Annotated in this window: 52 protein-coding genes, 18 tRNA genes, 1 pseudogene and 1 riboswitch (1 of these 72 running past the window's edge); of the genes and pseudogenes, 20 read left to right on the top strand and 51 right to left on the bottom strand. The window is 36.0% G+C overall.

Features of this window, described 5'->3' with window-relative positions; genetic code table 11:
* Together CDZ92_RS00350 and CDZ92_RS00345 are read right to left on the bottom strand one after the other, a co-directional pair.
* A protein-coding gene (locus tag CDZ92_RS00350; protein ID WP_096152880.1) for a tetraprenyl-beta-curcumene synthase family protein crosses the window boundary here: on the bottom strand, window positions 1-386 show its 5' end (the start). The gene continues 688 nt to the left of window position 1, outside the view; only the first 386 of its 1,074 coding nucleotides appear in the window; its start codon is at window positions 384-386; its stop codon lies beyond the left edge, outside the window.
* A gap of 64 nt (window positions 387-450) precedes the next feature.
* A complete protein-coding gene (locus CDZ92_RS00345; RefSeq protein ID WP_096152879.1) occupies window positions 451-1,245 on the bottom strand; it encodes an alpha/beta hydrolase in 795 nt (264 codons plus the stop codon).
* 146 nt (window positions 1,246-1,391) lie between these two features.
* Between CDZ92_RS00345 and CDZ92_RS00340 the strand changes: the two genes are divergently transcribed.
* The 3 genes from CDZ92_RS00340 (at window position 1,392) to CDZ92_RS00330 (ending at window position 3,837) form a co-directional block, all read left to right on the top strand.
* Window positions 1,392-1,910 (top strand): gamma carbonic anhydrase, encoded by a 519-nt coding sequence (locus tag CDZ92_RS00340; RefSeq protein ID WP_096152878.1) that lies wholly within the window; start codon window positions 1,392-1,394, stop codon window positions 1,908-1,910.
* 184 nt (window positions 1,911-2,094) lie between these two features.
* Complete coding sequence (locus CDZ92_RS00335; protein WP_096152877.1) at window positions 2,095-2,634, top strand: phosphatase PAP2 family protein; 540 nt, start codon at window positions 2,095-2,097, stop codon at window positions 2,632-2,634.
* A 57-nt stretch (window positions 2,635-2,691) separates the two neighbouring features.
* Window positions 2,692-3,837 (top strand): glycosyltransferase family 4 protein, encoded by a 1,146-nt coding sequence (locus tag CDZ92_RS00330; RefSeq protein ID WP_096152876.1) that lies wholly within the window; start codon window positions 2,692-2,694, stop codon window positions 3,835-3,837.
* A 399-nt stretch (window positions 3,838-4,236) separates the two neighbouring features.
* Here CDZ92_RS00330 and asnB read toward each other — a convergent pair whose 3' ends face one another.
* Both asnB and metK read right to left on the bottom strand, forming a co-directional pair.
* Window positions 4,237-6,147: an asparagine synthase (glutamine-hydrolyzing) gene (gene asnB, locus CDZ92_RS00325; protein ID WP_096152875.1), complete on the bottom strand. Its 1,911-nt coding sequence runs from the start codon at window positions 6,145-6,147 to the stop codon at window positions 4,237-4,239.
* 370 nt (window positions 6,148-6,517) lie between these two features.
* A complete protein-coding gene (metK, locus tag CDZ92_RS00320) occupies window positions 6,518-7,717 on the bottom strand; it encodes a methionine adenosyltransferase (RefSeq protein WP_096152874.1) in 1,200 nt (399 codons plus the stop codon).
* 299 nt (window positions 7,718-8,016) lie between these two features.
* Window positions 8,017-8,175, bottom strand: a riboswitch (SAM riboswitch).
* A 312-nt stretch (window positions 8,176-8,487) separates the two neighbouring features.
* Here metK and pckA point away from each other — a divergent pair.
* Window positions 8,488-10,074, top strand: a complete 1,587-nt coding sequence (pckA, locus tag CDZ92_RS00315; RefSeq protein ID WP_096156854.1) for a phosphoenolpyruvate carboxykinase (ATP) — start codon at window positions 8,488-8,490, stop codon at window positions 10,072-10,074.
* A 351-nt stretch (window positions 10,075-10,425) separates the two neighbouring features.
* On the opposite strand, the gene CDZ92_RS00310 is transcribed toward pckA, so the two are convergent.
* The gene (locus CDZ92_RS00310; RefSeq protein WP_441296488.1) at window positions 10,426-11,211 is read right to left on the bottom strand and encodes an alpha/beta hydrolase family protein; all 786 of its coding nucleotides are present in this window, start codon (window positions 11,209-11,211) and stop codon (window positions 10,426-10,428) included.
* 113 nt (window positions 11,212-11,324) lie between these two features.
* Between CDZ92_RS00310 and CDZ92_RS00305 the strand changes: the two genes are divergently transcribed.
* Genes CDZ92_RS00305 through CDZ92_RS00295 form a run of 3 tightly spaced genes read left to right on the top strand, consistent with a single transcriptional unit; the run spans window position 11,325 to window position 13,905 of the window.
* Window positions 11,325-12,323, top strand: a complete 999-nt coding sequence (locus tag CDZ92_RS00305) for an ABC transporter substrate-binding protein (RefSeq protein ID WP_096152872.1) — start codon at window positions 11,325-11,327, stop codon at window positions 12,321-12,323.
* 12 nt (window positions 12,324-12,335) lie between these two features.
* The gene (locus tag CDZ92_RS00300) at window positions 12,336-13,127 is read left to right on the top strand and encodes an ABC transporter ATP-binding protein (protein ID WP_096152871.1); all 792 of its coding nucleotides are present in this window, start codon (window positions 12,336-12,338) and stop codon (window positions 13,125-13,127) included.
* Window positions 13,093-13,905 (top strand): ABC transporter permease, encoded by an 813-nt coding sequence (locus CDZ92_RS00295; protein WP_096152870.1) that lies wholly within the window; start codon window positions 13,093-13,095, stop codon window positions 13,903-13,905. Before CDZ92_RS00300 ends, CDZ92_RS00295 begins: the two co-directional genes overlap by 35 nt.
* A gap of 68 nt (window positions 13,906-13,973) precedes the next feature.
* Here the strand turns inward: CDZ92_RS00295 and iadA are convergent, their stop codons facing one another.
* The 3 genes from iadA to CDZ92_RS00280 all read right to left on the bottom strand — a co-directional run bounded on the left by iadA (window position 13,974) and on the right by CDZ92_RS00280 (window position 16,110).
* Entirely contained in the window at window positions 13,974-15,140 is a 1,167-nt protein-coding gene (iadA, locus tag CDZ92_RS00290; protein WP_096152869.1) for a beta-aspartyl-peptidase, read from the bottom strand.
* A 72-nt stretch (window positions 15,141-15,212) separates the two neighbouring features.
* Complete coding sequence (gene ytkD / locus CDZ92_RS00285) at window positions 15,213-15,686, bottom strand: RNA deprotection pyrophosphohydrolase (RefSeq protein WP_096152868.1); 474 nt, start codon at window positions 15,684-15,686, stop codon at window positions 15,213-15,215.
* A 91-nt stretch (window positions 15,687-15,777) separates the two neighbouring features.
* Window positions 15,778-16,110, bottom strand: coding sequence for a hydrolase (locus tag CDZ92_RS00280; protein WP_096156853.1), 333 nt, complete (start codon window positions 16,108-16,110; stop codon window positions 15,778-15,780).
* Between the two features lie 114 nt (window positions 16,111-16,224).
* Between CDZ92_RS00280 and CDZ92_RS00275 the strand changes: the two genes are divergently transcribed.
* Entirely contained in the window at window positions 16,225-16,470 is a 246-nt protein-coding gene (locus CDZ92_RS00275) for a DUF6154 family protein (RefSeq protein ID WP_096152867.1), read from the top strand.
* 33 nt (window positions 16,471-16,503) lie between these two features.
* Here CDZ92_RS00275 and CDZ92_RS00270 read toward each other — a convergent pair whose 3' ends face one another.
* Window positions 16,504-16,944 carry a Dps family protein gene (locus tag CDZ92_RS00270; protein ID WP_096152866.1) on the bottom strand — a complete coding sequence of 147 codons (441 nt, stop codon included), beginning with the start codon at window positions 16,942-16,944 and terminating at the stop codon, window positions 16,504-16,506.
* 130 nt (window positions 16,945-17,074) lie between these two features.
* Here CDZ92_RS00270 and ytzI point away from each other — a divergent pair, with 130 nt between their 5' ends.
* Both ytzI and CDZ92_RS20180 read left to right on the top strand, forming a co-directional pair.
* A complete protein-coding gene (gene ytzI, locus CDZ92_RS00265) occupies window positions 17,075-17,245 on the top strand; it encodes a YtzI protein (protein WP_096152865.1) in 171 nt (56 codons plus the stop codon).
* Between the two features lie 233 nt (window positions 17,246-17,478).
* Window positions 17,479-17,671 (top strand): annotated as a pseudogene (locus CDZ92_RS20180) (hypothetical protein).
* 26 nt (window positions 17,672-17,697) lie between these two features.
* Here CDZ92_RS20180 and CDZ92_RS00260 read toward each other — a convergent pair.
* The 3 genes from CDZ92_RS00260 to CDZ92_RS00250 form a co-directional block, all read right to left on the bottom strand.
* Window positions 17,698-18,639, bottom strand: a complete 942-nt coding sequence (locus CDZ92_RS00260) for a TIGR03943 family putative permease subunit (protein WP_096152864.1) — start codon at window positions 18,637-18,639, stop codon at window positions 17,698-17,700.
* Between the two features lie 17 nt (window positions 18,640-18,656).
* Window positions 18,657-19,661, bottom strand: coding sequence for a permease (locus CDZ92_RS00255; RefSeq protein WP_096152863.1), 1,005 nt, complete (start codon window positions 19,659-19,661; stop codon window positions 18,657-18,659).
* A gap of 204 nt (window positions 19,662-19,865) precedes the next feature.
* Complete coding sequence (locus tag CDZ92_RS00250) at window positions 19,866-20,339, bottom strand: S-ribosylhomocysteine lyase (protein ID WP_096152862.1); 474 nt, start codon at window positions 20,337-20,339, stop codon at window positions 19,866-19,868.
* A 122-nt stretch (window positions 20,340-20,461) separates the two neighbouring features.
* Here CDZ92_RS00250 and yidD point away from each other — a divergent pair, with 122 nt between their 5' ends.
* Window positions 20,462-20,722, top strand: coding sequence for a membrane protein insertion efficiency factor YidD (gene yidD, locus CDZ92_RS00245; RefSeq protein WP_406564873.1), 261 nt, complete (start codon window positions 20,462-20,464; stop codon window positions 20,720-20,722).
* On the opposite strand, the gene CDZ92_RS00240 is transcribed toward yidD, so the two are convergent.
* Window positions 20,703-21,263, bottom strand: coding sequence for a beta-class carbonic anhydrase (locus CDZ92_RS00240; protein ID WP_227521434.1), 561 nt, complete (start codon window positions 21,261-21,263; stop codon window positions 20,703-20,705). The two genes, yidD and CDZ92_RS00240, sit on opposite strands and share 20 nt — an antisense overlap.
* A gap of 147 nt (window positions 21,264-21,410) precedes the next feature.
* On the opposite strand from CDZ92_RS00240, the gene CDZ92_RS00235 reads away from it, so the two are divergent.
* Window positions 21,411-22,592: a GTP-binding protein gene (locus CDZ92_RS00235; protein WP_096152859.1), complete on the top strand. Its 1,182-nt coding sequence runs from the start codon at window positions 21,411-21,413 to the stop codon at window positions 22,590-22,592.
* Between the two features lie 107 nt (window positions 22,593-22,699).
* Window positions 22,700-23,908, top strand: a complete 1,209-nt coding sequence (locus CDZ92_RS00230; protein WP_096152858.1) for a metal ABC transporter solute-binding protein, Zn/Mn family — start codon at window positions 22,700-22,702, stop codon at window positions 23,906-23,908.
* Window positions 23,909-23,978: 70 nt separating this feature from the next.
* Here the strand turns inward: CDZ92_RS00230 and CDZ92_RS00225 are convergent, their stop codons facing one another.
* Complete coding sequence (locus CDZ92_RS00225; protein ID WP_096152857.1) at window positions 23,979-24,932, bottom strand: CobW family GTP-binding protein; 954 nt, start codon at window positions 24,930-24,932, stop codon at window positions 23,979-23,981.
* Between the two features lie 380 nt (window positions 24,933-25,312).
* Between CDZ92_RS00225 and CDZ92_RS00220 the strand changes: the two genes are divergently transcribed.
* The 3 genes from CDZ92_RS00220 to CDZ92_RS00210 all read left to right on the top strand — a co-directional run bounded on the left by CDZ92_RS00220 (window position 25,313) and on the right by CDZ92_RS00210 (window position 28,051).
* Window positions 25,313-26,665 (top strand): cytochrome ubiquinol oxidase subunit I, encoded by a 1,353-nt coding sequence (locus CDZ92_RS00220; RefSeq protein ID WP_096152856.1) that lies wholly within the window; start codon window positions 25,313-25,315, stop codon window positions 26,663-26,665.
* A gap of 10 nt (window positions 26,666-26,675) precedes the next feature.
* The gene (locus CDZ92_RS00215; RefSeq protein WP_096152855.1) at window positions 26,676-27,719 is read left to right on the top strand and encodes a cytochrome d ubiquinol oxidase subunit II; all 1,044 of its coding nucleotides are present in this window, start codon (window positions 26,676-26,678) and stop codon (window positions 27,717-27,719) included.
* 164 nt (window positions 27,720-27,883) lie between these two features.
* Window positions 27,884-28,051, top strand: coding sequence for a DUF1540 domain-containing protein (locus tag CDZ92_RS00210; protein WP_096152854.1), 168 nt, complete (start codon window positions 27,884-27,886; stop codon window positions 28,049-28,051).
* A gap of 30 nt (window positions 28,052-28,081) precedes the next feature.
* Here CDZ92_RS00210 and CDZ92_RS00205 read toward each other — a convergent pair whose 3' ends face one another.
* The 10 genes from CDZ92_RS00205 to CDZ92_RS00160 form a co-directional block, all read right to left on the bottom strand.
* Window positions 28,082-28,975, bottom strand: coding sequence for a metal ABC transporter permease (locus CDZ92_RS00205; protein WP_096152853.1), 894 nt, complete (start codon window positions 28,973-28,975; stop codon window positions 28,082-28,084).
* Window positions 28,972-30,327, bottom strand: a complete 1,356-nt coding sequence (locus CDZ92_RS00200; RefSeq protein ID WP_096152852.1) for a metal ABC transporter permease — start codon at window positions 30,325-30,327, stop codon at window positions 28,972-28,974. The genes CDZ92_RS00205 and CDZ92_RS00200 overlap by 4 nt, the downstream gene beginning before the upstream one ends.
* Before the next feature lie 11 nt (window positions 30,328-30,338).
* The gene (locus CDZ92_RS00195; RefSeq protein ID WP_096152851.1) at window positions 30,339-31,085 is read right to left on the bottom strand and encodes a metal ABC transporter ATP-binding protein; all 747 of its coding nucleotides are present in this window, start codon (window positions 31,083-31,085) and stop codon (window positions 30,339-30,341) included.
* A gap of 176 nt (window positions 31,086-31,261) precedes the next feature.
* Window positions 31,262-32,188: a metal ABC transporter solute-binding protein, Zn/Mn family gene (locus CDZ92_RS00190; protein ID WP_406564915.1), complete on the bottom strand. Its 927-nt coding sequence runs from the start codon at window positions 32,186-32,188 to the stop codon at window positions 31,262-31,264.
* Between the two features lie 325 nt (window positions 32,189-32,513).
* Complete coding sequence (gene menC / locus CDZ92_RS00185) at window positions 32,514-33,623, bottom strand: o-succinylbenzoate synthase (RefSeq protein ID WP_096152849.1); 1,110 nt, start codon at window positions 33,621-33,623, stop codon at window positions 32,514-32,516.
* An 11-nt stretch (window positions 33,624-33,634) separates the two neighbouring features.
* A complete protein-coding gene (locus tag CDZ92_RS00180; RefSeq protein ID WP_096152848.1) occupies window positions 33,635-35,107 on the bottom strand; it encodes an o-succinylbenzoate--CoA ligase in 1,473 nt (490 codons plus the stop codon).
* A gap of 249 nt (window positions 35,108-35,356) precedes the next feature.
* A complete protein-coding gene (gene menB, locus CDZ92_RS00175) occupies window positions 35,357-36,175 on the bottom strand; it encodes a 1,4-dihydroxy-2-naphthoyl-CoA synthase (RefSeq protein ID WP_096152847.1) in 819 nt (272 codons plus the stop codon).
* Window positions 36,176-36,187: 12 nt separating this feature from the next.
* Complete coding sequence (gene menH, locus CDZ92_RS00170) at window positions 36,188-37,021, bottom strand: 2-succinyl-6-hydroxy-2,4-cyclohexadiene-1-carboxylate synthase (protein ID WP_157842675.1); 834 nt, start codon at window positions 37,019-37,021, stop codon at window positions 36,188-36,190.
* Window positions 37,014-38,759, bottom strand: a complete 1,746-nt coding sequence (gene menD / locus CDZ92_RS00165) for a 2-succinyl-5-enolpyruvyl-6-hydroxy-3-cyclohexene-1-carboxylic-acid synthase (protein ID WP_096152845.1) — start codon at window positions 38,757-38,759, stop codon at window positions 37,014-37,016. Before menD ends, menH begins: the two co-directional genes overlap by 8 nt.
* Complete coding sequence (locus CDZ92_RS00160) at window positions 38,743-40,137, bottom strand: isochorismate synthase (protein ID WP_096152844.1); 1,395 nt, start codon at window positions 40,135-40,137, stop codon at window positions 38,743-38,745. Before CDZ92_RS00160 ends, menD begins: the two co-directional genes overlap by 17 nt.
* Before the next feature lie 422 nt (window positions 40,138-40,559).
* Here CDZ92_RS00160 and CDZ92_RS00155 point away from each other — a divergent pair, with 422 nt between their 5' ends.
* The 3 genes from CDZ92_RS00155 (at window position 40,560) to CDZ92_RS00145 (ending at window position 43,567) form a co-directional block, all read left to right on the top strand.
* Window positions 40,560-41,504, top strand: a complete 945-nt coding sequence (locus CDZ92_RS00155) for a 1,4-dihydroxy-2-naphthoate polyprenyltransferase (RefSeq protein ID WP_096152843.1) — start codon at window positions 40,560-40,562, stop codon at window positions 41,502-41,504.
* A 132-nt stretch (window positions 41,505-41,636) separates the two neighbouring features.
* A complete protein-coding gene (locus tag CDZ92_RS00150) occupies window positions 41,637-42,386 on the top strand; it encodes a TraR/DksA C4-type zinc finger protein (RefSeq protein WP_096152842.1) in 750 nt (249 codons plus the stop codon).
* Between the two features lie 413 nt (window positions 42,387-42,799).
* The gene (locus tag CDZ92_RS00145) at window positions 42,800-43,567 is read left to right on the top strand and encodes a lipase family protein (protein ID WP_096152841.1); all 768 of its coding nucleotides are present in this window, start codon (window positions 42,800-42,802) and stop codon (window positions 43,565-43,567) included.
* An 89-nt stretch (window positions 43,568-43,656) separates the two neighbouring features.
* Here the strand turns inward: CDZ92_RS00145 and CDZ92_RS00140 are convergent, their stop codons facing one another.
* The 7 genes from CDZ92_RS00140 to glgB form a co-directional block, all read right to left on the bottom strand.
* Window positions 43,657-44,193, bottom strand: a complete 537-nt coding sequence (locus tag CDZ92_RS00140; RefSeq protein ID WP_096152840.1) for a GNAT family N-acetyltransferase — start codon at window positions 44,191-44,193, stop codon at window positions 43,657-43,659.
* A 53-nt stretch (window positions 44,194-44,246) separates the two neighbouring features.
* A complete protein-coding gene (locus tag CDZ92_RS00135) occupies window positions 44,247-44,561 on the bottom strand; it encodes a hypothetical protein (protein WP_096152839.1) in 315 nt (104 codons plus the stop codon).
* 281 nt (window positions 44,562-44,842) lie between these two features.
* Complete coding sequence (locus tag CDZ92_RS00130) at window positions 44,843-47,239, bottom strand: glycogen/starch/alpha-glucan phosphorylase (protein ID WP_096152838.1); 2,397 nt, start codon at window positions 47,237-47,239, stop codon at window positions 44,843-44,845.
* A complete protein-coding gene (glgA, locus tag CDZ92_RS00125; protein WP_096152837.1) occupies window positions 47,229-48,680 on the bottom strand; it encodes a glycogen synthase GlgA in 1,452 nt (483 codons plus the stop codon). Before glgA ends, CDZ92_RS00130 begins: the two co-directional genes overlap by 11 nt.
* On the bottom strand, window positions 48,677-49,702 hold the full coding sequence (locus CDZ92_RS00120) for a sugar phosphate nucleotidyltransferase (RefSeq protein WP_096152836.1): 1,026 nt from the start codon (window positions 49,700-49,702) through the stop codon (window positions 48,677-48,679). The genes glgA and CDZ92_RS00120 overlap by 4 nt, the downstream gene beginning before the upstream one ends.
* Window positions 49,703-49,729: 27 nt before the next feature.
* Window positions 49,730-50,866, bottom strand: a complete 1,137-nt coding sequence (locus CDZ92_RS00115) for a glucose-1-phosphate adenylyltransferase (RefSeq protein WP_096152835.1) — start codon at window positions 50,864-50,866, stop codon at window positions 49,730-49,732.
* Between the two features lie 2 nt (window positions 50,867-50,868).
* Window positions 50,869-52,755, bottom strand: a complete 1,887-nt coding sequence (gene glgB / locus CDZ92_RS00110; protein WP_141395249.1) for a 1,4-alpha-glucan branching protein GlgB — start codon at window positions 52,753-52,755, stop codon at window positions 50,869-50,871.
* 523 nt (window positions 52,756-53,278) lie between these two features.
* Between glgB and map the strand changes: the two genes are divergently transcribed.
* Window positions 53,279-54,022, top strand: coding sequence for a type I methionyl aminopeptidase (gene map / locus CDZ92_RS00105; RefSeq protein WP_096152834.1), 744 nt, complete (start codon window positions 53,279-53,281; stop codon window positions 54,020-54,022).
* Between the two features lie 57 nt (window positions 54,023-54,079).
* On the opposite strand, the gene CDZ92_RS00100 is transcribed toward map, so the two are convergent.
* The 20 genes from CDZ92_RS00100 to CDZ92_RS00005 form a co-directional block, all read right to left on the bottom strand.
* Window positions 54,080-55,324: a hypothetical protein gene (locus CDZ92_RS00100; protein ID WP_096152833.1), complete on the bottom strand. Its 1,245-nt coding sequence runs from the start codon at window positions 55,322-55,324 to the stop codon at window positions 54,080-54,082.
* Window positions 55,296-55,847 carry an RNA polymerase sigma factor gene (locus CDZ92_RS00095; RefSeq protein WP_096152832.1) on the bottom strand — a complete coding sequence of 184 codons (552 nt, stop codon included), beginning with the start codon at window positions 55,845-55,847 and terminating at the stop codon, window positions 55,296-55,298. Before CDZ92_RS00095 ends, CDZ92_RS00100 begins: the two co-directional genes overlap by 29 nt.
* Window positions 55,848-55,960: 113 nt before the next feature.
* Window positions 55,961-56,032 (bottom strand) — tRNA-Glu (locus CDZ92_RS00090).
* Between the two features lie 18 nt (window positions 56,033-56,050).
* Window positions 56,051-56,141: transfer RNA gene (locus tag CDZ92_RS00085), tRNA-Ser, on the bottom strand.
* Between the two features lie 5 nt (window positions 56,142-56,146).
* A tRNA-Asn gene (locus CDZ92_RS00080) sits at window positions 56,147-56,221 on the bottom strand.
* 10 nt (window positions 56,222-56,231) lie between these two features.
* Window positions 56,232-56,308: transfer RNA gene (locus CDZ92_RS00075), tRNA-Ile, on the bottom strand.
* A gap of 6 nt (window positions 56,309-56,314) precedes the next feature.
* Window positions 56,315-56,388, bottom strand: a tRNA-Gly gene (locus tag CDZ92_RS00070).
* An 8-nt stretch (window positions 56,389-56,396) separates the two neighbouring features.
* Window positions 56,397-56,469, bottom strand: a tRNA-His gene (locus tag CDZ92_RS00065).
* Between the two features lie 10 nt (window positions 56,470-56,479).
* Window positions 56,480-56,555 (bottom strand) — tRNA-Thr (locus CDZ92_RS00060).
* A 28-nt stretch (window positions 56,556-56,583) separates the two neighbouring features.
* Window positions 56,584-56,659 (bottom strand) — tRNA-Phe (locus tag CDZ92_RS00055).
* A 6-nt stretch (window positions 56,660-56,665) separates the two neighbouring features.
* Window positions 56,666-56,741: transfer RNA gene (locus CDZ92_RS00050), tRNA-Asp, on the bottom strand.
* 3 nt (window positions 56,742-56,744) lie between these two features.
* Window positions 56,745-56,821 (bottom strand) — tRNA-Met (locus tag CDZ92_RS00045).
* 50 nt (window positions 56,822-56,871) lie between these two features.
* A tRNA-Ser gene (locus tag CDZ92_RS00040) sits at window positions 56,872-56,964 on the bottom strand.
* Between the two features lie 15 nt (window positions 56,965-56,979).
* Window positions 56,980-57,056 (bottom strand) — tRNA-Ile (locus tag CDZ92_RS00035).
* Window positions 57,057-57,060: 4 nt separating this feature from the next.
* A tRNA-Met gene (locus CDZ92_RS00030) sits at window positions 57,061-57,137 on the bottom strand.
* A gap of 31 nt (window positions 57,138-57,168) precedes the next feature.
* Window positions 57,169-57,241, bottom strand: a tRNA-Ala gene (locus CDZ92_RS00025).
* A gap of 15 nt (window positions 57,242-57,256) precedes the next feature.
* A tRNA-Pro gene (locus tag CDZ92_RS00020) sits at window positions 57,257-57,333 on the bottom strand.
* 3 nt (window positions 57,334-57,336) lie between these two features.
* Window positions 57,337-57,413: transfer RNA gene (locus tag CDZ92_RS00015), tRNA-Arg, on the bottom strand.
* Window positions 57,414-57,498: 85 nt separating this feature from the next.
* A tRNA-Leu gene (locus tag CDZ92_RS00010) sits at window positions 57,499-57,587 on the bottom strand.
* 8 nt (window positions 57,588-57,595) lie between these two features.
* Window positions 57,596-57,670: transfer RNA gene (locus tag CDZ92_RS00005), tRNA-Gly, on the bottom strand.
* Window position 57,671 lies beyond the last annotated feature (1 nt).

The following is a 57,671-nucleotide window of genomic DNA, read 5'->3' as shown; positions in this document are numbered from 1 at the left end:
TGTTCAGAACGAAAACGATAGTAATTTTCTTGCTTCCTATCAATACTTAATGCAGTTAACATAGAGTCATGTAATGCTCGAAAATCCGTTGGATCAAGTGAAGTACTTCTGTCACATAAATTATCCAGATAGTCGCTTATTGTTTGGTAAGCAACAATAAACTTAATACTTTCTTCGATATTTTCTTGTGCTAGCAATGCCAGTATTGCCCCACCTTCGCAATGAAATGTTTTTGAATCAATACTAGCAAGTGCTTGTTTTCGTAGCTCATCATCAGAAATAGCTGCCGCTCGTTCTTTCCAATAGTCTAACTCTTTATAAACGAGCGGAAATACTTTTTTGTACACAAGTTTCATTAAGGCGAATGGCTGTGTTGGAATTTTCAACTAATCACTTCCTTTAGTAAGGTTCATAATCTCATTTATATACGAAAATAAACCGTATATGAAATTAATTCCCCTTTAAATGCATTTCAACAAATGAGAAGGCATACCGAAATACTTCCTCTCTTTCAGGTTCATTAAAAATTTCATGATATAACCCTTCCCATTCGACATAAGTTTTATTTTTCCCTTTAAAAAGATTAAACCATTGAACCGTATCTTCCTTATTAACAATAAGGTCTTCACCTGCTTGCATGACAAGAAGTGGTACATGTTTTGGAAGTTCGTTTGTTTTTAATTGGGCCAATTTAATCGCTTCTAACAATTCCCGGTACCATCTCACTGACACTTTTTTCACATATAGCGTATCTTTTTTACCAACTTCCTGTACTTCTCTATTTCTTGTTACCTTTGATAACGTAATATCAGCATTAAACAACATAGTCGGTTTTACAACATTTAGACCTCGAGAGATAAATTCAACCGCTTTGTTCGGATAACGTGCTAAACCTAAGCAGGGCGAAGACAATATAATGCCATTTAACAATAATTCCTTTTTTTCTTGTAAAGTACGAATAACTGCTAATGCACCCATACTATGACCTAATACAAATACTGGAGGCTCTAACAAGTATGCCTCTTTTATCCATAATTCAATCTCATCCATATATTCGTCAAAACTATAAATATGTCCTCTTCTTCTCGTTGACAAACCTTGTCCAGGTAAATCCCCCATAACAACATGGTATCCAACTTCATTAAACTTTTCGACTAACCATTTATATCGACCATGATACTCTAAAGCACCATGTACAATAACAATCGTTCCTTTCGGGTCTTTCTCTGTTAACCATTTTCGCATGTGTGTCCTCTCCCTTTAGTACAAATGGTTGTATTATAAATTTTAATGTATCACTCTCATTGTATTCAATATATACAATGAAAATTTTCAATCACCTTTTGTTTTGATAAAATAAGAATATATCATAAGAAGATTGGAGAAAAAAGATGAGTAAAATTATTCCTTATCATGATAAATTCCCTAACATTGATCCCACTACATACGTAGCAGATTACGCTGTTATTACTGGTGATGTAACGATAGGAAAAGAATGTAGCATTTGGTTTCATACCGTTATTAGAGGCGATGTAGCACCAACAATAATCGGAGATCGAGTGAACATTCAAGACCAATCAATGTTACATCAAAGCCCAAATAAAACATTATTAATCGAAGATGACGTTACAATTGGCCATCAATGCACGTTACATAGTTCAATTATTAGGAAAAGCGCCCTTATTGGAATGGGTTCAATTGTGTTAGACGGCGCTGAAATTGGTGAAGGCGCATTCATTGGTGCAGGCAGTCTTGTCCCACCAGGTATAAAAATACCTCCAAATACGTTAGCTTTCGGTCGACCAGTAAAAGTAGTAAGAGAATTGACGGAAGAAGACCGAAAAGATATGCACCGTATTCGAACTGAATACGTAGAAAAAGGGCAGTATTATAAATCTATTGATTCATAATACTAATTTACCAACATTTTCATCATGTTAAACAAAAACACTGCAAATCTCTAAGTTGCAGTGTTTTTTTGCACGCGAAATTTTAAATAATATCTTTACAAATAATTTGCAAATTCTAAATATTATCCATTTAGAATTAAGAATAGTTATAGTAGGGAAAGACAAGAGAAAAGAGGTATTGTTAATGGATAAATTACTTCATCATTTTTATGAAATGGAATGCCATTTATTTCGACTCGTCAACCAGCATTTTCATAATAAAATGATTAACCGTTTCTTTCAAACCATTACACATGTAGGGGGGGCAACACTTTCAATAAGCTCTGTCTTGCTCATTATTTTACTTACATCAGGCAACTTAAAATTCACAGCCATGTCGTCACTTTTAGCACTTACGGTTAGTCATATTCCTGTAGCAATTGCTAAGAAGATTTATCCTCGCCGCAGACCTTATTTAGCATTGGATGAAATAAATGTTACAACAAACCCGCTAAAAGACCATTCATTTCCATCAGGTCATACAACTGCTATCTTTTCAATCATAACACCATTTCTTATGTATCAACCTGCACTACTGTTTATTTTATTACCTATTGCGGTTTCTGTTGGAATTTCAAGAATTTACTTAGGTTTACATTATCCTTCTGATGTATTAGCTGGAGCTCTGCTCGGAGGGGTGTCTGGTGTTGTAGCATTTACTCTAGTTGTTCTAACTGTTTTATAAATAGGCTTTGTTAGAAAAATGACTATGAATTAAGTCAATTATTATTGGAGGGTTATCATGAAAATCGCTATTTTTACTGATACGTTTGCTCCGGATGTTAATGGAGTAGCTAGAACACTAAAGCGTTTTACTGATCACCTAGAGAGAAACAACATACAATATCTAGTATTTGCTCCTGAGAGTTCAAATGAGAGTATTTACAATAACCATGTTCATCGTTTTACTAGCCTTCCATTTTTCCTTTATCCAGAATGTAGGCTCGCTTTACCTAACGTCCTCCATGTTAAAGAAGAACTCTTAACCTTCAAACCAGACATTATTCACGTTGCCACACCTTTTAATATAGGGCTATGTGGCCTTCATTATGCGAAGAAGTTGGATATTCCTGTAGTTGGCTCTTACCATACCGATTTTGATAAATATTTAGAGTACTATGATTTACAGTTTTTAAACCCCCTTTTATGGAAATATATGCGATGGTTTCATCGAACACTAAGTAAAATATTTGTCCCATCAACAGTCACAAGAGAACATCTTCAAAAATTCGGTTTTACTAATCTTTCTATCTGGTCACGTGGGGTAGATTGCACTATCTTTAAGCCCTCATTCAACAAAGGTAGCTTCAAAGACAAATTTAATATAAAAGAAAAGCATGTTTTATTATATGTTGGTAGGCTCGCACCAGAAAAAGATATCTTTATGCTACCTAAAATGGCAAATAAGCTTCCAAAAAACATTCAAGAAAATGTCCACTGGCTTATCGTAGGAGATGGTCCTTCAAAAGAAGAACTACAGAATACTGCACCATCAAACATGACCTTTGCTGGCTTCCTTGACGGACCACAATTAGTAGAAGCATACGCAAATTCTGACTTGCTTGTCTTCCCATCTGCAACGGAAACTTTCGGGAATGTTGTATTGGAATCCCTTGCTTGTGGTACCCCTGTCATAGGAGCAAATGCTGGGGGAGTAAAAACAATTATAAAGAATAAAGAAACCGGGATATTATGTGAAGAAAAAAATATAGATGACTTTTCGATTGCAATCAAAACGATTTTATCAGACGATTTGTGGAGAAATGAAATGTCTGTAAACGGAAGAAACTATGCCCTCTCACAAAGCTGGGATACTATCTTTCATAACTTGTTAGAAGAATACAATAAAGTACTAACGAGTGAAAAGAATGCGAAAATACTGGCTTAATTTAAATAGAGGCTGGGACAAAAAGGTCTTATGAAGTTCGTCTGCCGTTAAAAATTTGTTGTAGTTGATTCATAAGGCTGATGAAGTTCATCTGGCGTTAAAAATTGGTTGTGCTTGAACTTCATAAGGTTGATGAAGTTCATCTAGCGTTAATATATAGTTGTAGATAAACTTCATATGCCCGATGAAGTTCATCTGGCGTTAAAAATTTGTTGTAGTTGAACTTCATAGGGCTGATGAAGTTCTTTTGTGTAGAGAGTGATTCAAGGACTTTCTTTCGTTCGACTCGGATAATACCTTTGTTCCATCAATAAGAGGCCCGCAAGAACAAAAATGTTCTTACAGGCCTCTTCCATTTAATTCACTGGGTTTTGTCACAGCCTCATTTTATTAGATAATTCATGCTCCACTTTCAACAATTTCTCTCTTCGTACTCAACCACTCATACTTCTCCATTTTTTGTTGATATTGTTCTACATATAAACTATACCAAATTAAAAATACAAATACAGTCCATAGTTTACGGCTATTGTCACTCACTCCAGCACGGTGATCATCTAATAGCTTTAACAAGTACGATTGGTGAAAGTATTGCTCGGCAGCAGCACTATTTTGAATAAGCATCTTCGCCCAGTCATATAAATCATCTTTAAGCCAAACTCGTAGCGGTACAGGGAAACCTAACTTTCTTCTATTTGTAACATGCTCAGGAATAAGTCCAGTAACCGCGTTTCTAAGTAATGTTTTCGTTTGAGTAGCATTTACTTTTAAATTTTTAGAGATAGACGACGCAGCTTCAAACACTACTTTATCTAGAAACGGAACGCGTACTTCTAAGGAATGTGCCATCGACATTTTATCTGCTTTTACTAAGATATCCCCTTTTAACCAAGTATGCATATCAACATATTGCATCTTCGTGATATCGTCGTACTCTTTTGCAAAGTCATAAATACTTTGTGTAACTTGTCGATAATTTACATTTCTGTTATAACCTTTAAAGAAAGCTGCTTTTTCTTCTTCTGTAAATATTTTTGCATTGCCAATAAATCTTTCTTCTATCGGAGTACATCCTCGTAAAATGAAGCTCTTCCCTTTCATTCCATCAGGCATCGACATAGATATTTTCATTAAACTTTTCTTTAACGTATCAGGAATGTATTCAAACATTTTTAACGATTGTGGCTCGCGGTAAATGTTATACCCTCCGAAAAGTTCATCCGCACCCTCTCCAGATAAAGCAACGGTAACGTGCTCTCTAGCAGTTCTAGCTAGAAAATATAAAGGTATGGCTGCAGGGTCTGCAACAGGGTCATCTAAATGCCAAATTATTTTTGGTAACTCTTTAATAAATTCATCCGGCTTAATGTTATAACTAATGTTTTCAACACCTAAAGCCTCAGCTGTCTTTTTCGCAACATCTATTTCACTATATCCATCTATCTCAAACCCAACAGAGAATGTTTTAATATTAGGATTAAACTCTTTAGAAAGAGTTGCGACAATCGTCGAGTCAATACCACCAGATAAGAAACAACCTACAGGCACATCACTGCGCATATGTTTTTTAACGGATTCCCTTAGCACTTCCTGAATATGGTTTTCTAAACCTTTTTCTGATTGTGCAACTGGATGGAAAGTTGGATGCCAGTATTCCGTAAATTGTAAACCATTTTTCTTATCTAGTGTAAAATAGTGACCTGGCTTCACCTTTTTTATAGATGGAAATAATGTGTTTGGCTCTGGTACATATTGAAAGGTTAAATAGTGTTGAAGTTGAGTCTCATCGATCGACTCTTCAACGGGAATACCTTGAAAAACACTTTTCACTTCTGATGCAAAAATAAACGCTTCTTCGTTTTCATAATAGAACAAAGGTTTAATACCGAATGGGTCACGTGCACCAAATAGAGATTTTTCTTCTGTGTCCCATATTAAAAAACTAAACATTCCTTCTAAGTACTTCACACTTTCTTCTTTATATAAAGAGTAAAGAGCTATAATGACTTCTGTATCTGATTCAGTTTGAAATGGATACCCTTGCTCCACTAATTTTTTTCTTAATTCAACATAGTTATAGATTTCACCATTAAAGATGATCCAATAACGTTTTGAGTAGTCGTTCAACGGTTGTGCACCATTTTCTAAATCAATAATACTAAGTCTTTTAAACCCAAATTGAACCCACTCATCTTGAAAAACTCCAGTGTCATCTGGTCCACGATGATGTATTGCAGAAAGCATCTCTTCCATCTGACCATATTCATTTGCTTTCCCATACTTAGAATAAAATCCGACAAAACCACACATAATTACACCTCTTTAGTAAGCATTAAAGTTATCTATTAAAATAAATACCCATTTTCCACTAAAAATAGTATTAGTTTTCCTAAATACTTTGAGAATATACTAGAATAGTAATAATAAAAAGAAATTCTTTTCTCTATTTTTCGACATTTTTTTAATAAATTCCTTTAGGATTTTAATGCCAACTATATTTTATTCTCTTATATACTACCCTCAATTGCTTTAAAAAGTTTTCACGACAAAATATTTTTATTTTTAAGCCTCAAGCTTGCACGGAAATCAACATGTATTAGTATTTGATTATTAACACTATGCTTGAACATATATTTTTTAAAAAAATACCACTACCTTCAAAAGATAGTGGTATTTTAAATTATGCGTTTGCTTGCTCTTTTAAAGCTTCTGCTTTATCTGTTTGCTCCCATGGTAAATCTAAGTCATTACGGCCAAAATGTCCATAAGCAGCTGTTTGCTTATAAATTGGACGACGTAAGTCTAACATTTTGATAATTCCAGCTGGACGTAAATCAAAATTGTTACGTACAAGTTCCACTAATTTCTCTTCAGTAACTGTCCCAGTTCCGAAAGTGTCCACTGCAATAGATACTGGTTGAGCTACACCAATTGCATATGCAAGCTGAACTTCACATTTGTCAGCAAGGCCAGCAGCTACGATGTTTTTCGCAACATAACGTGCAGCATAAGCACCAGAACGGTCTACTTTTGTAGGATCCTTACCAGAGAATGCACCACCGCCGTGACGAGCATATCCACCGTACGTATCAACGATAATCTTTCTTCCAGTTAAACCAGCATCCCCTTGAGGACCACCGATTACGAAACGGCCTGTTGGGTTAATGAAGTATTTCGTGTTTTCATCAATTAACTCAGCAGGTACAACTGGCTTAATAACATACTCTTTAATGTTACGTTGAATTTGCTCTAACGTAACCTCCGGATGATGTTGTGTTGAAATAACGATTGTATCAATGCGTTCAGGCTTGTCGTTCTCATCATATTCTACTGTTACTTGAGTTTTGCCATCTGGACGTAGGTAAGGTAAGATTTCGTCTTTCCTTACTTCCGTTAAGCGACGAGCTAATTTATGTGATAATGAAATAGGAAGAGGCATTAACTCTTTCGTTTCATTACATGCAAAACCAAACATTAATCCTTGGTCACCAGCACCGATGGCTTCGATTTCCGCATCAGACATTTGACCTTCACGAGCTTCTAATGCTTGGTCAACTCCCATTGCGATATCAGCAGATTGCTCATCAATAGAAGTTAATACTGCACAAGTTTCCGCGTCAAATCCGTATTTTGCACGAGTATAACCAATACCTTGGATTGTTTCACGAACAATTTTCGGGATGTCTACATAAGTAGAAGTTGTAATTTCTCCTGCCACTAATACTAAACCAGTTGTTACAGAAGTTTCACATGCAACACGAGCGTTAGCATCATTTGCTAAAATAGCGTCTAGAATTGAATCTGAAATTTGGTCACAAATCTTATCCGGGTGTCCTTCTGTTACTGACTCAGAAGTAAATAAACGACGTTGTTTTGTCATTTTGTCCGTTTCCTCCTTTGGAATTATAAAGGTATGTAACATATGAGTTACATTGCGGTGAAATCACCATTTTTGATACGGATCTCCAGTTTCCCTTTGAATGAGAAGATAAGTAATTAGCTTATCTGTTACTTAAGACGTAACACTAAGTGACAAGCCTGAGATGAAAGAATGACGGTCCATTATCTTCTATTAAAAAGTATTGGTCGTTTTGAGTTTCTTTCTTATCATGTGTCAAAATATAAAAAACCTTCCCTAAAAATTTGAGGAAAGGTTTTAATCACTACGTTCGCCTTTCACTCTTATCGCTCAAGGGCATAAGCATCCTTGCGTCAGGTTAGCACCTTTGCTCAAGGTGGAAAAAATTTCTTAACAAAGCGTTCCTATAGGAAATCGCATAATATGAGCAGGTTGCTGGGTTTCATAGGGCCTGTCCCTCCACCAGCTCGGGATAAGAGTATCCGTTCAAGGATTTATATTAACGTAGTCAAACCTTGCATGTCAACAAAAAACGATACGAAATTATAATTCTTTTGTTGAGTTTGTTTCATAATGGAGTAAAATAAGAAAGGGAATGATATTTCTATGAACGAAGTGTTTTATCATTAATAATAAGTGGAAAATATATATGAAGAATTTTTGTCATAATACTAACCATTTTAATTATTATTTCATAAAATACGATAATTAGTATGGACTATTTCAGTTAATGTGTTATACTTTTTATTAGAGAAATAACATAATACTTATTTGAAGGAGAGTTATCCATGATGAAAACGGTTGGTATTGAAAGCGGTTTAACAAAATTAGTTTATGGAACAAATGCACAAATTCAATTATCCGTTCCGCAATTAGTGGAGAAAATATTAAACCGTAATGAAGGAACATTGTCTTCCACTGGCGCAATTCTGGCGACAACTGGTAAATATACAGGGAGATCCCCTAAAGATAAATTCATTGTAGAAGATGACGTAAGTAAAAGTAAAGTAGATTGGGGTAAAGTAAACCAACCAATCTCTGAAAATATTTTTGATCGTTTATATGAAAAAGTTCTTCAATACTTAGGTGAAAAAGAAGAAATTTTTGTATTTAAAGGTTTTGCTGGTGCAGATGAAAAATATCGCCTACCTATTCAAGTAATAAACGAATTTGCTTGGCACAATCTTTTTGCACACCAATTGTTCATTCGTCCATCTGATGAAGAATTAGCAAAACACGAAACAGCTTTTACTATTGTTTCTGCCCCTACATTCAAGGCAGATCCAGCTGTTGATGGTACAAATTCTGAAGCATTCATTTTAGTTTCATTCAGTAAAAGAATCGTATTAATTGGTGGAACAGAGTATGCTGGAGAGATGAAGAAATCCATCTTCTCTATCATGAACTACTTACTTCCTGAAGAAGGCATCATGCCAATGCACTGTTCTGCAAACGTGGGACGTGAAGGCGATGTTGCATTATTCTTTGGTCTTTCCGGAACTGGTAAAACAACATTATCTGCAGACGCTAACCGCAAACTAATCGGTGATGATGAGCACGGTTGGTCTAATACTGGTGTATTTAACATTGAAGGTGGTTGCTACGCTAAATGTATCGGCTTAACTCGTGAAAAAGAGCCACAAATCTTTGATTCAATCCGCTTCGGATCTGTTTTAGAAAATGTTGTTTTAGATGAGAACTCTCGTGTTGCAGACTATGATAACTCTACATTAACAGAAAACACTCGTGCAGCTTATCCGCTACAAGCAATGGATAACATCGTTGACCCTAGTGTTGCTGGGCACCCAACAACGATAGTTTTCTTAACTGCTGATGCTACTGGAGTTTTACCTCCAATCAGTAAATTATCAAAAGAGCAAGCAATGTTCCACTTCTTAAGTGGGTATACAAGTAAATTAGCTGGTACAGAGCGTGGAATCACTTCTCCACAAGCAACATTCTCTACATGTTTCGGCTCACCTTTCTTACCACTTCCTGCAACAGTTTATGCTGAAATGTTAGGGAAGAAAATTGATGAGCACAACGTTCAAGTATTTTTAGTAAATACTGGTTGGACTGGTGGCGAATATGGTGTAGGTAGTCGTATGAAGCTTTCTTACACACGCGCAATGGTTCAAGCAGCTATTGAAGGTGAATTAACGAGTGCAGAAACTACTAAGGACCCATACTTTGGTCTTGAGATTCCTGTACATGTTGCAGGTGTTCCAGATGAAGTGTTACAGCCTATGAAGACTTGGAATAACGACGAAGCATATGATGCTAAAGCTCGTGAACTAGCTGGTAAATTTAAAGCTAACTTTGAAAAATTTAATTCTGTCCCACGTGAAGTGTTAGAGCTTGGTGGTCCTACAGTTTAATATTCCTATCGTATGAAATTAAAAGAGGCTATCCTAGAAGTCAGTTTTGCTGACTTACTAAGATAGCCTTTTTTATTTAGGTGGGAATTGCATGAAGTTTTCTTTAGTAGTCTTCTTCCCCTTATAAAGATGCATTTTGGCTATTTTTTCCGTCGAGTTGAACTTCATCAGCCTCTTCATGTTCATTTTCTCTCTCTTCCTTTACCATAATGAACGTGAACAGCCTCTTCATGTTCATTTTCTCTCTCTTCCTTAACTAAAATGAACGTCAGCCCCATTATCTAGTTCATCTACTCCCTATACACCTACCTAAATGAACTTGAATCATTTTTCACACCAACTTTAATAGATTTACTTACTTTTCATCCACCTTGCTAACTCTCTCACAACTCTTCTATTCTCCGCTGGGGGAAAGTAATGGTCATATCCTTTAAAATACCAAGACTCTACATCATGGTTTAACTCCTTTAACCGCTTTTCTAGACGATAGGAATGCTCGATCGAAACATTGTCATCTTTTTCACCGTGAATGATTAATACAGGTGCTCGTAACTCCTCTAAAAAATATAAAGGTGTTCGCCATTCATATTGCTCAGGAAATTTTGTAGGCGTTCCTCCAACAACACGCTTTAACATTCTTCGCATATCCACACGTTCATCGTATGTTAAAAACATGTCAGACACCCCACCCCAGCATACAACGGAGGATACATCCTTATTTTCTATGCTGGTCAACAGTGCCATTACGCCCCCACGGGAAAAACCAAAAACATGTACTAGTCCACTTTCGACTCGATGATAACTTCTTAACAGTTCATACGCCGAAAAAGCATCCATACGGTCTTCTCCTGCAAAATCTTCATTCCCCTCTCCACCTTGATTTCCTCGATAAAATGGAGCCATTACAATAAACCCTTCCGAAGCAAATTGGGCAATTCGAGCTGGCCTTACTTGCCCTACATTTTTAATGCCACCTCGCAAATATAGAAAACCTTCATAATTACCTTCCGTTCTCGGCTCTGCCAACAGTCCTTTCACTTTAAGTCCATCGCTCCAGTATGTAACGGTAAATAAGTGTACAGTCGGGTTCGGTGATGGAAAACGCTCTTTTTCTAAAATCTCTCCATTCCTATACAAAACAAAAACCTCCATTTAAACCTAATAGGCATTCACACATTTTTTTCCTCATCATACTTTATCTTATAAAACATCACAACAAGTAGGTCTTTTTACAAGGAGGATTAGCCAAAATGAAACGTTACTTAAGGTTCGGATTGTATCTTTCACTATGTTTGGTATTAATAGTCTCTATCGCTGCATGCGGTAATGGCAAGGCGGAAACTGTTAGAGTTTCTGAGGTTACCCGTTCTATCTTTTACGCTCCATTTTATGCTGCAATAGAACAAGGTTTTTTCGAGGAAGAAGGAATTACGGTTGAGTTAACTACTGCTTGGGGTGGAGATAAAGCAATGACTGCGCTGCTAAGCAATGGAGCAGATATTGCTTTAGTTGGTTCTGAGACTTCCATTTATGTTTATGCGCAAGAAGCAACAGATCCAGTCATTAACTTCGCTCAATTAACACAAACAGATGGGACTTTCTTAGTTGCTAGAAACAAAGTAGATAATTTCTCGTGGGACGACTTAAAAGGTTCTACTTTCCTTGGTCAACGAAAAGGTGGCATGCCACAAATGGTAGGGGAGTTTGTGTTAAAGAAGCATGGCATTAACCCTCAATCAGATTTAAATCTCATTCAAAATATAGATTTCGGTAATATCCCGAGCGCTTTTGCCTCTGGAACAGGAGACTACGTTCAATTATTTGAGCCTCAAGCAAGTGTGTTTGAACAAGAAGGCATTGGCTACATTGTCGCTTCCTTTGGTGTAGAATCGGGGCACGTGCCATATACAACATTTATGGCGAAAGAGAGTTATATGAAAAAAGATGACAAGAAAGTACAAGGATTTACTAGAGCGCTTTATAAAGGACAGCAATGGGTAGAAACGCAGACTGCAAGAGAAGTCGCAGAAGTGATTCAAAAGTACTTTGACGATACTTCCATCGATTTAATCGAAACAGTTGTGGACCGCTACAAGAGCCAAGGTTCATATGCAACAGACCCTATCCTTGATAAAGAAGAGTGGGAAAACTTGCAAAACATTATGAAAGAAGCTGGCGAATTGCCAGTATATGTGGAGCATGAAAAATTAGTAAATACAGAAATTGCCAATAAAATTATCGGCAAATAAGGATGAATCATTATGAGCTTTCTATCAATTGAACAGATTGAACATGTATATTTCACGATAGAACAAGCGACCAAAGTTTTAGAAGATGTTTCCTTGTCGGTTGAGGAGGGGGAGTTTATCTCCCTCCTTGGACCGAGTGGTTGTGGGAAAACAACTATTCTCTCTATCATCGCTGGGCTATTATACCCTACTGGGGGAAAAGTGCAATTAGAGGGAAGGTCCCCCAAACAAGCAAAGGATGATATAGGTTATATGCTTCAACAAGACTATTTATTTCCTTGGAAAACAATCGAAGAGAATATTTTTCTTGGCCTTAAAGTGACGGGCACGATCAATAACGAAAATAAGTTAAAAACGTTACAACTTTTAAGTAAAATGGGGTTGGAAAATGTTGAAAAGTTATACCCATCCCAATTGTCAGGTGGTATGAGGCAACGTGTTGCACTCGTTCGAACTCTTGCTACAAATCCTAAATTGCTTTTACTAGACGAACCGTTTTCTGCATTAGATTTCCAAACAAAATTAAGGCTAGAAGATTTGGTTCAAACAACACTTAAGTCTATTAATAAAACAGCTATTCTAGTTACTCATGATATTGGTGAAGCTATCGCCATGAGCGATCGTATTTTTCTATTAAAAGCAAATCCTGGGAGCGTGGCTAAGACATTTTTTGTCCCTGAAGATCTAAGGAAATTAACACCATTTAAAGCAAGACAACACCCTCAATACGCAGAACTTTTCCAAAAGATATGGAAGGAGTTGGAGCAACTTGAAACAGAAAGAAAACACAAAACTCCTTCATGAGCATTTTTTACAAAAACGTAAAACAGAAAAATGGTGGATACGATTTTATCAACTAGTCATTTTTATAAGCTGTTTTTCACTATGGGAATTAGCTGGAAAAAACAGATGGATTGATCCTCTATTATTTAGTTATCCATCAAGAATTTATAAGCTGTTTATTGAAAAAGTTCAAGATGGTTCGTTATATATGCACACTAGTATAACATTGTTTGAAACGGTTCTTGGCTTTCTTATAGGTACTTTCCTCGGTACAGTTTTAGCAGCGATTCTTTGGTGGTCATTGCGATTAGCTAAAGTTTTAGAACCGTATTTAGTAGTCTTAAATGCCATGCCCAAAGTTGCACTCGGCCCTATACTTATCGTTGCACTTGGTCCAAATATGACATCCATCGTAGCAATGGGAGCTTTAATATCTGTAATTATTACGACGATTGTTGTTTATACAGCATTCAAAGAAGTGGACGCAAACTATTTGAAAGTGCTACAAACGTTCGGTGCATCAAGAAGACAATTATTTACTGAAGCAGTTTTACCTGCTTCCTATCCAACCATTATCTCCACACTGAAAGTAAACGTAGGCTTATCATGGGTAGGCGTCATTGTAGGAGAGTTTCTTGTATCCTCCAAAGGATTAGGTTATATGATTATTTACGGGTTTCAAGTATTTAACTTTACGCTCGTGCTTTTAAGTTTGCTTGTCATTGCTGTTTTAGCTACGATAATGTATCAATTAGTAGAGCTTTTAGAAAAGAAATTAGTAAAGCACACTTCCAATTGAATACGTTCCATTTATTATTACTAAATCAATAAGAAACTAGCCAAATGCAATGTGGCTAGTTTTTAATTTTATTCAAATGTACCTTTAACAAGCAATTTATTTTCATGCATCATTAGCTTCCCTTGAGCTATAACTGTTTCTATTTCGAAAGAATCTTTATTAATAAAAATAATATCAGCATCTTTTCCAACTTCAATCGTTCCTTTTTGAGATAGTTTAAGAACATTTGCAGGATTAGAAGTGATAACTTTCAAAGCAACCTCAATATCTATTCCTTCATGAACTATTGCATCTTTCACTTCTTTATATAAAGATGTTACTCTCCCAACCTGTAGACCTACAAATTCTCCATTATGATTAAATTCAGGCAAACTCGCTTGCCCATCTGAAGAAAAAGTTATTTGTTCGATAGACACACCATTCTCAAGCATTTCTTTTAAACCGTTACTACATTTCACTTCACCATTCTCAATAAATTTAGCAATACTAGATGTTGTAAAGTCTACGTATCCACCACGTTTAGCATATTCGATTCCAGCTTCAAATAACTTTCTATTTCTATTAATATGAGTAGGCAAAAACTGTTTTATTGGTAAGTCTGTATTTTTTATGACATCTGATAATAAGGATAATTTCGACTCACTATCACCTATATGAATGTTAACAATACCAGCCTTTCCACTTAACATACCACCTACTCTAGCAGCTGCCGCTATTTTTGCTAACTCTCTATAATCAGGTTGCGAGGAACGATGATCGGCGATAGCTATTTCCCCTACACCGATAATTTCTTCAATTAATAGTAAGTCATCCTCTATTTTACTAGTTAGTGTTTTTACGGGAACTTGATAAGAGCCTGTATGGATAAAACAAGATATACCTTCTTCTTTTAAAGCTTTCGCCTTAGCAATGAGACTTGTCATTGTTCGAGTAGTACCGTCCGTACCAATTACCCCAACTAGTGTAGTGATACCACCTTTTATCGCATCAGATAAGAAAAGTTCTGGCGTCCTTGTTTTATAGCCACCTTCACCACCTCCTCCAGTAATATGAACATGATTGTCAATAAAGCCTGGCGCAACTATTTTCCCCATCGCATCAATTAATTCAATATATGGACTTTCTAAATTTATTTCCTCTTCTATAGCTGCAATTTTACCGTCAGCAATTAATATGTCTTTAATTCCTTTATAATCGGGGGCATAAAGGATTCCACCTTTTATTAGTTTAATCAAAATAAAACCTCCTTTTTTGTAATTTTACGTTTTTTTTAACATCTTTAGCAATAAAAAAGCAACCTTCTCTTTTTAGAGTAGATTGCTTTCTTTTAGCCTGTTTAAACTTAAAGGTAAAACGTCATCTTTCATAATGAAACTATATTTACCATTTTGTTTAATTTTATCTGGCAATGTTTTTAATAAAATTGGTCCATGTGTTTCAAAGTAACTTTCTTGTTTTACAAGCTCTGCAATTTCTGCAAAATAGACATTTTTTATAATCGTTTTTTCTTTTCCTGAAACTTTGTATTGACCAATATAATTAATAGTAGTAACGATACCACCAGTTTCCTCTTTTACCTCACGAATTGCGGCTTCAAGTGCACTTTCTCCTACCTCCACCTTTCCACCAGGAAACTCTAACCCTCGATTACGATGTTGTGTAAGTAGCCACTTATCTTCAAACGTGCATATGACCCATACATGCTTTGGCTCTTTCGAGAAAGGATGGTCTTCAAATGAAAATACTACATTGTTGTGGTGAATGTCTTCAAATTCATACATACTATCTAAACCCCATATATCAAAAGTTTTTCTCATCATATCACATTATGACAAAAATGTGATGAACAAGGTTTATATATTTTATTAAAATTTAATCCTCTAACCTTGCTTCCATGAGATGATTGTCTTTAATATGGGCTCTTGTTTCTTCATCTCCAAGCTCGTACACTAACTGCAAAATCTTTTGTAATCCGTCGTCATAAGCATCATTTTGCTTATCGTGATGATATTCTAAATACGGTACATGTGCCCGCCAAAAACCTTGCCAGTCAGAAGAATAATTTTGATCAAAATACTCCCTTAACGTTACTATTTCATCATCATTTGCTTGAATAACATAATCATATGAATCCACTGATTTAACTTGTGAAATTAAACCGTGTCCTAAGTTTACATAATACGTTTTCTTTTCCACATTCATCACCATCCTATTTTTATCTTTTCTTATTTTCTACATAGGATTGGTACATTATTCGAATAATAAAGATAAGATATCATCGTAATTTTTTAAAAAAATCCAAGAACGGGGTATTTATATATGAATTTAATTGAGGAATTGTATAAAAAGAATCGTCTCAAATTGTTAAGAGAAGATGAAGATATTGATGCACTTGTTTTTTCTATAGTAGAACAGTTGAATAAGGAAGAGTGTATTAAGATAATAGATAGTCTGTATGAGGAAGAAGTCCAAAGTTTGTTGGCAATAGTTTTATCTAATCAATTTAAAAATCATATATCAACCGATGATGAATTTTTTATCGGAAATAGTCCTTTTTTACATTAAATAAGATGGCCAATTTGTCTGGCCATCCTTTTCTTATTTTCCTAAAAATGCTTTCAACATCCAATTATGTTTTTCTACACTTGCATGAATGGCCAGTAGCATATCACCTGTTGTTTCATCTCCAGCTTGCTCTGCTACTTCCATGCCTTCTTTTAACTGTTTAGTTAAACTATCAAAATCTCTTGCAATACTCTGAACCATCTCTTGTGCAGACTCATTTCCACTTGCTTCTTCTAAGGTAGAAATCTCTAAGATTTCTTTCATTGTACCTACAGGCTTTCCGCCGATAGATAATAATCTTTCTGCTAAATTATCTATGTGACTAGCAGCTTCATTATATAACTGTTCAAATTTATCATGTAAAGTAAAGAATTCCGTACCTGTCACAAACCAATGATAATTATGTAATTTAATAAACAATACACTCCAGTTTGCTACTTGTAGATTTACTACTTCGGCTAGTTTTTTTTCCATTTTGAATCGCCTCCCTACTTTTTTCATACCCATTTAGTTTTTCCTTTAACCATTTCGTTTATGCTCTAGTATCTTTACTAGTAGCGGGTTCATGTTACAATATGGATGTATGATAAGGAGGTCTTTTACGATGATGACTGTCATGATTATATGTATTATTATTGTATTTGTCGTTTTATTTTTAACGTTGTTAACGACAAATAAAGCTTATAAATACGAGCATACTGTGGATGAAATAGATGGCGATAGTGAAAAACATGGCGTTACCGGTGAAAATAAGAGTTCTCAAGACAGCTCCTGATATTCTATCGGCGATATTTTGCCCTTTATCGGCGAAAATTAGGTTTTTATCAGCGAAAATCTGAATTTAATCGGCGATTATTGGCATTCTATCGGCGACTCCCATTTGGTTATCAGCGAAAACTGATTGTTATCGGCGAAAATAATAATTTATCAGCGAGAGTATAGACAATTATTATTAACTTTAAACAACGCTGTGTTAAAAGTTAGTGTTGTTTATTACATATCTAGCTGTTGATTTACGCCCGAGCCCGAGACTCCTGCGGGAGAAGCGGGGAGCGGGAGACCCCACAGGCGCTTGCGCCGAGGAGGCTCCCGGCCCGCCCGCGGAAAGCGAAGGCTTGGGCGTAAATCAACAGCGGTCTATCACAGAGCCTTAAACAAAAAGGAGAAAGCCATTTTGAATAGGCCTTCTCTTATTTTTTAACATGATGTTTTCAGATAACTACAACATTAATAATATTCATAAACATAAGGCGTAGCTGGTTGGTCTACTTTTTCTAAGCTTTCTACCTTTAGATACGGCAACATCCAACCGTTATATTCTGTTACATCGATAGTTGCTGTAACTTTAATCCATTCATCTAATTGCAATTCCTCCGCACCAGGCATTGTGGATAATGTTCCATAAACCCCTGCATCCGCTACACAACAAGATAATCCGAATCGAGCTACAACGAATTGATCTGAGTTAAACGCTTCTTCTCGATAAACAAACCCTAATATTTCTATCCTCTTACCTATAAATTCATCCATATACATATCTAATACGTTCATGATAGGTATATATCGGTCATCATCTACAATGATAATGTCATCTTGTAGAATTTCTTCTTTTAACTGCTCATAATACCCTTCTGGTGGTTGTTGTATTTCAAACCCATCCGGATGTTCAAGTGGAACTTCATCGGTTCCTTCTTCTAAAGAATCTAAGTATTTCTCAGGATCATCTAAATATTCTTCTGCACGTGATGTGGAATAATTATTTTCATTCATTTGTTGTCTTTCTTCTGCAATAATTTTCGAGTTCGTAAATCCACGTTTTTCTATAATAGAGCTGTCTAAAATATTATCCGGAAACATAAAGCCAGTTACAATAGGTAAAATAAACATAGAATAGATTAGTAGTGACTGAATGGGAGTAGATTTTTCCCCGTGATCAAATCCACAATCACACACAAGTTCCTCTTTGTTTTTCGAACCACTTCTCCAAATTTGTAAAACACCAAGTATAAAAAGGACTGCTGCTGCAAAATACATAAACGGGTACATTCTTGGAGCGATAAAGTTTATTATGTCACCTGTTACAATTAGTTTAAAAAATAGCAATGTGAATCCAAGTAAAATAATTCCTCGTATATACACATGAAAGCCATAATCTCTTTCATTATCCAACTTTCATCACCCTTTCCTTACAATGCTACTTGTTGAAAGATTAAGATTGCCGAAAATACTACAACAGTTACAACTGCCATAAAGGTTAATACAAACTTTGTACGGAAATAAGCAAAAAGCATAAATGTATTCTTTAGGTCTAACATTGGTCCATATATTAAGAAAGCAAGGAGTGATCCCGTTGTAAACGTAGAACCGAAAGATGCTGCAACGAAAGCGTCCGCTTCAGAACAAAGGGAAAGTACATATGCAAATGCCATCATAACGGCTGGTGACAATACATCATTTGAGCCTATCGCAATTAAAATACTTCTGTCTAAAAATGTTTGGAATAAACTTGCGATAAACGCTCCCGCAATAAAATATTTACCAATGCTAAAAAACTCATCACTTGCATGATTAAAAGTAGCTTTTAATTTATTTTGAGCGACAACAGGTGGTTGTTCCTCTACACGGCCAACTAATTCGTCTTTCGTCCATCTTAATTGGTTTTGGTTATTAAATAGTAATAACATAAGTAAACCTATCGTTATTGATAAAACAAATGCTAATCCAAAACGACCGTAAAGAATAGTTGTGTCGCCATTAAATGCATAAAATGTTGAAGCAACTACAACTGGATTCAAAATAGGCGCACCGACTAAGAACACAACCCCAACATGTAATGGCATTCCTTTTTTAATAAGTCTTCTAACGACTGGAATGATAGCACATTCACATATAGGAAAAATAGCAGCTAAAATTGCGGCTGGAATGATTGCTCCAACTGCGTTTTTCGGGAGGAATTTTTTAATCGTCTCTTCTGAAACAAAGGTTTGTATAAGAGCCGACGCAAAAACACCTAATAAAATAAAGGGAATGGCTTCTAGTACAATACTTAGAAAGATAGTATTTACGTTCAACCATGAACCAGGTAAATTAAATGAAATATTTTGCAGATCCACAAAAAAGAATAGATATAAGAAGAACCCTATTAAAGCAAGTCCAACTAAATCTTTGAAAAGACTCATGTTTGTCCTCATTTTTCTACTCCTATCTCTATAATCTAGTTTGTATTATACCATAATGAAGTATAGTGTTTAAAAACATGTATACTAGAAATATATGTATAGTCTATTAAAATATGCTAGCGAGATTCTATTTTAATAGAGCTAGCCTCTTATGAATTTAGAATTACTCTAATAAAAAGACCTCTAAAGGTATGCCCCTTAGAAGTCTTTTGTTGCTTATCCGAATACTTTTGCTAAATCTTCTTTTGTTTGTGAAAGCCAAAAGCGCATGAGGCGTTTTGCACCTTCAAGGTCATGTAACTTCGCTTGGCCACATTGTTTTTCGTTTGCTGCAGGAATTTCCGTAATTTCTACTGCATCCTTTAATGTATCTTCTAATAAACCAATAATTTCTGCTACAGTTGGTTCTCCGCTTACTACTAAGTAGTAACCTGTTTGGCATCCCATTGGTGAAATATCAATAATGTCAAAGTGGTCGTATTTTTCAGCATGAGTGCGGATATTGAATGCCAGTAAATGTTCTAACGTATGGATAGCTTCAGGGCTCATTGCCTGTTTATTTGGCTGGCAAAAACGAATATCGTATTTATTAACAACTCCATCTGTTCCTACTTTATGAACACCACAGTGGCGTACATATGGAGCTTTTACAGCATTATGGTCAAGTTCAAAACTTTCTACTGAAGGCATGAACAACACTCCTAACATATTATTTTACATTTAAAGTATAACATATTAATTCCGACAAAACCAATATGTTTTATAGAGAATGAATTAATTAATTTCCTATAACAGTAAATTGCTATTATAATATGTATGAGGTGACTAAGTTGAAATATATCTTCTTATTGTTTATTCGTTTTTACCAAAAAATCATATCACCGTTAAAACCACCAACATGTCGTTTTTATCCAACTTGCTCTAGTTATGGCTTTGAAGCTATTACACGATTTGGAGCACTAAAAGGTGGATGGTTAACAATCAAAAGAATACTAAAGTGCCATCCTTTTCATCCAGGCGGTATTGATCATGTTCCAGAAAAGAAAAGTAAGTCTAATCCTCATACCCATTAACAATTAAGTCTAACTTACCAGTGTGTGGATTTATAACAAGTCCGTGCACTGGTATATCTTCTGCTAAAAGTGGATGATTATTAATCATATCTACACTTTCTCTTACGCTTTCTTCTACACTGTTAAAGCCTTTTAAAAAGTTTTTAATATCAATACCTGCATATTTTAATGCGTCTATTCTTTTCTTTGTTATTCCTCTTCGTTCCATCTTCTCACGAATGCCCTCATAGTTTACTTTCCCCATACCACAATCGTGATGTCCGCAAACAATTACTTCGTCTGCGCCTAGTTCATAAACAGCAACTAAAATACTTCTCATAATACTTCCAAACGGATGTGAAACTAGTGCACCGGCATTTTTCACTATTTTTATATCGCCGTTTTTTAAATTCATTGCCTTAGGTAATAATTCAAGAAGTCTAGTATCCATGCATGAAAGTATGACAATTTTCTTATCAGGAAATTTGGTTGTTTCATACTTTATATATTCCTTCGTTTCTACAAACACTTTATTATGTTCAAGAATCTCATTTAATACCACTTTTGCATCAATCCTTTCTCCTATCTACTTTAATATTACATAGTCGATTTTTAAATGCCAAATGTTTTTATTGCCAAGCGCATTTATTTTTAGTACTATAATCACTATGTTAAATCGTAATTATTACGAATTAGGAGGTTTTCTATAATGAAAAAAGTACCTGTTACAGTATTAAGTGGCTATTTAGGAGCTGGGAAAACTACTTTACTCAATCATATATTATCCAACAGAGAAGGATTAAAAGTTGCAGTGATTGTGAACGATATGAGTGAAGTTAATATTGATTCCGCTCTTATCCAACAAGGCGGTTTCTCTCGAACAGAAGAAAAACTGGTAGAAATACAAAATGGTTGTATTTGCTGTACGTTACGAGAAGATTTAATGAAAGAAGTAGAAAGATTAGTAGACGAAGGAAATATTGACTACATTGTCATCGAGTCTTCTGGTATTAGTGAACCTATTCCGGTTGCCCAAACATTTACTTATTTAGATGAGGAATTCAATATTGATTTAACTTCTAAGTGTAGACTAGATACGATGGTAACCGTCGTAGATGGTAATCGCTTTTGGGATGACTATCAATCCGGCGAGAGCTTGCTAGACAGAAAACAAGGAACAGATGAAACGGATACACGTGAAGTGGCAGATTTACTTATTGATCAAATTGAATTTGCTAATGTATTAGTTTTAAATAAAACAGATTTACTTGACCCTTATCACGTAGAAGAAATTGATGCAATCTTAAAGAAATTTAATCCCGAAGCTACTGTTATTCAGTCAAGTTTTGGAAAAATACCATTGTCATCCATACTTAACACTCGCCTTTTTGACTTTGATAAAGCAAGTCAAGCAGCAGGATGGATTAAAGAGTTAAATGAAGAGCATATTCCTGAAACAGAAGAGTACGGTATTTCTTCTTTTGTATATCGAAGAAAAAAGCCATTTCATCCAGAAAGGCTATTGAACTGGCTTGAAAATTGGCCAGCTGAAGTAGTACGTGCCAAAGGATTTTTCTGGTTAGCATCTAGAAACGATATGACAGGTTTGATTTCTCAGGCTGGATCTTCCATCATGATACAAGCTGCTGGGGAATGGGTTGCTTCTTATAGCGAAGAAGAAAGAGAGCAAACCTTAAAAGAAGAACCAGAACTTTTAGAGAAGTGGGATCCAAAATTCGGGGACAGAATGACGGAGCTAGTATTTATCGGTGTTAACTTAAATAAAGATCAAGTCGAAACAACTTTAGACGCATGCTTGTTAACTGAAGATGAAATGCTTGCAGATTGGTCCACTTTTAATGATTCATTTCCTGCATTTATCGTAGAGTAATTGTACGAAATTTTTTAAAATAAATTTTCCTGTTCTCAAATCGTAACTATTACGATATAATAGCAAAGGGACAAATCAAAATGATTCTTATTTGAGAGGAGATCGAAATGAAAATAAAAGCTACATTATCTATTTTGTTATTATTACTTTTTACTTTTTTAGTTGGATGTAACAATGAACAAATTGCTTCTGAAGAGGAAAAGTTAAAAATATATACAACTATTTATCCTTTGGAAGACTTTGCGAAAAAAATTGGCGGAGAACATGTAGTAGTTGAATCTGTATATCCACCTGGAGCAGATGCTCATACGTATGAACCGACAACTAGAATGATGAGTAACATTGCTACTGCAGATGCATTTATCTATAGTGGTCTTGGTGTTGAAGGATTTGCAGATAAAGCTAACGAAGTGTTAAAGAATGAAAGTGTAATAATTGTTGCTGCTGCTGCAGGCATTGACTTATTAGACTATGATCATGATGACCACGACCATGGACATGAAGACGACGATCATGATCACGCTCACGATGAAGACCATAAACACGAAGATGAGGATCATGACCATGGACATGATGATGATCATAAAAACGAAGACGATGATCATGACCATGGACACGATGATGAACATAAAAACGAAGACGATGATCATGACCATGGACACGATGATGATCATAAAAACGAAGACGATGATCATGACCACGGACACGATGATGAACATAAAAACAAAGACGATGACCATGACCATGGACATGATGATGAACATAAAAACGAAGACGATGACCACAACCATGGCGATGAAGATCCACACGTTTGGATTGATCCAGTATTAGCTATTCAGTTAGCAGAAAATATCAAAAATGCCTTAGTAGAACTTAAACCTGAAGCAAAAGAAGACTTTGAAGCTAACTTCGCAAAGGTGAAAGAAGATTTAGAAGCATTACACCATGAGTTTGAAGAAATGGTAATGGAAGCTTCAACAAACAAAATCTTAGTAAACCATGCTGCTTTCGGTTACTGGGAAGAGCGTTACGGCATTAAGCAAATTAGCGTAACAGGCCTTTCTCCTACACAAGAACCTTCACAACGACAACTAGTTGATATTGTGAACACAGCAAAAGAAAATAACATTAAATATGTTATTTTTGACCAAAACATTACTGGTAACATTGCAGAAATCGTTCGTAACGAGATTGGTGCAGAGGCATTAGTTCTTCACAACTTAGAAGCAGTTACTCAAGAAGATGTTGATAATAATGAAGATTATTTCAGCTTAATGAAGCGTAATATTGAAACATTGAAAAAGGCGTTAAACTAAATAAATACAGTTTAAAAACAGTGGAGTATTAGTACTCCACTGTTTTTTATGCAATAGATGCTCTCTATTATTATTTTATTATTTCCCCAAGAAACACTTTTTCCACTTTCTCTTTTGGAATTTTGCTTCCTATTAATATAATACATTCTTTTATTGTTCCTATCTTATTTTCCATAGGCTTTATCCTTAATTGGTTTGCAGCATATTGAAACTCAAACAGGTCCTTTTCATTATCGTATAACCTTACAATACCTTTTGCTCTAATGACATGTTTACTTAAACTTTTCAATCCATTTTCTAACCCAGTTCTACTTACTGGTTCAAGGAGTGGCAACTTTATTGCCTCTATATGATGGTGGTGATGATGATGTTTATGTGTATGCACTTTGACATCCGTCATTTCCTCTACCCATATTCGTTTTTCTAACAATAAATCAAGTGGCGCTTCACCATGACTAGTTTGGAAAATCGGTACTTCTTTTTTCAATTCAGACATAACCTTCTTCTCTACTTTTTGTAACTGACCTTTCGTTACTAAGTCAATTTTATTAATAATTAAAAAGCTTGCAGAAACAACCTGTTCTTTAAGAAGCTCTCTTATATCTTTAGAGCTTGTAAAAAAGCTTTGATATTCAAGGTAATGACTAGCATCTACAATACTTACCATCGAATAAAGTTCGTATTTATCAATAAATAATGGATCTAAGATAGCGTCTTTAATTTCTAACGGATTAGCGACTCCTGTACCTTCAATCAATAGTACGTCTATTTCTTCTATATTCAACTCTTTGATTGTCGTTTTTAAATCATCTTGAATGGTACAACAGATGCACCCGTTTAATAGTTCTACCATTTTATGATCTTTAAAGAGGTGGCCTTCTACATTTTCATCACCAAGCTCATTTAATATGACGGCAGGTTTTTTATTTTGGCTTTTAAAATGTTGTAACATATGTAAAAGTACCGTTGTTTTTCCACTCCCTAAAAAACCACTTATCACGTATACTGGAACTTTTTTATTCAATGAACCCTCTCCCCTTCCTAATACTTCTTATACCCTTATTATACTAAACAAATGTCAAATATATAAAATAACAAACAACAAAACGAAATGATTACGTTTATCATAATAACATACTTTTATTATTTTCTCACTCAATTGAGTGAGTTTCATAATGTACAATTACTAAACGAAAAACGAATATTAAACCTATTCTGTACTATAATTTACGTTTTATATCGAACGTTATTTAATTCTAATAAACGGAACCTTCGTTTTTCACTAAACGAACAGTAATTATGAAATTGATTCTATTAATTTGTTTTCTTTATACATAAAAAATGGTAATTCGTGGACAATAAGGAAAGATTTTAAACATGTGCTGGAGAAGGGAAGTATTGTAAATGGATCATGTATTAACAGCGAGATCATTTTTTGGGACAACAATGGGTTTTCACATCATTTTTGCTACTTTAGGTGTTGGAATACCTTTAATGATATTAATTTCTGAGCTTTTATATCAAAAAACAAAAGACAGAGATTACGCCGTTATGGCTAGCCGTTGGACAAAAGCAAAGGCTGTCCTCCTTGGAGTCGCAATACCAACCGGGACGATTGCTGGTGTTCAACTTTCCTTGTTATGGCCAGGTTTTATGGAAGTGATCGGAAAAGTAATGGCCCTACCATTCCAAATCGAAATATATGCCTTCTTCGTGGAAGCTCTTTTTATTTCAATTTATGTTTACGCAGCTGATCGAATTTCACCATGGATGCGAATATTGAGTTTGACCTTCGTAACGATTGGTGCTGCAGCATCAGCTATTCTCATTACTAATGTACATGCTTTTGAAGGGACACCTGCTGGCTTTCGAATTGAGAATGGACAAATCGTTGACGTCGACCCATGGGCTGCTTTTTTCAACCCTAGTTTTGTTGTCACAGCTGGACATGTCGTTGTATCTGCCTTTATGACAGGCGCATTCGTCATTGCATCTGTAGCTGCATATAAAATGTTAAGGAATAAAAACAATGAACGGCTGTATAAATTTCACCGAAAAGCTTTAATGATGGGGCTTATTGTTGGAGGGATTTTTTCCGTTCTAACCGCTTTTAATGGACATGAATCTGCACAACTTTTGCACCAATATCAACCTGAAAAATTAGCAGCAGCCGAAGGTTTATTTGAAACCCAAGCATATGCACCTTTAGCTATTGGTGGATTTACTGACCGTGAAACTCAGACTGTAAAGTGGGCAATCGAAATACCTTGGGCATTAAGTTTTTTAGCAGATGATCGTTTCGATACAGTTGTTGTCGGACTAAACGACTTTCCAGAAGAATATTGGCCACCACTTTTTGTGCACACCTTATTTAATGCAATGGTAGGGATAGGAAGTATGTTATTGTTCTTATCTATTATAGGGTTCTTCTGGCACAAAATTTTAAGAAAAAAAACATTCCCAAAATGGTTAATGTGGTTATTTGTTGCAGCAGGTCCACTATCTATGATGGCCATTGAATTTGGGTGGATATTTGCTTGTACAGGAAGACAGCCATGGGTAATTTACCGAGTAATGTTGACAGCTGATTCGGTAACAGGCAATCAAAACTTAGGGACACTATTTTTCTTATTTTTAATCATGTATATCTTCTTAGCTGTAGCGGTAGTTTTTGTTCTCCTTTATTACTTTAAACGCCATCCATTATTAGATGATTTAGGAGAAAAAACAAAAGATAATAATTCAGTAAATATGTGAGGTGGAATATATGACAGATGCAATTTTGGCTATAACGCTGCTGTGGGGATTCATATTTATTTATGCCGTTATGGCGACTATGGACTTTGGGGCTGGCTTTTGGTCCATGCTTTATCTAAATAAAAATAAAACAAACGCAACTAATATTGCGAATAGATATTTGAGCCCAACATGGGAAGTTACAAATGTGTTTATCGTTGCAGTTGTTGTAGCTATCTACAGTTTTTTCCCCGGCGCAGCATATAGTTTAGGAACAGTGTTATTGTTGCCTGGAAGCATTATTTTATTGCTACTTACATTTCGTAGTGCTTTTCTCGTATTTTCCCATATTGCTGAGGAGTATAAGCGCCCATTAACGATTGTTTCTGGTGTTACTGGTTTTTTAATTCCAGCTTTTTTAATATTAGTATTACCTGTTACACATGGCGGTTTTGTGGAGAATAGAGACGGAGTTGATTACTTAATGCTCGGCAAACTTTTAACAAGTCCACATGCTCTCTCCTTTATATTATTCGCCATTAGCAGTACATTGTTCCTTTCTTCTTTATTGCTAGCTGATTTTTCTAAAGTAGCAGAGGATCGGTCAGCATACGATATTTATCGACGTGACGCTTTAATTGTAGGCCCTATTTCTTTGGTAGGGGCATTTCTAATTATGACTACGATGAGAACAGAGTCTACTTGGCTTTATAACGCTATGCTTGATTATTTACCTTGGCTTGTAGCATCTGCTTTTATGTTTATCGTTACAGGTTTAGCGCTTATCATCCCCGGTAAGAAAAAAGGTTTTACGGGTTTACCACGTTTAGCCGTTGTATCTGCATTTATTCAATATGCATTAGCAAGTTATGCGTATGGACGTGCCCATTTACCGTATATCATTTATCCAAATGTAACCATTCAAAATTCCTTTACTGATCCTGCATCATTCAGAGCCGTATTTATTTCTTACATCGTTGGTTTTGTCATCTTATTTCCAGGGTTTATCTACTTTTGGAGTTTATTTATGAAAGATAAACGATACATTCGTAATGAAAAAATTAGTCAAGAGTGATATGCAAGTGTCACTCTTTTTGTTTCTCAGCATATGAGAATGTTTTTCATTCACTTGTGAATTATTCTCCAAACTCGTTACTTCAATTTATTGGCAAGGATGACTAATAAGCAGTTCGGAGAAAATACTTTTGTATCTCTTATTCAAAAAGGAGGCACAACCGAATGAGCAAAGAAGTCGAAGTTTTATGTGAAGTGCAAAACTGTCATTATTGGGGAAATGGAAACCGCTGTAACGCTGATTCCATTTATGTTGTTTCCCATAAAGGAAGTACTGCATCTCATAGTGAAGAAACAGATTGTAAAACGTTTGAACCTAGCGCATCTATGTAATTTCTATCTAAAAGACCTTGTGTATATGAACTACACAAGGTCTGATCCATTTCGTTGTAAATTCCTTCTGAATACCCATTTTGTAACAGTACCGTGTTTTGGTGAGAATAAAAAGGCTAATAAAAATATTACACCAGCCATCATTGCCATCGAACCAGAAATAGAAACATTCCACCAAACAGCAACATAATAACCACTTATTGCTGCTAACACCCCAAGACCTGCACTTAAGACAAGCATGATAAGTAGTCGATCTGTTAATAAATAAGCACTTGCCCCTGGTGCAATTAACATCGCGACAACTAAAATTGCCCCAACACTATCGAAGGCTGCAACAGTTGTAATAGAAAGCATACCCATCAGCAAGTAATGAATAAATAAAACAGGAATTCCTATCGCTAAAGCCATTTCTGGATCAAACGAACAAATCTTAAGCTCTTTGTAAAATAATACAATGACAATTAAATTAATCAATAAAACGATTCCTAACATCCAGACAGCTTTTGGACCTAAATTAATACCAGCTATTGCCCACGTATCCCAAGGAACAAATGCGATTTCTCCCATTAATGCATGGTCTACATCTAAGTGAATTCTTCCTGCATATAACGATAATAGAATTACACCGAGAGCAAAAAGTGATGTAAATACTACCCCGATAGCGGCATCTGACTGCACACCGGATGAATGTAACAACTGAACGAACAACGCAGTAAGTAATCCTACTATTAGAGCACCAACAAACATATATAAACCTTCCATACTACTGCTAACAAGATATGCACCAACTATACCTAATAAAACAGTATGGCTTATGGCATCAGCAAGCATTGCCATTCGCCTTAAAATTAAAAAACAACCTGTAATCCCACAAGTAATACCTACTAGAGAGCCAGTTAATATAATCCATCCTTCATAACTCATGAATGCCCTGCACTCCCTTTCACTCGCGGGTGGATGCGTTGCTTACTACCGCCTCTACTTTCATATAAGAACAACGCCATCGGTTCTCTACCAAACTCTTTAAGTAGTTCTGTCAGTTCTTGAACTATTTCTTTTTGTTCTTGAAATAAATCAAATCCTTGATCTCGCCAGCTTAACTCGGGAAACTTACTTTCATTCATTAAATACATATCAAGCAGTCTATTTTTTAAAACAACGTTATGAGTTTGCTGTAAGCCTTTTGGAGAAAGTCCTAATCGGCCATTCGCGTTTATAATTAAGATACCTTCATGCCTTAAATCTCTTAATACTTGCTTTAGCATAAATGCATTTAATTTACGTCCATTCACTACTTTTTCAATAGGAAAACTTCCAATTTCTTTTCCATTTGAATCTATCAATGACAATTCGGATAATTCGTATAATGAAGTAACAATATTTTCTCGAGTTACTTGTTTTTGTACTTTTACGTGTTGAATAAATTTAATAAGTAACCCTTTCTTAAATCCAAATATCAGGGAAAAAATAAAAACGATTGTAGCCGCTACAATGATTAAGGGACCAGTTGGCATACCACGAGTAATCGTACTTAATAATGTACCAATTACACCTGATAGACCTCCTATTAATCCTGCAAAAATAACCATATGATCAAGTCGTTCCGTCCAATATCTTGCTGCGATTGCAGGTGTAATAAGCATGGCAGCCATTAAAACGACACCAACAGCTTGTAAACCAATAACAACTGCAGCAACAATTAATGTCATCAAAAGTCCGTTCAACCACTTTACTGGAAGGCCAATGCCTTGTGCAAATTGTGGATCGAAAGTTATTAGTTTTAATTCTTTAAATAGAATATACGTCACAAAAATCAATATGGTTGCAATAGAAGTGATGATGATTACATCATTCCCAACGATGGAAGCTGCTTGCCCGAAAATAAATGAATCAAGCCCCGCTTGGTTTCCTCTTAAGTTTTGTTGGATATATGTTAAGAGAACAATACCAATACCAAAGAATACGGATAAAACTAGCCCTATAGCAGTATCTTCTTTTATGCGAGAATGTTTAATTATTGCTTGAATACAGTACGTTCCAATTAACCCAGAAATGGCTGCACCTATTAAGAACCACGACATAGATTTAGCTCCGTAAATTATAAAAGCTATACATATACCAGGTAAGGCAGCATGTGCCATCGCATCCCCTAATAAACTTTGCTTTCGTAATAAGGCGAAACTACCAAGTACACCACTTGCAACCCCTAGTAGCACAGTCCCTATTAAAACCCATTGGACATTAGGATCTTGAAGCATATAAATAATTGAGCTCATACTTCCAACTCCTATTGTTCTACGATTGCACTATTGTTATCTAAAAATGCCAATCGTCCACCATATGTTTTTTGTAGGTTTTCCATTGTGAAAATTTCTTCCGTTGGCCCAATCGCTACTTTTCTCATGTTTAATAACAAAATCCAATCAAAATATTCTTTTACTGTTTGCAAGTCGTGGTGAACAACCAATACCGTTTTACCTTGAGATTTTAACTCGTTTAATATCGTGACAATCGCTTTTTCTGTTGCCGCATCTACGCCTACAAACGGTTCATCCATAAAATATATACTAGAATCTTGAGCAAGCGCTCTTGCTAAAAAGACACGCTGTTGCTGTCCACCAGAAAGTTGACTAATTTGTCTTGATGCATATTCTTTCATTCCAACTTTTTCAAGACATTCATAAGCAAATTCAATATCTTTTTTACTCGGACGTTTGAACCAACCTATATGACCGTATCTTCCCATTAACACTACATCCAGTGCATTTGTAGGAAAGTCCCAATCAACGGAACCTCTTTGTGGAACATAACCAATTAACTTTCGTTGAGATTTATAAGGCTTTCCATATATAGAAACACTTCCAGATGCTTTTGGAGTTAACTCTAGAATCGCTTTAATAAGTGTAGACTTTCCTGCTCCATTTGGACCAATAATCCCAATAAGTTTCCCTTCTGGTACAGAAAAACTAATTTCTTTCAATACTGGTTTACGATGATAAGCTACCGTTAAATTTTCAATTGTTACTGGATCCATTCACGTTCACCGCCTATAGAAATTGAACCATTTGTGTTAGTTATGACGCTTCGAAAAAACTCTGTCTTACATTCATATTCAATAATTGCCCAAAAAGTGCATTAAAAACTGTTACTGTGCATTTCATAAATACAGGATAGACACCAGTGTAGATGTACACTGATGCCTTCTTTTATCTATTTTAGAGAATCAACGATAGTTTTTATATTGTGTTCAAACATACCCTTATAAGTTCCTTCTTTTGTTCCTGCTTCACCCATTGCATCAGAGTATAGCTCTCCCCCGATAACCACATCATGGCCTCTTCTTTTCGCACCTTCCACTACAGCTGTTATGGAATCATCGGATATACTACTTTCTACAAAAACAGCTTTAATGTTTCTGGAAGTAATAACATCAATAAGTTCTTGTACGTCACGTAATCCGTATTCCGAATCAGTGCTTAATCCTTGTAGCCCCATCACTTCTATATCATATGCTTTTCCGAAGTACTGAAATGCATCATGTGCAGTAACTAGTACTCGACTCTCTTTAGGGATAGTAGCGATTTGTTCAATTGCAAAGTCATGTAACTTCTCTAACTCAGCTTTGTATTGACTTGCATTATTTTCATAGAAACTTGCATTCTCTTTATCTAGTTCGATCAAGGAAGTTGTTACGGCATCGACAGCATAAATCCACAGCGAAATATCAAACCATATGTGCGGATCTGGTTCGCCTTCTTCTTCTTCATCCTCTAAAAGAAGGTTGGTAGGAATCGTTTCTGCTACAGCAATTACTGGTTTGTCTTTGGACATTTGACCTAGCACTTCACCCATTCTACCTTCTAACCGCAAACCGTTGTAAAAAATAATATCTGCATCATTCAACTTACGAATATCACCTTGAGAGGCTCTGTATAAATGAGGGTCAATACCTGGGCCCATTAAAGATTCCACCGTTACTTTTTCCCCGCCAATATTCTCCACAACATCTGCAATTTGTGCAATTGTTGTTGTAACCAGAATTGTTCCAGTTTCCTCATTCGATGTTGAATCGGAAGAACACGCACCTAAAACTGATACAAATAATCCAATAACGAATAATTTAAACAAAGATTTCATTTTTTTCATTCCTCTCCTTACTTTGTTAATTACTAATTGTTTGCTCAGGGTATAAATTTTGCCTAGAGGCAAAATTTTAGTCAAAAAAAGGAAACGAGCATTTTTATTATTATATTTAATTGACTCAAAACTACTTTATGCACGAAATGTTTAAAAAGTGCTTTTGAACAAACTCATTTTTTATGGTTATGCAACAAAAAGTTGCCTTACTACAAAATTTAAACCTTAAGCAAACTTTTGTCAACTATTGGACTAGCTCATTTATAAAAAAAATTCATACGGCAATTTACCGAATGAATTAAAAAATTTATTTCTTTAAATTGTTTTATTGAAACGTTAGGCTTCGTTTACATATTTGCTGTATAAATTCTTCATCTACTTCAAATCCGATACCGCTGCTGGTTGGAACGTTAATCTTACCTTTAACAACTCTTACTTCTGGAACAATGACATCTTTTTCCCAATATCTTGATGAAGCTGATAAGTCACCTGGAATCGTGAAATTGGGCAAAGTCGATAAAGCAATATTAAAAGCTCTTGAAATCCCCGTTTCTAACATTCCGCCACACCAAACAGGAATATCATTTTCTAAACAAAGATTATGTATAGCAATTGCTTCAGCCAATCCACCTACTCGACCTATCTTTATATTGATAACTTTACAACTTCTCAACTTAATGGCGTTTTTTGCATCTTCCAAAGAATTAATGGACTCATCCAGACACACAGGTGTGCATATCTCTTTTTGTAGTTCTGCATGTTCTACAATGTCATCAATTCCTAGAGGTTGTTCTATCATCATTAGACCGAATTTGTCTAGCTTTTTCAAATGATCTATGTCGTTTAAAGAATAAGCTGAATTAGCATCTACCATCAATAACAAATCAGGATATAAGTCTCTTATTTGTTGTAAAACAGAAATGTCTGTAGTTGGATCAATTTTAACCTTCACTCTTCTATAACCTTCATCCAATCGTTTGTCTATCATCTTGACAATTTCTGAAGGATTACCACTACTAACAACAACCCCTGCTTCCACATTGTCTCTTACTCCACCTATATAGGTTGCTAGAGCTTTGTCAGCCTTTTTTGCAAACAAGTCCCATATTGCCGTCTCAACTCCAGCCTTTGCCATATTGTTGCCACGCCATTTCTTTAAGCATTTATTTACATCGGTAGGATTAGTCCATCTTACATCTGAAACTCCTGGTATAAAAAAATCTTTTAACATGTGCCAAGCTGTTTCGATTGTTTCTTCTGTATACCATGGTGACGAAAAGGCAACCACCTCGCCCCAACCAACAACGCCATCGCTATCCTCTACTTTTAGTAAAATGCTTTCTCTATCAGAAACAGTCTCTAGGTGTGTAATAAAAGGGGAACGAAGCTTCATTGTCGTTTGGTACATCGTTATTTTTTTTATTTTTACCGACATTCTTCTTCCCCCTATTCTTTCCCTGGCAATAATTCGATTAATTTTCGTCTAAGCAATTTATTTGTCGCATTTTTAGGTAGTTCTTTGATAAACACAATTCGCTTTGGCACTTTATATTTCGCCATACGCCCGCTAACAAAGTGAAGAATGTCGTTTTCCGTCAAAACTGCACCTTTCTGTAAAACAACAAAACCTACTGGCACGTGACCCCATTTTTCATCGCGTAATCCTGTCACTCCAGCTTCCGTAATTCCTTCATGGCTAACTAATACATTCTCAATTTCGGCTGGATAAATATTTTCTCCACCTGATATGATTAGGTCACTTCTTCTATCTAATACAAATAAATATCCATCTTCATCTATGTAACCAATATCACCAGTATGAAACCAACCATTTTGTAATATGGAATTTTCAAATTTCCAATATCCTGGTGAAACATTTGGTCCCTTTACAACAATTTCTCCATCCATATTTGCTCCAAGCTCTTTTCCATCTTTCATTATTTTCATTTGACACGGAAATAACGGCTTACCCGCTGAGCCCACTTTCTTGATTGCATCATCTGATGATAATGTTACAATCTGCGAACACGTTTCAGTCATTCCATATGTTTGTACAACTGGAATCTTTTTTTCTCTACATTTCTCCAATAAGGAGATTGGTACTGGTCCACCGCCAACTAGCAAGCAACGTAAACTATTAGGGTATTCCCTTTCACCTAGATCATCTAAAAGACCGACTAACATTGAGCTAACTACTGAAACAATGGTAACATGATTTTCTCTTATTGCTTTATTTACCTTTTTTGGTTCGAATTTTGTATGTAAAACAACACGCATTCCATATATAACACCACGCATAATAATGGATAAACCACTAATGTGAAACAATGGAACAGCAGCTAACCAACAATCTTCCTCGTACAATCCAAGATTAAGTGCAGAGCTACTTGCACTCCAATAATGGTTACCGTACGTTTGTTTCACCCCTTTTGGATTTCCAGTCGTTCCAGATGTGTACATAATCGTATCGGTTTCAGACATACAAAATTCTTTTTGTAGACAAATAGTAGAATCTTCTTTGGCTATTTTTAACGTTTGTATTGTCATTACACTTGTTTCATTTAGCTTGATATGGCTAAACAGCTCCAATTTTTCTTCATCTGAGAAAGCGATCTTTGAACCAGCATCTTTTATCTGATAGTGAAGTTCAGCAGGAGTTAATCGAGTATTATGTAAAACGGTGATGCAACCTATATGTTTTAATGCAAAAATCACTTCTACTTGTGCTATACTGTTCGACATGAACACAGATACTATATCACCTTTTTTTATAGAAAGGGAAGCCATTTTCCTAGCTAGGTTTTCTGATTTTCGTAGTAGTTTTAGGAAAGTTATTTTTTCTGAGTCCGTTTCTATCGCAATTTTATTTGGTGATAATTCTGCGCGTTTACGCAAAAAGTTAGGAATCGAGACGTCCATCTCTTCACCTCCAAGATGAAAACTTAATAAAAAGGATGACCACATCCGAAAAATCGTGTGAGGTCATCCTTTCTTCTTGCATGAATCTTACCTGAGTCCCTTCATAATGTATGACTACACTACGAAAAACGAAGCACTACCTATTTTTAGCATTTTTCAAAGCTATACTATATGGCATAATATTCTACAAAAATATCTAGAGTATTCGTTTTTAATTAAACGTACCATAATTATGAATTGGCTTACCTATTAAGGGAAACGAGGGAATTGACCAAAGTCTGGCGTACGCTTTTCTTTGAATGCGTCGCGTCCTTCTTTCGCCTCATCCGTTGTATAGTAAAGTAAAGTTGCATCTCCAGCAAACTGTTGAATTCCAGCTAATCCATCAGTGTCTGCATTAAATGCAGCTTTTAAGAAACGAAGTGCTGTTGGACTCTTCTCCAACATTTCTTCACACCATTTAACTGTTTCATCTTCTAATTGATCTAACGGCACAACTGTGTTTACTAATCCCATATCTAATGCTTCTTGAGCATTGTATTGACGGCATAAGTACCAAATTTCACGAGCCTTTTTATGGCCTACAATACGCGCTAAATAGCCAGAACCATATCCAGCATCAAAGCTACCAACTTTAGGACCTGTTTGGCCAAACATTGCATTATCAGCTGCAATTGTTAAATCACACACAACATGTAAAACATGTCCGCCACCAATAGCCCAACCAGCTACCATTGCTACGACTGGTTTAGGTGTAACGCGGATTAAACGTTGTAAGTCCAACACGTTTAAACGTGGAACCTCATCATCTCCAACATACCCACCATGTCCACGCACTTTTTGGTCTCCACCTGAACAGAAAGCTTTTCCACCTTCACCAGATAAAATAATTACTCCAACGTTAGCGTTTTCACGAGCACGAGAAAATGCATCAATTAACTCCATTACTGTTTTAGGACGAAATGCATTATGTACTTCAGGTCTGTTAATGGAGATTTTCGCAATACCATTATATGTTTGATAAAGAATATCTTCATATTCACGTTCTGTTACCCATTCTCTAGTCATCATTCTTCCTCCTTATTGTTCTTCTGACAAAAACTCACTTACTATTTTACCAAATTTTTCGGATTGTTCCACATGAATTGCATGACCAGCACGATTTATTTCGATAAAAGTTGACATCGGAAACAATGAATTCATGCTTTTGGCTATTTCTATAAACTTTTTATCATCCTTACCTGCTACGAGTGTTACAGGTAAATGTAGTGATTTTAATACTCCCCAATAGGAAGGTTGACTGCCTGTTCCTATACCTCTTAAGCTATTTGCCAAACCTGCAGCATCATTATCTAATCTTTGTTGTAAGATTTTCCTTTGTTCCTCACTAGTCAGTTTCTTTTGAGTCTCAAATAACGGGATGTTAGTCCAGAATTCAATAAATCTCTCTAGCCCTTCCCCCTCTATTTTTATAGCTAGTTTCTCATCGGCTAGTTGACGCATATGACGTTCACTTTCTGTTTGTAAGCCTGGAGAGGCACTTTCTAGTAGTAATCCTTTTACGATAAAAGGATACTTTAGTGCAAAAGAAAGAGCGATCCTTCCCCCCATAGAATAACCAATTACATGAATCTTTTTCTCCGTAATGTTCTTTATTATTTCATAAAGATCTTCTATCGTATTTTCCATAGAATAGCGACTAGCTTCCATTGGCTTTTCACTTAATCCATGACCAAGAACATCAGGAAACACAAAAGTGTACGACTCTTTATTCTGAATGTATGGTAATATATCCACCCAGTTTGCACCACGACCAGTAAATCCATGTAAAAAAACGACAACATTTGGACCATTTCCAATGACATTTACATGGTATTGTACCGCATTAATAGACATCATATTTCTTTCATTCATGACAAGTAATTTCCTGGGAAACATTTTTCCACATTTTCCGGTGAAGCTGTTCATTTTCTACACGACTTGTCGGAATTTCAATTACTTTAAGTCCATTTTGCGTAAAAGATCGAATGACTGAATCACGGAATTGACTCCATGTTTCGACTTTGTCGTATGAGCCATTATATAATTTGACAGCGTGTGCAAAATCCATATGTAAAGGGGTGCCAAATAGAGTTTCGAAATGCTGTTCTACTTTAGACTGAGGTAGGAAAGAGAAAATTCCACCACCGTTATTATTTACTAAAACGATTGTAATATTTAAGTCCAATAATTTTGATGCAAGTAAACCGTTCATATCATGATAAAAAGACAAGTCACCAATCACTAATACAAGTTGATCAAAAGCATTACTTGCAGCCAGTGCTGTAGAAATAATGCCGTCAATTCCGTTCGCACCTCGATTGGCAAGAATCGTTATATTCTTGTTATCACAGTAGAAAAAAGTATCAACATCTCTTATTGGCATACTATTCCCGACAAAAAGAGCAGCATTTTGAGGTAGAAGAGTTTGTAATTCTGTAATGACCTTACCCTCAAATAACGAAACATCATCTAAATGACGAGAAAGAACTTTCTTTGCTTGCGTATTAATTCTTTGGAACTGATGCAACCAATCTCTATTATTAGCCTTTTCCTCCAGAAGTTGTAGAACACTGTTGCAGAAAGTTCTCTCATCACAGTGTACCATATGAGTAGCTTCTAACGTTGGGTCGCGCCAACCGCCGTCACCATCCACCACAATCTGAACACAGTTCGCTTTTTGTATGTATTGAGTTAAAAATTTTGAAACAGGCATTGCACCAAAACGAATGATTACTTCCGGTTTTAAGCTCCTGACCACTTCTTCATTTTTAAATAATGCGTCATATGTTTCAATAATGGCATCTGTTTCATGTAGTCCACTACGTAACTGGGAAAGTGGGTCTGCTAATATTGGGAAATTCAAATTCTTTGACAACTGAACAACTTCATTTCTATAATCTCTGCTACTATTCATTTCTCCACAAACAATAAGTCCTTTTTGTTTTGTAGAAAACATAGTAGCAAACTTTCTAGCCTCTTGGTCACTGATCGTGTAACTTCCGATTTTCGTTTCCATAATGGATATCTCTAATTCATTTTCATGCGTCCATAAGTCTGGTAACTGTAAATCAGGAACAAGTGGATCTCGGAATGGGAAGTTCAAATGAACTGGCCCTACAGGAGATGAAAGTGCAGTTCCCGTTGCTCTAGCAGCCACTGTTCTCACATATTGAATATGTTTTTTTTCACTCGAAGGAAGAGACATTTCCGCAAACCATTTTACATAGTTTCCATACATCTTAATTTGATCGATCGCTTGTGGTGCCCCTACATCTCGTAATTCATGAGGGCGATCTGCTGTAATAACAATTAGCGGTAATCTTGAATAGTGTGCTTCCACAATCGCTGGATAATAATTCGTTGCTGCAGTTCCAGATGTGCATAAAATGGCAACCGGTTTCTTCGCTGTTTTCGCTAATCCTAGTGCGTAAAAAGATGCTGACCGTTCATCAATTAAAACCGTAACCTTTAGTTTGGCATGTTCAGCCATCATGATTGCTAAGGGTGTAGAGCGAGATCCAGGGCTAATAACGGCTTCTTCTACACCACTTTTTACTAACTCGTCTACAAAAGCCCCAACGTAATAGGTTAAATCAATTGTTTCTCTCATTTAAATTGATGCCTCCTAAAGCCGATAGCATCGGTTTGAATTTCACTTTCGTTTCTTCGTACTCACTATCTGGATCCGAATCTCCTACTATTCCACAACCTGCAAAAAGAGATGCTTCCTTTTCTTGAATTAAGCCAGATCGAATCGCTACTGCGAATTCACCATTATTATTACTGTCAACAAATCCAATTGGACTAGCATACCAACCTCTATCTAATAACTCTACTTCTCTAATTGTTTTAATAGCGATTTCAGTAGGATAGCCACCTAAAGCAGGCGTTGGGTGTAACCTTTCTACTAATTGAAGTAGAGATGTATTTCCATCACCGGTTGCTTTCACAGGTGTATATAAATGTTGAATGTGTTTTAGCTTACGTAAAGAGGGACTATCGTCCGTTTCAACTTTTGCACATACTGATTGCAATGAATCCCTAATCATTTTTACAACTAAATGGTGCTCATGTAGATTTTTTTCATCCGTTAAGAGTTCTTTTCCTAGTTGTTCGTCTTCTTGTAATGTTTGACCTCGTTTCGTTGATCCGGCCAAGCACATGGAAATTATATCTTCCTCGTTTTTTTTCACAAGTTGTTCCGGCGTTGCTCCAATAAAGCAATCTCCATTTCTTGCAAAAGCAAAAACATAACTATTTTGCTGTTCTTCTAGAAGATTTTCCGTGACTTTTGATAAAGGAATTTTATGTGAGTAACCTACTCTAAGCTCACGTGCTAGTACAACTTTTTCCATTTCTTGATTACTTATTCTTCTTGTAACATCACGAATGGACTCTTTCCACATTTCCGGCTCCAATTCTTCGTAACTTACCAAACTTGGAAGCACTTCCAATTCTTTTGTCATGCTAGTAGATAGCAGCTTCTCTTCTATACGTTTGAGTAAATCAATATCGTCTTTAGAAATGTCATTAAGGATATTTATTGTTATAAAGCACTGATCTTCTTTTATGGTCAACATAAAAGTCGGTAACACAAAAATGGAATCTGAAAAACTATTCCAAAGGTTTGTTTTCTTTTTTATTGGGTCAAAAGAAAAACCACCAAACAACAAAGGAGTAGTACAAGTATCATTTATGATCCCATCTTGGAGGAATCTTTTCCAACTATCTTCTATCTCTTTATAACGATTTTCTTTTCCGCTCGATTGAAATTCTTTCGTAACTCCCGCTCCAATAATGTATGTAGACCGCTCTGGATTTGTCCAAAAAAAACGCTCATTGTAAAAATGTGATTCACTTTCTCGAAAAAATTGCAGGGGATCTACATTTTTTATTTTTTTTGTAAAACTAATTAATACAGGCTTGTCCTTATTTTTATCAACCTGCTTTAATAGTTGTATCCATTCGTTTGCTTGAATAATAACCAAAGTACTCCCCCCAAAAAACCTTTAAACAACGTAAGAAGACATTTTGTCTCCTCTAATAACTTACTCTAAGATACACCTCAAAAGCTTTTAATGTCAACAATATCCCCTTCTTTTAACCTACTTTCTTCATTATAAAATTGTTTCCATCCTTTTCCTCACTTACATACGAAAATTCGTTGACAGTTGTACACACATTACATACACTTAGTTATGTAATTATATTCATTATTACGGTTCGTTTAATGAAAAACGAATGTCTTGTTATGCTATAAAAAGTTAATTCTGTTCGCTTAAAAAGCTATACAGTACTGACTTCAGTTAGTTTTATAACTTTTCGTATAGTAATCATATATTAGGAAACGGACTCATGTAATTATTTTTCTAAAATAACTTAATTTAAATAGGAAAAGGAGGGGCTAATTATGCAACCTCAAACTGCACAAACGAATACTTCAACACATATAGTAACGAGTACAAGACCCCCGTTTAAAGTATGGTGGAATTTAATGAGACCACATACATTAACAGCTGCATTTGTTCCTGTTTCTATTGGTACAGTTTTAGCTTTATATGAAGCACCACTTCATTGGCCGTTATTTTTTGCAATGCTTTTTGCGAGTCTTTTAATTCAAGCTGCTACAAATATGTTTAATGAATACTACGACTATAAGCGCGGTCTAGATAATGAAAACTCCGTTGGAATTGGAGGGGCGATTGTAAGAGATGGTGTATCTCCTACTACCGTACTACGACTAGCCTTTATCTTTTTAGGCATCGCCACAATCTTAGGTATTTATATTTGTATGAGTACTAGCTGGTGGCTAGCTGTTATCGGTACTGTATGTATGGCTGCAGGTTATTTTTACACTGGAGGTCCAATACCGATTGCCTATACTCCATTTGGTGAAGTTGTTGCAGGTTTTTTCATGGGACTTGTCATTATCGCTATAGCATTTTTCATTCAAACTGGCACTGTTTCAACGTTAAGCATACTAGTTTCTATTCCAGCTTCCATATTAGTTGGAGCAATCTTACTAGCTAACAACATTCGTGATCTAGATGGTGATAAAGAAAATGGCCGTAAAACAATTGCGATTCTTGTTGGACGACAAAATGCCATCCACTTATTAGCAGCAATGTTTATCGTTTCATATGGACTTATTGTTTACTTTGCATTTGCTGGTTACACATCTTTCTGGACATTTTTAATTTTCTTGTCTATCGGTAAACCCATTACAGCAGTAAAAGAGTTTAAGCGAAACAATAGCAACGTAAAAATGATGCCCGCGATGATTGCAACAGCAAAAACGAATACAATATTTGGATTCTTATTAATCATCGGTTTAGTAATTGGATTTTTCATGTAAAAGAACTTCTTTTGAGGTTCTTTTTTTTGTTCGTAAAATGATTACTATTTAATTTCCAATTATGTTTTTCCTACTTCCGTTAATAATACAAGTAAGTCTATTATTACTGGCAATTCGGAAGGAGAAAAATCAATGCTTTCTAATGAGCAATTAAATAAATTAAAAGCCACACTAGAATCAGAAAGGCAATCATTAGAGGAACGTCTTGGTGATAACGACCATTTTCAATTAGAGCGAGAGCATCCTTATAATTCAGTAGGAGAATTATCTGCATATGATAACCACCCAGGTGATTTAGGAACAGAACTATATGAACGTGAAAAGGACCTCTCCTTAAATGAACATACAGAGAAAGAATTGCACGATGTAAATTATGCACTTCAAGCAATGACTAATGGTACTTATGGGAAATGTGAGGTTTGTGGCACTGACATTGATCCAGATCGTATAGAGGCAATACCAACAACAACTTACTGTAAAGAACATAGTCCCAATAAGGAAGTTTCTCATAACAGACCTATTGAAGAAGGGGTATTAATGCCTCCATTCGGAAAATTTGAATTAGATGATGAACACGAATCCGTTGCATTTGACTCAGAGGACACATGGCAAACTTTACAAAAGTATGGTACTTCTGAAAGTCCGTCTGATTTTGTAGAAGAAGTGGGCCGATATGAAAATGCCTACATCGAAAATGAAGAAAATGAAGGATATGTAGAAGATTATGAAAATTTTGTAGGAACAGATATGTACGGTAAAGAGATAACCGTTTATCCTAACAAACAACACGAGGAGTATGAACAATCCTTAGATGAAGAAGGTTTGATGACTTCGTTCGGTGATTTGCCAAGCGGGGAGAAAGAATCGTATACAGAGGAATAAAGACATTTTATTAGGCTTAGTTATTACCTTTTATATTAGTAGTAGCTAAGCTTATTCATTTTGTTTATTTTCTAATCGGTTGTTTTGTGTTTCAATTCTAATTATTTCTCGATTTGTGTTTCAATCTATACCTGTTGTGTTTCAATCTCACTGTTTTCTGTTTCAATCCTCGTCACTTGTGTTTCAATTCCAATTCATACTCGTCCTACTGAACATTTGTGTTTCAAACCATCCCTGTTGTGTTTCAATCTTACTCTTTTCTGTTTCAATCCTCGTCACTTGTGTTTCAATTCTAATCCTCCTCTATTCCTATTAAAACCTTTACTTTTTCAACTCAATCCTCCCTTTTCCTTTCACTCCTCCCCCATTCCAGACATATTTTAGTAAAAGCAAATACCAAGGATGTGAATTTAATGCGTTCTATTCCATACCATTCTCCAGAATGGGCATTATTTTTAGCGGAGTGTTCACGTTTAGCTTACGACCAGTTCCATCAAAATGGACTTTTCACCGTCCCTAAAGGATTTAATATAGTAAAAGAATTCAAAGCAAAGTCTTTTCATCATCTAGAGTGGTTTGGCTTTATTTTAGAGTCGGATGATGCGATTATTATTGCATTTAGAGGTACATCCACTGACTTAGATTGGGTTTCTGACGCTGAGATTTATCAACATCCATTCCAACATTGCAAAAGCAAACCATTTGTACACAGTGGATTCTTGTCTGTCTATGAATCAGCAAGGGACGAAATTTTAGAAACACTAAAATCACTTCCAAAAGAAAAAGCACTATTTATTACTGGGCATAGTTTAGGAGGGGCGCTTGCGGTACTAAACGCTTTTGACATAGGAAGCAATCAATTACATGATCACTTTTACATGTACAATTATGGAGCTCCTAGGGTAGGCGATGAGCAATTTGTAGAAGAATATAAAAAAGTTTGCCCAGCCTCCATCAGATACGTAAATCTACTAGATGCTGTCCCATTTTTACCGACGACTAAATTGTACGGACCTATTTCAAAAAAAACGTGGTATTATCGCCACGTTCCAAAAGCCATTCATTTTATAAGAAGAGAAGGATCCATTGTGAAAAACCATAGTATTGATACGTATATTGAAACAATCGAGAAGGAAGTTAGTGACAAGAGAGATAATACTAATGAGATTATTATTTACTAAGTGTTTTTTCTATAAACAAAAGGCGATATGGAATTTTTATTTTCCAATCGCCTCTTAAATAGATCAATGTCGTAATCTACAAAAATAAATCAATATGCTAAATCGTCTAACCGAATCGGCGTTCTTAGCTCGTTCTCCCAATCGGGTCTTATAATGGAATATGTAATAGCATCATGTATAGTTCCGTCATCATTTTCCCATGAGTACCTTAAGTAACCTTCTTTAACAAAACCACATTTGTGTAATGTTTTTCTCATTGCATAATTGTCACTTCTCGTATGGGCCTCTAATCTTATTTTAGAAGGTTCCATATTAAAAACATAGTCTGTTAGCCATTTAACAGATTGTGCACCAAACCCTCGACCCCTTATATCTTCACGAATACGGATATCAAATAAAGGTATAGAGTCATTTATATCATAAATAATTACTAACCCTATTCTCTTCCCGTCTTCTATTACCCAAAAAGTATGGCGATTATCTTCGTACCATCCCTTTTCTATTCTTTCCAAAATGCTTTCTTTCTTTGGCTCAGGATCGCCATGAAAAGGCCACCTACATGATGTTAAAAAAGTAACTAAGTCAACGGCATTTTTTTCATTTAATAATTCAAATTGCAATTCCATTTCTTACATCCCCTTAAACTCTAATAACTTGTTACTACAAATTAATCTAACAATTACGGTCCAAACGGCACAAAGTATCTAAACATAATAGAAATAAAGGCAAACACTGAGACCGTACAGATGAAAACAAAATGAATGATTCCGTACACAATCTTACTACTCTTATCCATAAAAAACGTGTAAATAAAACCAGCTATTGGATTGATTAATAGAAACGGTAAAGCCACCATAATAAAATATTTACCCAATACCATAACAAACGCATTTGAAAAATCAACATATGAAAGAAAAATCCAAAGCGCCGAGAAAACGATGACCGTGCTCCAAAGAGAAATAACAGACATCTTATTAGGGTTTTTCCATACCACCTATACGTCCCCCCTATGAACAAATTTACATTCTATGATATTCCACAACAAGGAAAAGTTTTCCTCCTAAATGAGTCCGTTTCATAATGTATGATTACTTTACGAAAAACGAATTATATAACTCTATCTGCTAGTTTAAACGCATAAAAGACGAACAACCTATACTTTTTCCTGGAAAATAACTCGTTTTTCACTAAACGAACCGTAATTATGAAATTGATTCAAATAATAAAACACCTTTACTTTTTATATGCCTAAAGTAAAGGTGCCTTCCATTCTTTCTATTTACTTTTCGTTAATCCCCATATTTCATCTGCATACTGCTTAATGGTTCTATCGCTTGAAAAATATCCAGACGAAGCAATGTTTAAACCACTTAACGTCCACCATTTTAACGGATTTCGATACGATGCATCCACTTTTGCTTGTGCATCTACATACGAATCAAAATCGCGCAATACAAAATACTCATCGTTTTGCATTAATAAAGAATCATAGATTGGCTCAAAGTGATCTTGCGCGTCCGGGAAAAAGCCATTAATTAATTGTTCTAGTACTTGTTGAATTCTTTTATCATGATGATAATATTCAGAAGACCTGTATCCCCCATTTTGATAATAGTTTAACACTTCTTCTGCCGTTAAACCGAACAAGAACATGTTCTCTGACCCAACTTCTTCCTTCATCTCGACGTTTGCTCCATCTAACGTTCCAATCGTAAGAGCACCATTCATCATAAACTTCATATTTCCAGTTCCAGATGCTTCCTTACTAGCAGTTGATATTTGCTCACTAACATCAGCAGCTGGGAAAATATCTTCCGCTAACGATACCCGATAGTTTTCTAGAAAAATAACTTTTAATCTATCATTCGTAAATGGATCATTATTCACTTTATCTGCTAACGAGTTAATTAACTTAATTACCCTCTTCGCATAATAATAGCCAGGCGACGCTTTTGCACCGAATATAAACGTACGCGGCTGTATATCGAAGTGGCTATCATCTTTTAAGCGATTGTATAGATACATAATATGCAATACATTCAACAACTGTCGTTTATACGCATGCAACCTTTTCACTTGAACGTCAAAGATACTATTCACGTCAACATGTATTCCTTGCTGCTTAAAAATGCGGTCAGCTAAAATCTGTTTCCGCTCTTTTTTAACGTTTGCCAAGTTTTCTAGAAAACTTGGGTCATGGACGTAGTCCTTCAACTGCTCTAAATGACGCGTGTCATGTATCCATGCAGTGCCGATAGAATCAGTTATTAGTTTTGTTAACTGTGGGTTTGCTTTTAACAACCATCTGCGGTGTGTAATTCCGTTAGTCTTATTATTAAATTTCTCAGGAAATGCTTCGTAAAAAAGGCGCATTTCTCGTTTTTTTAAAATTTCCGTATGAATTTTGGCAACGCCATTCACACTGTAGCTACCGACAATAGCTAAATGGGCCATCTTAACAACCCCATGCGCGATAATAGCCATTTCCTCGATACGTCCCCAGTCGCCAGGGTATCGATCCCATAACTCTTGACAATAGCGCTCATTTATTTCATTTACTATCATAAAAATACGAGGTAATAACGGTTGAAAAATGGAAACAGGCCATTTTTCTAAAGCTTCCGATAATGTTGTATGATTTGTGTATGAAATCGTATTTTTAGTAATCTCCCAAGCTTCTTCCCAACTCATCGCCTCTTCATCTAATAGAATTCTCATTAATTCTGGAATAGCTAGCACAGGATGCGTATCATTAATGTGAATCGTAACTCGTTCGTGCAAGTCTACTAAACTACCATTCTTCTTTCTATAGGAACGCACAATACTACCTAGACTTGCTGAGACTAAAAAGTATTGTTGCTTTAATCTTAGGATCTTTCCTTCATCATGCGTATCATCTGGATAAAGAAACTCTGACACTGCTTCTGTGTCACGCTTATATTGTAATATGTCTTTATTCGTAGGATATGGAGCTGGTTCAGCACTCCATAACCTTAGCGTATTAACGTTAGATGTTTCATATCCCACTACTGGCATATCATATGGAACAGCTGTAATCTTTTCCCCTTTAGCATGACGAAACAAAGTCTTTCCATCTTCTTCATACGTTTCGACTTTTCCAAAAAAACGAATTTCTACCGCTTGATCTGGTTTTCGCACTTCCCACACATTTCCGTGACGAAGCCATTGTTCAGGTAGTTCTACTTGATATCCATCTACAAATTTCTGGTCAAACAGACCATGTTTATATCGTATACCACAACCGTGCCCTGGCAAATCTAAAGAAGCTAATGAATCTAGAAAACAAGCAGCAAGACGACCTAGTCCACCATTTCCTAGGCCGGCATCTGCTTCTATTTCTTCAATGGAATGAAGGTCTAATCCTAGCTCTTCTAACCCATCTTTTACACAATCTCTTATTCCTAAGTTCAACAAATTATTTCCTAACAATCTGCCTAACAAAAACTCAATCGACAAGTAATACACTTGCTTATTGTTAGTCGTTCGGTTTCGCTCGTTTGTCTCAATCCAGTTCGTACTAATGTATTCACGGACCATACTACCTAATGCATGAAAATGGTCTCTAGGGGTTGATTCAGCAAAGCTCTTTCCGTACATCCGCTCCACTTTATTAGCAAAGACTGTTTTAAATGTTTCCTTGTTACAGAACATGTACTCCACTCCTAGCAATCAAAGATGAATATAACTGGTTGTACTTAAAAGCTGATTTGGCCCAACTATAATCTTTATTCATAGCTTCTAACATAATATTTTGCCAAACGTCTTTCTTTTGGTAACACGCTATGGCACGACAAATCGTAAACAACATATCGTGGGCATTAAAGTTTGTAAACGAAAATCCATTCCCATCTTTTGTCACTTCATTATATGACTGAACCGTATCATTTAGCCCACCCGTTTCACGAACGATTGGGATCGTGCCGTACCTTAGCGCGATAAGTTGCCCTAAACCACACGGCTCAAATTTGGATGGCATTAAAAACATATCAGAACCTGCATAAATTTTATGAGCTAGTTCTTCGTCAAAACCGATAAATACTTTTACTTTATCAGGATAACGATGTGCCAGATAGCCAAAAAATTGTTCAAATTCATATTCACCTGTTCCTAGGACTACTAACTGTACATCTTCCTTTAACAACTCTTCCATTACCGCTGTTACTAGGTCTAGTCCTTTTTGTTTCGTAAGACGAGTTACCATCGCAATTATCGGTACTTCCACACGTACAGGTAAATTAGCCAAAAGTTGTAACTCTTCTTTGTTATCTTTCTTTCGTTCCATATTTTTTGCATCATACGTCGAAACAATCATTTCATCATGCTTTGGATTATAAATATCTTCATCGATCCCATTAATAATTCCAATTAACGCACTGCTTCTTGACCTTAAAACTCCATCTAACATTTCTCCGTAGTAAGGTGTTTGAATTTCATCCTTATAAGTGGGACTAACCGTTGTGATAACAGATGATGACACAAGTGCCGCTTTCATAAAATTCACTTGACCGAAAAACTCTAATTGTTCTGTTGTAAAATACTCATCAGATAAGTTTAGTAAATCGTCTAAAATTCCTTTAGGGAAGACTCCTTGAAATTGTAGGTTATGAATCGTAAAAGCAGTTTGAACACGTTTATAACGAATATCAGATTTGAATTCTTTTTCTAATAAAAAGTTAACCATTCCCGTATGCCAATCGTGACAATGAACAACATCCGGAATAAAATCAATAATAGGTAAAGACTCTAATACCGCTCTACAAAAGTAAGCAAATCTCTCCCCATCGTCGAAATGTCCATATAATGAATCTCGATTAAAATAGTACTCATTATCAATAAAATAGTATGTCACGCCTTCGAACTCAAGCATCTCAATACCACAATATTGTTTTCTCCAACCTACCGATAATGTAATTGCCTCTATATGATTCATATTTTCTTTAAACTTAGTTGGAATCTGCCCGTATTTTGGTAAAATAACGCGTACATCAGTACCAAGTTTTTTCAACTCTTTTGGCAGTGCTCCTGCAACATCCCCTAGTCCGCCGGATTTTGCAAATGGGACACATTCCGAGACGACAAATAAAACTTTCACGAATTCATCAGCGCTCCTTGTATTGTTCCTTTTTTCACTAAATACGGATCAAAATTTTCTCCTTTTAATACTGTACCTTGTTCTACTTTTACATCTTTGTCTAAAATAACACAATCTAAAACAGCATCCGCTTCCACAACACTTTTTTGCATCACGATACTATTCTTAATTACCGCACCTTTTTCCACTTTTACTCCACGGAAAATGATACTGTTTTCTACATGGCCTTGTATAATAGCACCATTAGCAATCATAGAATTTTTCACGTAAGCATCTTTGGAATACTTAGTTGGTGGTTCATCTTTTACTTTTGTAAAAATTGGCTGTTCACGGCGGAAAATTTGTTTCCATACAGTAGGATTAAGTAACGCTAAACTATTCTGATAGTAGCTGTTTACAGAATCGATGACAGCGACAAAACTTTCATATTCATAATCACAAATGGTTAATTCAGATTTTGGATCTCTAATACAATCCGAAATATTTCGATAACCTGTTGTATCAGCATTTTTAAATAAATCAATTAACAACGTTTTTTCTAATATATAAACATCTAATGACTTACCTAATTGACGTACATGTGTAATATCACACTTATTGTCTAAATGTCTTTTTAACATCACTCTATAATCCATATTACAAACAGTGTAACTATTGGCTAAAACAACATACTCCTGTGAACTTCTAAGAAAAAAGTCTTCATTCTCCTTGAATTGCTGGAATGAGCCGATTCCTTCTAATAAGGATTTTTCCGAGCTTGGAAAAAAGAACAATCCGTCTCTCTTTCTGTTTAAATCCCATTGTTTCCCTGAACCTAGATGGTCCATTAACGAACGATATTGATATTTAGGAAAAATGGCTACACTTGAAATACCTGAGTTAACCATATTGGATAAGACAAAGTCGATTAAGCGATAACGACCTCCAAATGGTACTGCTGCTGAAGAACGTTTCCACGTTAACTCGCTCATTTCATCTATATGTGTTGTTGCATCTATAATCCCTAACATTGATTTATTCATGGAAGTACACCCTCTCCAATTATTCTATTAAACTGCCAAAAATTCTTCCGAAACTAGTAAAATTTCATCTTCATTTTTTTCAGGGGCAATAATTGCTCCATCTGGAATAACCATTCCTGCTGGAATAATTGCTCTCTCAATATAAACATTGTTACCAATTTTCGCCTCTGGCATGACAACCGAGTGCTGTACAACGGAGTTTTCACCAACTGATACACCTTGGAAAACAACCGAATGATCGACTTTTCCTTCAATGACACACCCTTCGTTAATTAATGATTCCGTCACTTCCGCATTTGGTGCAATATACTGTGGTTGTTGATTTGGATTAACAGAATAAATTCTCCAATTATAATCAAATAAATTCAATTCACACGTTTCATCTAGTAAATCCATATTTGCTTCCCATAAGCTTTTAACTGTACCAACATCTTTCCAGTAACCTTTATATGGATAAGCCATTAAACGTTTCTTTTCTTCCAATAATAGAGGAATGACATCTTTACCAAAATCATGACTTGATTCAGGATTACGGTCATCCATCTCTAAATATTCCTTTAAAATAGACCATTTAAAAATGTAGACTCCCATCGATGCTAAATTATTTTTTGGATTTGCTGGCTTTTCGTCAAAAGCGGTTACTTCCATTTTCTCATTTGTATTCATGATCCCAAATCGACTTGCTTCTTCCCACGGAACTTCTATAACGGAAATAGAAACGTCCGCATCTTGTTTAACGTGATAATCCAGCATTGCCGAATAGTCCATCTTATAAATATGGTCGCCAGATAAAATTAACACGTACTCCGGATCATATTGGCGCAAATAGTTCATATTTTGATAGATAGCACTAGCTGTTCCCGTATACCATCTAACACCAGAAGATTCACTATATGGAGGTAAAACAGTTACTCCTCCATTTTTACGGTCTAAGTCCCATGCACTTCCAATCCCGATGTAAGAGTTCAGTACGAGTGGTTGATATTGAGTTAGTACTCCAACTGTATCAATTCCCGAATTCGTACAGTTACTTAAAGCAAAATCGATAATTCTATATTTTCCGCCGAAAGGTACGGCCGGTTTCGCTAAATTTTTAGTTAATGAACTTAAACGGCTTCCTTTTCCACCTGCTAATAACATCGCGACACATTTCTTCTTGACCATCTTTACTTTCTCTCCCCTCTTCTTCTCACAGGTTGCAACATACATACACCGAACGGCGCAACATTGACCATCATATGATAAGGTTTACCGTGATATTCCCCTTTTTTCACTTCAATTTCGTCTAAATTAGTAATTCCTGTGCCTCCGAAATGAACATCATCACTATTAAAAACTTGTTCATAACCGCATTCTTCCGGAACGCCTAAAGTGAAATTTTGATAAGCTCTACAAGTAAAATTACATATAACGACCGTGTAATCTCCTGCGTTCTTGCCGTAGCGTATATAAGAGAAAATACTTTGTTCACGGTTGTTCGCATCTATCCATTCGAATCCACTATGTGCGTGATCTTGTTCAAACAATGAAGGATTATTTAGATAAAAATGAGTAAGTTCTTTCATATACTTGTTCATATTACGATGAGACTCATATTGGTCTATAAGCATCCAGTCTACTTGTTCTAAATCTTTCCACTCATCAAACTGACCAAACTCTCCACCCATAAATAAAAGTTTCTTTCCTGGGTGTGTCATAAAATAACCATATAATAAGCGGAGTTGAGCGAACTTTTCTTCGTAACTACCAGGCATTTTATTGAGAAGTGACTTTTTCCCGTGTACAACTTCATCATGAGACAATGGCAAAACAAAGTTTTCGGAAAAAGCGTACATTAACGAAAACGTCACTTTATCGTGTATCATCGAACGTTCTTGCGACGGAGTTTCCATATAATTCAACATGTCATTCATCCAACCCATGTTCCACTTATAATTAAAGCCAAGTCCGCCTTCATATGTCGGAGCTGTAACAAGTGGCCAATCAGAAGAATCTTCCGCTATCATTAGAGCGCTATAATCATAGTCAAATACTGCTTTGTTTAAGTTCTTAAGAAATTCAATGGCAAAAGGATTCTCGTGAGATTCATTCGTATTCGGCCAGTAGATGATATTAGAAACCGCATCTACTCTAAAGCCGTCTATATGAAAATACTCCATCCAAAATAAAGCATTTGAAATTAGAAAACTCCTTACTTCTGGCTTTCCTAAATCAAAGTTGGCCGTTCCCCACACTTCATTTTCTCTATCATTGTAAGATGTATACTCAAATGTTGGTGTACCATCAAACATGTAAAGCCCGTGTGCATCTTTACAAAAATGACCAGGAACCCAATCAAGTATTATTCCAATATCTACTTGATGACAGGCATCGATAAATGTCATTAATTCTTGTGGTGTACCGTATCTGCTTGTAGCGGAAAAATAACCTGTTCCTTGATATCCCCAAGACCGATCATACGGATGTTCAATGACTGGCAATAGTTCTATATGGGTATAACCTTGTTCTTGAATGTATGGAATAAGTTCATCAATAAGCTCTAAATAGGTGAATAGTGACCCCTCCTCTTTCTTTTTCCATGAAGCTAAATGGAGTTCGTATATAAACATTGGCTTTTCATAAATTGTAATTCGTTTTTTCTTCCGTCTCCAATTAGCATCTTTCCATTTGTATCCGTCTAGGCTATAAACAATGGAAGCCGTGTTTGGCCTAACTTCTGAATAAAATGCATATGGATCTGCCTTATGTAAGACCTCACCTTGTTGTGTTACCAATTCGTATTTATACATTTCCCCTGATAAATCTTGTTCGTTTATAAGGACACTCCACACGCCTTCATTATTTATTCGTTGTAATGGAGTATTCTCTCCGTTCCAATTATTAAACGATCCTATCAGTCTAACTTCTGCTGCATTTGGTGCCCAAACTGTAAATCTTGTACCTACTAATTTACGTCTTCTTTTTAAAACATGCGCTCCGAATAACTCATGACTTTTATACAACGTTCCTTCGTGAAATAAGTGCAATTCAAAATCAGTTGGATTTGCTACCACTTGCAAAGTTTTTCATCCTTTCACTACGTTCGAATGTTTTGATTATTCTAATATTCTATTATGATAAATTAATTCCTTTCGCAGCGGAAATGTTTTTGTAGACATAATGTTACAAATTTCACATAGTGTTAGTATTTGTCGAATAGTTTCGGCAAATGGGCAAACGTTTTCATTGTATGTATTTAAGGATTTGTCATAAAAAGGCTTATTTTGAAAGTGTTTTCACTCGTCAGACGTCTGCATCATATTCTTTTATTTTGTCGAAAAGTTTTTTTCTCGATAACGCTTTCATATGTGTGAGAAGTACATTTATTATTCTTTGAATAATATTTTCTCATAGTCCATTGTGTGTAGGACTTTTGTATTCAGGGGGTAAAATACTGCTGCAATTGATGCTCAGTTATTCTATTAATTGTTGCACCAAAACACATATTTTATAATATTTTATTGTTATCTAAAAAAGTGATAAAATATTAAGATATGACATATTAGCTGTGCTTCGTATTAAGGAGGAAGAAATACTTTGATTGTTAAAGATGAACAAGAATTAGCAAAACTAAAAGAGATTGGTAAAATTGTCGGAACCATTCGTGATGAAATGGTGAAGATTACGAAACCTGGAGTAACGACTAGGGAGATAGATGAATTAGGTGGAAAGTTGTTTGAGCAGTACGGTGCCATATCTGGTCCAAAAGGAGAGTACGACTTCCCTGGATTTACGTGTATTTGTGTAAATGAAGAAGTAGCTCACGGTATTCCGGGAGACCGAGTAATCGCAGACGGAGATTTAGTTAACATAGATGTTTCCGGTTCAAAGGATGGATACTTCGCTGATACTGGTGTATCTTTCGTTGTTGGGAATGCTGACCCTGAACTTGAAAAATTATGTGATGTAGTCAAGCTTGCGTTTGATGAAGGTCTAAAAAAATTCCGTCCAGGTGGAAAACTAAACAACGTTGGAAAAGCTGTACACAATACTGCTAAAAAACATGGTTACACAGTAATAAAGAATTTAACTGGCCATGGCGTTGGACGTACGCTACACGAAGCACCTAGCCATATTCTTAACTATTTTGATCCGTGGGATAATGAATTGTTCAAAGAGGGTATGGTTATTGCATTTGAGCCGTTCGTATCTACAGGGGCAGAAGAAGTGTACGAAAAAGAAGATGGCTGGACATATACAACAAAAGAAAGAAGCTTTGTTGCTCAATATGAACATACAATTGTCGTAACAAAAGGAGAACCAATCATTCTTACAAAATAACACATGCCCGGGTTGTATCAGTGCATTGCACTCATACAACCCGGGCATATTTTTTTATTATTGATAAGAAGCTTTACTATTTAAATACGCGTGAGTTAAAGGAAGGTATTTTGTTTCCCCTTTCACCTCGACAATAAGCCTAACTTGCCTCTCCTCATCAAAGTAAAAAGAAGCTTGTTCTAGATCTACTTCAGTCCAACCTAAATTATACACTTCATTTACAAACTCTAGCATACCATCTAAATTTTCTATAATGCTACTATCTAGAGAACCATAATTTGTGTAATCGTCATATCTATCAAACATCTTCATGATTAACAGCTTTTCAACATTAACTAATGTTCCTTCTACTACCGTCCCAGCCTCATCCACTAAAACCATACTAAAATAAGGGTACATATGATATAAAACCTCTACTCTAGTATCCACTGCAACTTTGCTCTGCATCAACTCAATAGTAGTTGCTATTAAAGTGTTCACTTCTTCAAGTGACTGGCTATTGCTGTGAGCAAAAGAAGACGTGATTGTAATATCGTTGTTTCCTTTGGCTTCAAAATCAATCCCTCTCCAACTAGCCTGTTCCCTAATGAAGCGTTCACTAATTAAAACCTTTGATTCATCTTGATAAACAGGGGTAATATCCGTTGTATATTTTATCCCTGTAGTTAGACTATGATTCCATACATATTCTTCATCTTTTTCATACATAAAAGTTAAATTAGGTTCCTTCCAACTAGGAAACGGGTAAACTAATTCAATTGTATGAAAATCAATATGCTTATATTTTTCAAGCAAGTGGTCGACATTAGCATATTGAGTATATTTTTTAACTTGTTCTATATCTTGATTAGATAAAGCTTTTAAGTATCCTATTGTGTGATTTGCTAGGACAACATCATAAGAATCAATTAGATTATTATAAATTTCCTCTAGGTTAGAAAATCTAATAAACAACTCGTCAAAATTAAACTCAGCCTCCTCACTATCATTTGGAGTATCTATCTCCTTATCTTGTTCATTTTTATCTTCTATTACAGGGGGCTGTGGGTTCTCTGTAGCTGGTCTATTTATCAAATTATCCACAGTGGAACTTTGAATAAAGCTAATAAAAATGATAGCAGCAATGATTACAGCACTTGCTGTTAGAAACGGTATTTTTATGGAGGTTCGCCTATTCTTATGCTTTTTTTCTAGTTTATTTAATTTCTCTTCTAAAGCATCAACAAATTCTTCATCTGGCTTAATGCCTTCTTGATTATATAAAACGGAAAAATTAATTTTGTGCTCTTTTTCTTTGCTCATTGGTTGCTATTCCTCCTTCCACATCTACAGTTAATATTTCTTTTAATTGCTTTAAAGCTCTATGATAATCCACCCTTACTTTTGTCTCTGGACAATCTAATAATTCTGCCGTCTCTTTAATAGATAACTCCCAAATCCCTCTATATATAACAATATTTCGATATTTTAATTTCAATTTAGAGATAGCTCTTTGCAACTCCATATGCTCTTCTTTTTGAAATAGCCTCTCTTCAGGTGTTCCTTCTGGAGTTACTTGTTTATTAAAAGAAAAGTCATTAAAGTAAGTCAATAATTTCTTTTTACGATAGTGATCCATAATTGTATGTCTAGCAATCTTTAATATCCATGGCTTAATCTTTGCAGTGTCTTTTAAGTTTGAAATACTTTTCACCACTTTAATAAAAGTTTCTTGCGTTAAATCTTGTGATAACGAAATGTCACTCGTAAAAAACAAACAATATTGATACACCTGTTCATGATGTTTTCGATAAATCTCACTTATTCCCCATTCACTCTCACTCATGATTTGCCTCCTTTCTTTTACTATATAACAAGTCGTTGTATACTCAACAAATGTTTCAAAAAATTATATATAAATGCAAAAAAACTAGTAACATTAGTTACTAGTTTTTTAGATGACCCGTACGGGATTCGAACCCGTGTTACCGCCGTGAAAGGGCGGTGTCTTAACCGCTTGACCAACGGGCCATAATTATTTAAATAATATGGCGGAGAAGGAGGGATTTGAACCCTCGCGCCGCTTACACGACCTACACCCTTAGCAGGGGCGCCTCTTCAGCCACTTGAGTACTTCTCCAAAAGTGGCTCCACCAGTAGGATTCGAACCTACGACCCTTCGGTTAACAGCCGAATGCTCTACCGCTGAGCTATGGTGGAATAATAAATATGGTGGGCCTAAATGGACTCGAACCATCGACCTCACGCTTATCAGGCGTGCGCTCTAACCAGCTGAGCTATAGGCCCATATAATGGAGCGGGTGATGGGAATCGAACCCACGACATCAGCTTGGAAGGCTGAGGTTTTACCATTAAACTACACCCGCATAAAAAGGGCGACTGATGGGAATCGAACCCACGAATGCCTGAACCACAATCAGGTGCGTTAACCACTTCGCCACAACCGCCATAATGTAATGGTGCCGGCGATAGGAGTCGAACCCACGACCTACTGATTACAAGTCAGTTGCTCTACCAACTGAGCTACACCGGCATACACTAATTATTAAATTAAAAATAAATGGTGGCTCGGGACGGAATCGAACCGCCGACACATGGATTTTCAGTCCATTGCTCTACCAACTGAGCTACCGAGCCAAAATATGGCGGTCCCGACCGGGATCGAACCGGCGATCTCCTGCGTGACAGGCAGGCATGTTAACCGCTACACCACGGGACCATTTGGTTGCGGGGGCAGGATTTGAACCTACGACCTTCGGGTTATGAGCCCGACGAGCTACCAGACTGCTCCACCCCGCGATAATAATAACTATGTTGAAACTAATTTATACAGTAGTTGAAATAAAATATGGAGGAGGAAGAGGGATTCGAACCCCCGCGGGCTTTGACACCCCTGTCGGTTTTCAAGACCGATCCCTTCAGCCGAACTTGGGTATTCCTCCGTATATTTATAATAATGGTGGACCTTGTAGGACTCGAACCTACGACCGGACGGTTATGAGCCGTCTGCTCTAACCAACTGAGCTAAAGGTCCAAAATGGTAGCGGCGGAGGGAGTCGAACCCACGACCTCACGGGTATGAACCGTACGCTCTAGCCAGCTGAGCTACACCGCCATTTTGAAAATCTAACTATATAGGTTATAAGTGGAGCCTAGCGGGATCGAACCGCTGACCTCCTGCGTGCAAGGCAGGCGCTCTCCCAGCTGAGCTAAGGCCCCATTATAAATATTAAGTGGTCGGGAAGACAGGATTTGAACCTGCGACCCCTTGGTCCCAAACCAAGTGCTCTACCAAGCTGAGCTACTCCCCGATATGGCGCGCCCGAGAGGACTCGAACCCCTAACCTTTTGATCCGTAGTCAAACGCTCTATCCAATTGAGCTACGGGCGCTATTTATTTCTTGTTTTACTGCAGTCAAAATTTAATACCTTTTGTGCAATTCAAGGATACTTATTTTCACTAAGTGAAAAAAGTTTGGTGCCGAGGACCGGAATCGAACCGGTACGGTAGTCACCTACCGCAGGATTTTAAGTCCTGTGCGTCTGCCAGTTCCGCCACCCCGGCACTTCTGTTGGAGCGGAAGACGGGATTCGAACCCGCGACCCCCACCTTGGCAAGGTGGTGTTCTACCACTGAACTACTTCCGCT

Origin of the sequence: Bacillus sp. FJAT-45066 (genome assembly GCF_002335755.1) — a bacterium.
Taxonomy (GTDB): domain Bacteria; phylum Bacillota; class Bacilli; order Bacillales; family Bacillaceae_I; genus Bacillus_CD; species Bacillus_CD alkalisoli.
This window is presented reverse-complemented; position numbering and strand designations above follow the sequence as displayed.

What these genes read in the sequence shown, in the direction of transcription:
- CDZ92_RS00345 (WP_096152879.1), bottom strand. Translation starts at nt 1,245, where the DNA reads ATGCGAAAATGGTTAACAGAGAAAGACCCGAAAGGAACGATTGTTATT.
- CDZ92_RS00340 (WP_096152878.1), top strand. Translation starts at nt 1,392, where the DNA reads ATGAGTAAAATTATTCCTTATCATGATAAATTCCCTAACATTGATCCC.
- CDZ92_RS00335 (WP_096152877.1), top strand. Translation starts at nt 2,095, where the DNA reads ATGGATAAATTACTTCATCATTTTTATGAAATGGAATGCCATTTATTT.
- CDZ92_RS00330 (WP_096152876.1), top strand. Translation starts at nt 2,692, where the DNA reads ATGAAAATCGCTATTTTTACTGATACGTTTGCTCCGGATGTTAATGGA.
- asnB (WP_096152875.1), bottom strand. Translation starts at nt 6,147, where the DNA reads ATGTGTGGTTTTGTCGGATTTTATTCTAAGTATGGGAAAGCAAATGAA.
- metK (WP_096152874.1), bottom strand. Translation starts at nt 7,717, where the DNA reads ATGACAAAACAACGTCGTTTATTTACTTCTGAGTCAGTAACAGAAGGA.
- pckA (WP_096156854.1), top strand. Translation starts at nt 8,488, where the DNA reads ATGAAAACGGTTGGTATTGAAAGCGGTTTAACAAAATTAGTTTATGGA.
- CDZ92_RS00305 (WP_096152872.1), top strand. Translation starts at nt 11,325, where the DNA reads ATGAAACGTTACTTAAGGTTCGGATTGTATCTTTCACTATGTTTGGTA.
- CDZ92_RS00300 (WP_096152871.1), top strand. Translation starts at nt 12,336, where the DNA reads ATGAGCTTTCTATCAATTGAACAGATTGAACATGTATATTTCACGATA.
- ytkD (WP_096152868.1), bottom strand. Translation starts at nt 15,686, where the DNA reads ATGTATGAATTTGAAGACATTCACCACAACAATGTAGTATTTTCATTT.
- CDZ92_RS00275 (WP_096152867.1), top strand. Translation starts at nt 16,225, where the DNA reads ATGAATTTAATTGAGGAATTGTATAAAAAGAATCGTCTCAAATTGTTA.
- CDZ92_RS00270 (WP_096152866.1), bottom strand. Translation starts at nt 16,944, where the DNA reads ATGGAAAAAAAACTAGCCGAAGTAGTAAATCTACAAGTAGCAAACTGG.
- ytzI (WP_096152865.1), top strand. Translation starts at nt 17,075, where the DNA reads ATGATGACTGTCATGATTATATGTATTATTATTGTATTTGTCGTTTTA.
- CDZ92_RS00255 (WP_096152863.1), bottom strand. Translation starts at nt 19,661, where the DNA reads ATGAGGACAAACATGAGTCTTTTCAAAGATTTAGTTGGACTTGCTTTA.
- CDZ92_RS00250 (WP_096152862.1), bottom strand. Translation starts at nt 20,339, where the DNA reads ATGCCTTCAGTAGAAAGTTTTGAACTTGACCATAATGCTGTAAAAGCT.
- yidD (WP_406564873.1), top strand. Translation starts at nt 20,462, where the DNA reads ATGTATGAGGTGACTAAGTTGAAATATATCTTCTTATTGTTTATTCGT.
- CDZ92_RS00235 (WP_096152859.1), top strand. Translation starts at nt 21,411, where the DNA reads ATGAAAAAAGTACCTGTTACAGTATTAAGTGGCTATTTAGGAGCTGGG.
- CDZ92_RS00230 (WP_096152858.1), top strand. Translation starts at nt 22,700, where the DNA reads ATGAAAATAAAAGCTACATTATCTATTTTGTTATTATTACTTTTTACT.
- CDZ92_RS00220 (WP_096152856.1), top strand. Translation starts at nt 25,313, where the DNA reads ATGGATCATGTATTAACAGCGAGATCATTTTTTGGGACAACAATGGGT.
- CDZ92_RS00215 (WP_096152855.1), top strand. Translation starts at nt 26,676, where the DNA reads ATGACAGATGCAATTTTGGCTATAACGCTGCTGTGGGGATTCATATTT.
- CDZ92_RS00210 (WP_096152854.1), top strand. Translation starts at nt 27,884, where the DNA reads ATGAGCAAAGAAGTCGAAGTTTTATGTGAAGTGCAAAACTGTCATTAT.
- CDZ92_RS00205 (WP_096152853.1), bottom strand. Translation starts at nt 28,975, where the DNA reads ATGAGTTATGAAGGATGGATTATATTAACTGGCTCTCTAGTAGGTATT.
- CDZ92_RS00200 (WP_096152852.1), bottom strand. Translation starts at nt 30,327, where the DNA reads ATGAGCTCAATTATTTATATGCTTCAAGATCCTAATGTCCAATGGGTT.
- CDZ92_RS00195 (WP_096152851.1), bottom strand. Translation starts at nt 31,085, where the DNA reads ATGGATCCAGTAACAATTGAAAATTTAACGGTAGCTTATCATCGTAAA.
- CDZ92_RS00190 (WP_406564915.1), bottom strand. Translation starts at nt 32,188, where the DNA reads ATGAAATCTTTGTTTAAATTATTCGTTATTGGATTATTTGTATCAGTT.
- menC (WP_096152849.1), bottom strand. Translation starts at nt 33,623, where the DNA reads ATGTCGGTAAAAATAAAAAAAATAACGATGTACCAAACGACAATGAAG.
- CDZ92_RS00180 (WP_096152848.1), bottom strand. Translation starts at nt 35,107, where the DNA reads ATGGACGTCTCGATTCCTAACTTTTTGCGTAAACGCGCAGAATTATCA.
- menB (WP_096152847.1), bottom strand. Translation starts at nt 36,175, where the DNA reads ATGACTAGAGAATGGGTAACAGAACGTGAATATGAAGATATTCTTTAT.
- menH (WP_157842675.1), bottom strand. Translation starts at nt 37,021, where the DNA reads ATGAATGAAAGAAATATGATGTCTATTAATGCGGTACAATACCATGTA.
- menD (WP_096152845.1), bottom strand. Translation starts at nt 38,759, where the DNA reads ATGAGAGAAACAATTGATTTAACCTATTACGTTGGGGCTTTTGTAGAC.
- CDZ92_RS00155 (WP_096152843.1), top strand. Translation starts at nt 40,560, where the DNA reads ATGCAACCTCAAACTGCACAAACGAATACTTCAACACATATAGTAACG.
- CDZ92_RS00150 (WP_096152842.1), top strand. Translation starts at nt 41,637, where the DNA reads ATGCTTTCTAATGAGCAATTAAATAAATTAAAAGCCACACTAGAATCA.
- CDZ92_RS00145 (WP_096152841.1), top strand. Translation starts at nt 42,800, where the DNA reads ATGCGTTCTATTCCATACCATTCTCCAGAATGGGCATTATTTTTAGCG.
- CDZ92_RS00140 (WP_096152840.1), bottom strand. Translation starts at nt 44,193, where the DNA reads ATGGAATTGCAATTTGAATTATTAAATGAAAAAAATGCCGTTGACTTA.
- CDZ92_RS00130 (WP_096152838.1), bottom strand. Translation starts at nt 47,239, where the DNA reads ATGTTCTGTAACAAGGAAACATTTAAAACAGTCTTTGCTAATAAAGTG.
- CDZ92_RS00120 (WP_096152836.1), bottom strand. Translation starts at nt 49,702, where the DNA reads ATGAATAAATCAATGTTAGGGATTATAGATGCAACAACACATATAGAT.
- CDZ92_RS00115 (WP_096152835.1), bottom strand. Translation starts at nt 50,866, where the DNA reads ATGGTCAAGAAGAAATGTGTCGCGATGTTATTAGCAGGTGGAAAAGGA.
- CDZ92_RS00100 (WP_096152833.1), bottom strand. Translation starts at nt 55,324, where the DNA reads ATGAGCAAAGAAAAAGAGCACAAAATTAATTTTTCCGTTTTATATAAT.
- CDZ92_RS00095 (WP_096152832.1), bottom strand. Translation starts at nt 55,847, where the DNA reads ATGAGTGAGAGTGAATGGGGAATAAGTGAGATTTATCGAAAACATCAT.